This is a genomic window from Streptomyces sp. NPDC005262 (assembly GCF_042872425.1).
Classification (GTDB): Bacteria; Actinomycetota; Actinomycetes; order Streptomycetales; family Streptomycetaceae; genus Streptomyces.
The window spans coordinates 1-55980 of sequence record NZ_JBIAKK010000022.1 but is presented as its reverse complement, the minus strand read 5'-3'; the positions used below and the strand labels follow the sequence as shown (position 1 = coordinate 55980).

Sequence of the window (55980 nt, the reverse complement as noted above, 5' to 3'; positions counted from 1 at the left end):
GCCGGCGTTGCGCAGGTCGGTACGGATGCTGGGCCAGGACGTCAGGCGACGGCCGCGCACGGCGTCGGCTTCCGCCAGGGTCCACGGGCCGTGGCAGATCGATGCGACCGGTTTCCCGCTGGCCATGAAGTCCTTGACGAACTGCACCGCGTCGCGGTTCATGCGCAGCTGGTCAGGGTTCATGGTGCCGCCGGGCAGGAGCAGGGCGTGGTAGTCGTCGACGGAGGCGTCGGCGACCAGGCGGTCGACGGGGAAGGTTCCGGCCGCGTCGAGGTCGAACTGGCGGGCCTGGATCTCGCCGGGGTGGAGCGAGACGATCTCGGTCTTCGCCCCTGCGCCCTGCAGCGCACCGCGCGGCTGGTCAAGTTCGACGCGCTCGACGCCGTCGGTGGCCAGAATCCCCACCCGCATCCCCCGCAGTTCCTGTGTCATGGTAAGGCTCCCTTCACGAGTCGCCGGTTGTACGACGCGAGCGGTAGGGACACCCGGCAGGGCCTGTCCGCACCCCTTTTCCGGACCGGGGACTGCAAGGCCCGGCCGAAGGTGCCCCGAGCACTGTCTGCGCGCGGTCAGTGAAAGCTGCCGTCCGAGTGAGGACGACCTTCGTCCAGCCGTCGTCGCGGGCGTCGAAGTGCTGGCCGCCCGCGGTCGAGATTCGCAGAGCCCCTTGCTGAGCGCCTCCGCACCCCAGGCCGAAAAAGGGCACCCCCTCTTCCCCTGGCAGAGCAGCATGAAGTGCGCAGCCATCCCTCGGCCAGCCGTACGGCCGTCCGTCCGTCCGTCCGTCCGCACGAGGCTGCACGGCGTTGCAACGCCTCGAACGAGAATTGCTGACCGAACGACACGACCAACTCGGGAACGCGGGACTGTATTTGCTCACCCCGGATTGGGGCACCCCGCCGAGATTGGAACAGGACCGGCCCGGCGCAGGGCCGGGCTGAAGAGTGGGGCGGCGGTAGCCGTCCTTCTTCGGACTGCGAGGTGTCTCATGAGACACCGGCGACTGAGCTGCCCCTCTTGCCGCCAAGCCATTGACGTTTTTCCGGCGAAACGATCTACGCGAAGCCGGGTGAACCACCCCATGCATGAGCAGGCAAGGATATGGCGCCGGCTCCCCGCACACGCGAGACCGGGCAACCAGCACAGACACCGGCCCTTCCGGCCCAGACACCACCCACAACAACCCAACCACCCTCCACACAGTCGACCCTTGGTACGTCGGGCTGCACCACAGGAGGGCCTAGGCAATGAACGGTGTCCGCAAGCCGGCGGGCGGACGGGGGGATCCCGTGTTCGGACGTGTAGGACGGAAGATCCAGCCGCTTGAGGGCGATCACCCGGGTGTCGGCGCTCGTGTCAGCGGCCCCTTCGACCACCACACGCAGTGCGGTGAGGCTGGTCGACGGGGTGCGCAGCGAACCCCCATTCCGACGACGAGCGGGGGCGCGCCATCCTGTCCACTCCTTCAGAGCATCTCCAGGGGCGTGGGCCCGCTGGGCGGCGGGAACGCCTCGTCGAGGGCGTCGAGCGCCTCGGTGGGAAGGTGGAGGTCCACTGCGCCGCGGTTCTCCCGAACGTGGTCGGGTGATCCGGAACGCGGGATCGCGGCCACCCCCTGTGCCAGCACCCAGGCGAGTGCCACCTGGGTCGGCGTGGCTCCGAGGGCCCGCGCCACGGCACCCAGTGCCTCGACCTTCAGGAGCCGCCCCTGCTCGATCGGGGAGTAGGCCATGACCGTCACCCCGGCCTCGCGGCACCAGGGGAGCAGATCCCACTCGATGCCGCGCCGGGAGAGGTTGTACAGCACCTGGTCGACGGCCACCGCGTCGCCGCCGGCGAGGGCGGTCAGCTCGACCATGTCGGCGACGTCCAGATTGCTCACGCCCCAGTAACGGATCTTCTCCGCCTCCATCAGGTCGGTGAATCCCGCAAGGGTCTCCTCGAGTGGCCACCGTCCCCGCCAGTGCAGCAGGTAGAGGTCCAGCCGTTCCGCACGGAGCCGCCGCAGGCTGCCCTCACAGGCGGCGACGGTGCCCTTCCGGTCGGCGTGGCCGGGCAGCACCTTGCTGACGAGGAAGACCTCCTCCCGGCGTCCCCGCAGTGCCTCCCCGACGAGTTCCTCGGCTGCGCCGTCGCCGTACATCTCCGCCGTGTCCACGACGGTCATGCCCAGCTCCACGCCCAGCCGCAGCGCGGCGATCTCCTGTTCACGCCGGGCCGGTTCCTCGCCCAGGTACCAGGTGCCCTGCCCAAGGGCCGCGACCTCCTCACCGGAGGGGAGCGTGATCGTTCTGGCCGATTCCGCAGACATCTCGGGCCTCCCGTCTGCCGTGGATCCGTGTCACGCGCGCGCACCGAGTCCCCAGGTCCGCGCCTCCCGGACAACCAGTCTCGCATGCGCCGCAGGGAAGTCAGGAGGGGCGAGCGGACTGCGCCGAGAGCGCGCCGGGACCGGGTACGCGGTCGCGCAACGCGACGGCGACCGACACAACGGCGCCGCAGGAGAGGACCGCCGCGAAGCCGATCATGGCGGTCTGCACGGCGAAATGCCGCAGGGCGATGCTGAACAGGACGGAGGGCAGACCCATTCCCAGGTACGCGACGACGAAGAACACGGCGAGGACCCCCGCACGTGAGGCGGGCTCGGCCACTGAAACGGCACGTTCGACGCCTCCCTTGAACAGCAGCCCGGAGCCGGCTCCCGACAGGGACACGGCGACCAGGTAGAGCCAGAGCGCCGGGTGGTAGAGGGCGACGGCGCACAGGACCAGGCCGACCGGGAATACCACTGCCCCCACGGTCAGGACCCGGGGCAGTGTGAGGCGACCCAGCACCAGCTGGGCGGCCGCCGCGGAACCGAACATGAGGAAGGCCGACAAGCCGACCACGAGGTGCGAGTCGGTGTGCAGGGTGCCATGGAGCACACTCGCCCCGAGGGAGGAGATCAGGCCGAGGATCGCGAAGGCGAAGGCGCCCAGCGCGCCGGCCGCGCCGAACGTCCGCCCGCCGCCGGGGCGCAGGACGAACCTGCTGGGCGGTTCGGTCGCGGGCAGCTCCAGGTCCACGGTCTCCGGGGTGGACAGCACCAGCGCCAGGCACACTGCCATGGCGAGCGTGAAGATCGCCTGGGCGGTGATCAGGGGCATGGGAAGCCACTCGGCGGCGGCTCCGGCGACCAGAGGCCCTGAGGCCAGGCCGCCGAGGTTGGCGGCGGTCGCCACGATGCCGGGCAGCACCGAACCCGTCCGTTCCGGACGGGCCTCGTGGTGGAGGTCGTGCAGATACGTCGTCGCGGTCGAGGCCATCAACCCCAGTCCGACACCGTTGAGGATCCTGCCCGCGATCAGCCCCGGCAGGTCCCGCCACGCGATCAGTACGACCGACGCGACGATGCCGACCAGCAGCGCCGGGACGATGACGCGCCGTCGGCCGAGCCGGTCCGACAGGTGTCCCAGTCCGAGGAAGGCGGCCGCTGCGCCTACGACCATCGAGGCGTACGCCACCGTGACCGTGGTCGCGCCGAAGTGGTCCCGGGCCTCGTACAGCGGCCACAGCGGGGTCGGCGCGGTACCGAAGGCCATAAGCACGGTGAAGGCCACCGCCACGAACCAGAAGCCGGTCGTGTGCGAGGCACGGCGCCGGGCGGGGGCGCGGGGCGGCAGGTCGGCGGGAGCGGGTGCTGGGATCAGGTGGGTCGGGTCGCCGGGAGCGTCGGCTGTGGGACGGCTCAGCGGCGTCGGAACGGCAGGCAGGGGTACCCCTCCTCGGGCGGAAGCGGATGACGCTTTCCATCATCCTCACCAGCCACGATCAGCGCCAACGAATGTTTTTGCTGGGCTCGAGCAATGCGAGTGATACTTCTCGTGTGGAGCTACGTCAGCTGGAGCACTTCATCGCGGTCGCCGAGGAGCTGAGTTTCACGCGTGCCGCCCGACGGCTGCACGTGGTGCAGTCCGGGGTGTCCGCCGCGATCCGCTCCCTGGAGCGCGAGCTCGGTTGCGCGCTGTTCGAGCGCACGTCGCAGCAGGTCCGGCTCACCGGGGCGGGCGCGGCGCTGCTGCCGGAGGCTCGGGCCACCCTGCACGCCGCCCAGGCTGCCCAGGACGCCGTGCGTGCCGCACAGGACACGCTGCGCGGCACGGTGAATGTGGGCGCCATGGCCTCGGTCGAGGTGGTGGACCTGCCTGCGCTCCTCGGGCAGCTGCACGCGCGGCATCCGGCGATCGACGTCCGGCTGCGGCTGGCGACGACCGGATCGGCGGGACTGGCGCACGCACTGCTCAGCGGGGACCTGGACGTGGCTTTCCTGTCGCTGCCCGAGCACAAACCCGCCGGGATCGACGCACGGGAGCTGGCCACCGTGCCGCTCGTCCTGGTGGTGAGCGCGGCCCATCCGCTCGCGCAGCGGGGGGAGGTGGCACTTGCGGACCTCGCGGGGGAGCCCTTCGTGGACTTCCCGCCGGGCTACGGCAACCGCGAGGTGGTCGACCGGGCGTTCGCGGTGGCAGGCGTCGTACGCCGGGTGGCACTGGAAGTGCCCGACATCGACATGGGGGCGGCACTGGTCCGGCACGGTCTGGGCATCGCCTTCCTGCCCGCGTTCGCCGTTGCCCGCACCCCCGGCCTGCAAGTCCTGGACGTCCACGGCACCATGCTCCGCTGGAGCATGCATCTCGGCACGTCGTCGACCCGGCGGCCCAGCTCGGCCCTGCGGGCGCTGCTCGACCTGGTCGAGCTCCACGTCATCGCCCTGTGACGCGCGGGCCGCGGCCCGGGCGTCTCCCGTCGGTGCTGTCCGGACCCCTGCGCTCGCCTCGCTCCGGCCGTGACATCTGCCGCAGCATCCGCTGACGCTCAGGCTGCCGTCGTCCACAGGCGGCGTCGGTTCCAGCGGGGTATCAGCCGGGTCCGCCCAGCACGATCGTCCACACTCGGGTCGCCACCTGGAGGTTGAGGCGGTCCTCGACGTTCGCGAGGTTGCTGCCGCTGATGTCGCGGATGCGCTGGAGCCGGTAGCGCAGCGTGCTGCGGTGGATCGCGAGGGATTCGGCGGTCTCGTCGTAGTTGCCGCCGCAGTCGAAGTACCGGGACAGCGTTTCCACCATGGTCGCGTGGTGCCGGGAGTCGTAGTCGATGAGCTGCCCCAGCCACTCGTGGACGAACGTCTCCAGTTCCCGGTAATCGTTGCCAGGTCCCAGGATGCGGTAGAGGCCGAGCTCGTCGAAGAACGTCGTGCCGTAGGGCTCGCGGGAGCGGCGGCGCACTTCCAGGGCGCGCTGCGCCTCCTCGTAGCCGACGCCCTACGGGCCAGCGGAGCGGACCAGATTTCCCGTCTTTGCCCGGTGCTCGTGCACGAGGCGGATCGCCATGGCACCCTCACCGGTGGCCGAGGCCACCCGTTTGACCGAGCCGCTCCTGACGTCGCCGGCGGCGAAGACCCCGGGAAGGGTGGTCTCCAGCAGCAACGGACCACGGCCGAGCGAGGCCCACCGGGTCGCGTCGGCCGCCGCCTGGGCCTCGGCGCCGGTGAGGACGAAGCCCTTCTCGTCCAGGGCCAGCACCCCCCTGAGCCATTCCGTGCGCGGCCGGGCCCCGATGAACACGAACAGCGCCGCGGCCCGCAGCTCCCGGCGTTCACTACTTGCGTTGTCCTCCACCATCAGCGACTCCAGCTTCTCCTCCCCGGAGACACCCCGGACCTCGGTGTGGAGCAGCACCTCGATCTTCGGGTGCCGTTCCACCTGGTCCACCAGGTAGCGCGACATGTCCGCGTTGAGGTCACCGCCCCGGACAAGGAGGCGGACCCTGGAGGCGTGGGTCGCAAGGAACAGCGCCGCCTGCCCGGCGGAGTTCCCGCCACCGACCACGGCGACCAGATCCGCCTGGCAGAGACTGGCCTCGTGGACCGTCGCCGCGTAGTAGACGCTGATGCCCTCCAGGCGGTCGATGCCGGGCACCTCGAGCCTGCGATACCACACGCCCGAGGCGAGCACCACGGCGCCCGCCCGGGCCCGGGACCCGTCTGTGAAGGTGACGACGTACTCGTCGTCGTGTGGGGCGAGCCCGCTGACCTGGGCCGGCACCGTGAGGCGGGCACCGAACTTGTGGGCCTGGATCACCGCGCGTTCGATGAGCTCGCCCCCGGAGATGCCCGACGGGAAGCCAAGGTAGTTCTCGATGCGAGACGAGGTACCGGCCTGGCCCCCGGTGGCCACGGCGTCGACGGCGACAGTGGTGAGGCCGTCGGAGGCGCCGTACACGGCGGCCGCGAGTCCCGCGGGGCCCGCACCGACCACCATCACGTCGCACCGCCCGGTCTCCGGCGAGGGGGCGGGCAGCCCGATGAGCCGGGCGAGGGCGGCGTTGCTCGGATTGCGCAGCACCCGCTCGCCGTTCCAGATGACCACCGGAGTCTCCTCGGGACGGATGGAGAACCGACGCAGCAGCGCCTCCGCCTCCTTGTCCTTCTCCAGATCCACCCAGCGGTAGGGCAGCCGGTTGCGGGCGGCGAACTCACGCAGCCGCAGCGTGTCCGGTGAATAACACGACCCCAGGATCCGGAAGCCGGCGCCGAGGCCGATGAGCAGATACCGGCGGCCCAGGTAAGCGCGGAGGATCAGGTCGCCGAGGACGGGGTCGCGGCCGACCAGGGCGCGTTGCCGCTCCACCGGCACGGCCAGGACCTCGCCCGCCTCACGCACCACGGCGCTGTTGAATGCCGTCTGGCCCTCCAGCAACCCGAGTTCACCCAGGAATCTGCCGGGTCCGTGCACCGCCACCGTGCGCTCGTCGGGCCCGCCGAGGTCGTGGAGTATCTCGACGGTCCCGCTGAGGATCGCGAGGAACTCGCGGAACGGCTCGCCCTCGCGGTACAGCACCTCGCCCTCGGCGGTCCTTCGGCGCTCACCGTGCGCGGTCAGGTCCTCGACCTGCTCCGGTGTCAGGCGCGGGAACGCCCCGTATCGGTCCGGTGTCTCGCGGACCGCACTCTGCTTGTGCTCGGCCGCGCTCATCAGACCATGGCCTCGTGAACGTAGCACCAGCGCCAGTCCTCTCCCGGCTGGAAGGACTGCACGATGGGGTGACCGGCGCTGCCCGCGTGCCACCTGGCGTGCTTGCGGGGCGAGGAGTCACAGCAGCCGACGTGCCCGCAGGTGAGGCAGAGCCGCAGGTGCACCCACGGGGAACGCTCCATGAGGCACTCCTCGCAGCCCTCCGGGGTACGCGGCGTCACTGGGCGCACCATCGCCATGTGCGGGTCAGAAATCGTGGCCATCAGAGTTCTCCTTCCGTGGGCGGGACTGCTCAGCCGCGGCCCGCGACGGTCTCCTCCACCCAGCGGCGCAGCTCCGGGACGGGGGCGGCACCAGTCCGGCGGGACATCTCCGCTCCCATGTCGACCAGGATCAGTGGCGGCACGGCCACGACCTGGAACCGCTGCGCGAGCGCCGGCGATGTCGACCTTGACGTGCTTGAGCTCGCCGGCGAGCACCCTGGACGCGGACGGGGCCCTCCGGCGGGCCAGCAGGGGTTCCGGCAGCAAGGGAGCAGAGCGCGCTGACGCTGTTTGGCCGTGGCCTGCACCGCCTGGTCCGGTCGCCACTCACAGCAGGAGGTCGAAGACGGCTCGGACCTCGTCCCAGTGCTGGGTCTGGGGGTTCTTCAGGTCGGGATGGAGGATCTTGAAGCTTTGGGCGAGGGCCACGCTGAGTCCGCCGATGATGTCCGGATAGGCCGCCTCGGTCTCCTCGTCGGGCGTGCGGTCCAGAGCGGGGTGGGTGGCGAGCTGTTCTAGGATCGGCCTGAGTTCCACTTCCTGGTCGATCTTCTGGAAGTGGTGAATGCTCTCCTGCAGGCCTTTCGTGATCGGTAGGTCACAGGTCCGGATGATGTCGCGCCCGTTGGCCTTGGCAGTGGCCTGGGCGACGGTCAGCAGATCGTAGAGCTTGGCGTCGACGAAGTCGCTGTAGCGCTTGAGATCGTTCTTATCGACGTTCAACCCCGCGGCCGCGCGGAAGAACCTTTCGAACCTGGCGATGGACATCACGGTCATAGCGGCAACCTCCGGCTGCGGGCGCCGGGGTGGCTCCCGGCCCCCTGTGTTTCGCACTCAGCCTGGCCGACGGGGCGCGGGAACGCATGCACATGTCGGGGCCAATTAGCCTCTCCTGTATTGGCCTGCCAGGCCCAGGCGTCCGATTACCTGGGTAGTCGGACGGCGCGCGATCCGTCGAGCCAGGCCGGCCCGGCTGCGGGTAGCTGGACCGCGGCGTCGCGGTCAGGCGCCGCTTGTGCCGCTGGGGAAATAGGTGAGGTAGTACGGGTTCTCCATCAACATGCCACTCGCCCATGCCGACGGGTGGGCCCATTTCCGGTCCGGGCAGACGCAGGTTGCATAAACCCTGGGGCGTCGCGACGCTGGACCGGTTGGATCGCCCAAAGGTCCGGGAGGCCCGTCCCGCCGCACCGGGCTCGTGACCGGTTTGGCCGTTACTGTCGCACACGGCTCTTCGGGCCCACCGCTTGGCAAACAGCCCTCGGGGCGGCTGAAGTACCTTGCGTTGAGCTGGCCGAGACCGCGGGGGCGCGGGGGCACCCGTCGGCTGCTGGAGCAGACCGCTGTGCGGCTTGCCGGGATCCGCACGATCCCCAACCGGCTGGTGTCTTCAGCCGATCCCGATGCTCGACCGATCCGCATGGGCGGCAAGTCCCAGCACCCCAGGCTGATCGGCCCACGTCTCGGGTGTCGGAGAGCTCAGATTGTGGCGGCTCGCCCTCGCAGGGATCATCGAAGGCATGGACAGGAACATGTCCGTCGGGCCCGGGGAGCGGCTGCTGGAGGAATTGGTCAGAGCAGCCCAGCTGGCATCACCTGCAGAACTGCCTGTGGTCGTGAACCGGTTTGCCGAGGCCATGGGTGTGAGCCGGGCGGTTGTCTATCTGGTCGACATCCAGCAAAGACTGCTGTTGCCGCTCGTCGAAGGCGAGCCGGAATTCGAGCTCGACGCTTCCCTTGCCGGATGGGCCTACCGCACCGGCTCTCTCCGAGCGGAAGAAGACCACGCCGACGGGCTGAACGTGTGGATGCCCCTGGCCGACGGGGCGGAACGGCTGGGCGTCCTCGAACTGAACATGGACACCCTGGACGGGCTCAAGCTACGACGCTGCCGGACGATGGCGTTGATCCTCGCACTGATCATCACATCCAAGCGCACCTACAGCGACACCATCGCACAGCGCATGCGGACCAGGCCGATGGAACTGCCTACGGAGATGGTGAGGGCCTTCCTTCCTCCCCGGTCGATCGGCACCGGGCGAGTCGTCTCGACCGCGGTTCTGGAGCCTGCGTACGAACTGGGCGGCGATGCGTTCGACCACTCGTTCACCGAGGACGTTCTGCACGCCACGATCCTTGACGGCATGGGGCATAACCTGGCGTCCGGGCTTGCCACCTCTGTCGCCATGGCGGGCTGCCGTAACGCCCGGCGCAGCGGGGCAGACCTGGGGCCACTCGCGGGCACCGTGGACGAGGCGCTGGCGAAGTGGCTTCCGGAGCAGTTCTGCACGGGTATCTTCACCCAGTTGCACATGCGCACCGGTGTGCTGCGATGGTGCAACTGCGGCCACCCGCCTCCGTTGCTCATCCGCCGCCACCGCCTGCTCCATAACGCTTTGGAGCGGCCACCTGAGCCTCCTCTGGGTCTGCCCGCCAGTCTCGCCGGGACCACCCGTCAGGTGCACGACGTCAGCCTCGAACCCGGTGACCGGATACTGCTCTACTCGGACGGCGTCGTCGAGTCACGCAATGAGGAAGGCCAAGAGTTCGGACTGGAGCGCTTCACCGACTACATCATCCGGTCGACCGCAGCAGGGCAGAGCGCCCCGGAAGTACTGCGCCTGCTCATCCACGCCGTCCTTGAGCATCAGCACAACGAACTCGGCGACGACGCCACAATTTTGATGTTCGAGTGGCAGCCCCCTGATCCGTGACCGCAAGGGCCGGAGGGCGCAGCCGTGGCGCCGGTACTCCGAGGATGCAGACGCTGACTTCGGTGGATGCCGAGCACAGCTCCGGTCCCTGCCTGCGCGGGTAGGGCGCCGCACGCGGCCGGTGTCCGCCGGGACGGGCAGGACCAGAAGGAACCGCCGGGCGGCACCCGAGTCGAACCCGACGACAACGGCCTGGGCCGGTCCCGCGGAGGCCGGACTACGAAGAGATCACCGCGGCCGTTGCCCGCTTCCAGGGGCGGCAGGCCGATGAACCGGGCCACCTCGGCGTTGCTCGGATTGCGTAGCAGGGTCGTGTCCCGCCAGATCACCAGCGGCGTCTGCTCCGGACCAACCGCGAATCGGCGCAGCAGCGCCTCGGCTTCCTCGTCCGTCTCCAGATCGATCCAGCGGTGCGGCAGCCGGGGTTGCGGGCGGCGAACTCGCGCAGCCGCCGGGTGTCGGGCAAGTAGCGCGAGCCGATGATACGGAAACCGGCGCCCTACCCGACGAGCAGGACACGGCGGCCCAGGCAGGCGCGCAGCACCACATCACCAAGGTTGGACTCCCGGGCCACGAGGTCACGCAGCTGATCCATCGAAAGGGTGAGGATCTCGCCGGGGTCCCCGACCACGGCGGTGTAGAAGGCCACCTGTCCGTTCAGGAGGCCGAGTTCGACGATGAAGCGGCCAGGGCCGTGCACACGCAGTAGGCGACCGAGCCACTTAGGACGATGTGGAACATCTCGCACCGCTCCCCCTCCCCGATCAGCACGTCACCGGTGACAGCCGCCTGCTGCCGGCCGTGCTGCGCCAGGCGGGCCATCCGGTCGTCCGACAGGCGGGACAGGCGCCGTAAGTGTCGGGGGTCTCGAAGGGGACGCTCTCCTCCGCCTCGTCCGGCACAGGCGCTGCGACCGGCCGCGCCTCGCCGCCGGGAATCACACGAACGCCTCGTGGACGAAGCACCACCGCCAGTCCTCGCCGGGCTCCAGCGACGTCACGATCGGATGGCCGTCGGCGGCGGCGTGACGGCGGGCGTGCCGGTTCGGCGAGGAATCGCAGCAGCCGACGTGGCCGCGGGTCAGGCAGAGCCTGAGGTGGATCCAGGGGGGACCGGGTGGCCAGGCATTCCTCGCACCCCGGGGGCGCGCGGGGTGACGGGGCGTACGAGGGTGAGGTGGGGGTCGGTCCGTACGGTCATGGCCGATCATCCTTTCCCGGCCGGTTCGCGGCCCGCGATCGACTGCTCCAACCACCGCCGCAGGGCAGGGGCAGGTGCGGCACCCGACTGCCGGGCGATGGTCTGTCCTTTGTCGAGGACCAGCAACGTCGGTACGGCCTGGACCTCGAAGCGCCGCGCCAGGCCCGGATTCTTGTCGATGTCGACCTTGACCAGTTTGATCTTTCCCGCGAGATCGGCGGCGACCTTTTCCAGCTCGGGGCTGACCATGCGGCAGGGGCCGCACCAGGTGGCCCACAGGTCGACGACGACGGGCACGGTGGCCTGCTCGACGATCTCGGTGAAGTCGTCGTCGCCCGCGTCGGCCATCCACGGCAGAGGCTGCTTGCATTTGCCGCACCTGGGGCGGCCCTCGGCGGCCACCGGTACCCGGTTGGTGCGCCCGCAGTGCGGGCAGGTGACGTTGGTGGTCTGCATGGCGCTCATGCCGCCCTCGTTCCCTTCACGTCCCCGGGCTGGTCGTAGGTGACCACCAGCTCTCCGTTCTCGGCGTCGACGAGGACCTTCGCGCCGTCCTGGACGTCGCCGCGCAGCAGAGCGCGTCCGACCAGGGTCTCGACCTCATGGGAGATGTAGCGCCGCAGCGGCCGGGCCCCGTACACCGGGTCGTAGCCCTGGTGGGCGATCAACTCGCGGGCCGCGTCGGTGAGTTCGACGGTGATGCGGCGTTCGGCGAGCCGCTGCCGCAGCTCGTCGAACTGCAGCTCCACGATCCGCTCGATCTGGGACTCACCGAGCGGCTTGAACAGCACGATGTCGTCGACGCGGTTGAGGAACTCCGGGCGGAAGTGCCCGCGCAGCTCGCCCATCACCCGGGCGCGGGCGTCCGGCTTGATCTCACCCTCGGCGGTGGCGCCGTCGAGGAGGTGCTCGGAGCCGATGTTGGACGTCATGATGATCACGGTGTTGCGGAAGTCGACGGTGCGGCCCTGAGCATCGGTGATGCGGCCGTCATCGAGGATCTGCAGCAGGGTGTTGAAGACATCGGTGTGCGCCTTCTCGATCTCGTCGAACAGCACGACCGAGTACGGCTTGCGGCGTACGGCCTCGGTGAGCTGGCCGCCTTCCTCGTAGCCGACGTATCCGGGCGGTGCGCCCATGAGCCGGCTGACGGTGTGCCGCTCCTGGTACTCGCTCATGTCGAGGCGGACCATGTTCTCCTCGGAGTCGAACAGGGTCCGGGCGAGGGTCTTGGCCAGCTCGGTCTTCCCGACGCCGGTGGGGCCGAGGAAGATGAACGAGCCGATGGGGCGGCGAGGGTCGCGGATGCCGGAGCGGGCGCGGATGATGGCGTCGGCGACGAGCTTGACGGCCTCATCCTGGCCGATGACGCGCTCGCGCAGGATCTCGTCGAGGCGCAGCAGTTTCTCGCGTTCGCCCTCCTGGAGGCGGGCGACGGGGATGCCGGTCCAGGCGGCGACGATCTCGGCGATCTCCTCCTCGGTGACAACCTCGCGCAGCAGCCGGTTCTCCCCTTGTTTGGCGGCCAGTTGCTCCTCCTCCGCGGCAAGTCGGCGCTCCAGCTCCTGGAGTCGGCCGTAGCGGAGTTCGGCGGCGCGGTTGAGGTCGTAGGCGCGTTCGGCCTCCTCCGCCTCGTGGCGCACCTGCTCCAGTTCCTGGCGCAGTTCCTGCACGCGGCGGATCGCCTGCCGTTCGGCCTCCCACTGGGCGCGTTTGGCGTCGGCCTCGCCGCGCAAGTCGGCCAGTTCCCTGCGCAGCTCCTCCAGGCGAGTCTTGCTGGCGGGGTCGGTCTCCTTGGACAGGGCCGCGTCCTCGATCTCCAGGCGGGTGACGCGGCGGGTGATCTCGTCGAGTTCGGCGGGCATCGAGTCGATCTCGGTACGCAGCCGAGCACACGCCTCGTCGACGAGGTCGATGGCCTTGTCGGGCAGGAACCGGTCGGTGATGTAGCGATGGCTGAGGGTGGCCGCGGAGACCAGCGCGGTGTCCTGGATCTTCACTCCGTGGAAGACCTCCAGGCGTTCGCGCAGTCCGCGCAGGATGGAGATGGTGTCCTCCACGCTCGGCTCGTCGACCATGACCTGCTGGAAGCGGCGTTCGAGGGCGGCGTCCTTCTCGATGTGCTTGCGGTACTCGTCGAGGGTGGTCGCGCCGATCATGTGGAGTTCGCCGCGGGCGAGCATCGGCTTGAGCATGTTGCCAGCGTCCATGGCCCCTTCGGCGGCGCCCGCGCCGACGACCGTGTGCAACTCGTCGACGAAGAGCAGGATCCGCCCCTCGGCGGCCTTGACCTCGCTGAGCACGGCCTTGAGGCGTTCCTCGAACTCGCCGCGGTACTTGGCGCCGGCGACCAGGGAGCCCATGTCGAGGGCGAACACGATCTTGTCGCGGAGTCCTTCGGGCACGTCGCCGCGGACGATGCGCTGGGCGAGGCCCTCGACGATTGCGGTCTTGCCGACGCCGGGGTCGCCGATGAGGACGGGGTTGTTCTTGGACTTGCGGCTGAGGATCTGGGTGACGCGGCGGATCTCGGCGTCCCGGCCGATGACCGGGTCGAGCCTGCCGGCCCTGGCCTCGGTGACGAGATCGCGGCCGTACTTCTCCAGAGCCTCGTAGGCCACTTCGGGGTTGGCGGAGGTGACGCGCTGGTTGCCGCGGACCTGGGTGAGCGCGCTCAGGAACGAGTCCCTGGTGATGCCGGCCTGTTTGAGCAGTCGCCCGGCGGCGGTTGAAGAGCTCTCCTCAGCCAGGGCCAGCAGGAGGTGCTCCACGGACACGTACTCGTCCTTGAGACGTTTGGCCTCCCGTTCGGCGGCGTCGAGCAGGCGGGCGAGGCGCTGGGTGACGAAGACCTGGCCGGGTGCCGCGCCGGGACCGGTGACCTTCGGACGGCGGGAGAGTTCCTCGCGCACGGCCGCGCGCAGTTCCTTCGGCTCGGTGCCGGCCTGTTGCAGCAACCGTGGGATCAGACCGTCCTCCTGATCGAGAAGTGCGAGCAGCAGGTGTTCACCGTCGACCTCTGTGTGCCCCATGCTGACGGCCGCGGTCTGGGCCTCCTGGAGGGCTTCCTGGGACTTCTGGGTGAGACGGTTCATGTCCATGGGGTTGTTTCACTCCTCGGGCCGCGGCCGCGCAGGGCGGCTTCGAGCAGGCTGATGCGATCGAGCAGGTCGAGCACCAGGCCGATGGATGCGTAGTTGAGGCAGAGTCCGGAGCGCAGCCGCTGGATGCGAGCGAGCACCGCCGGGGCCGTGGGGTCGAACACCAGGCGCCCCGCGCCGTCGCGTTCGGCGTCGACCAGGCCGAGGGCGATGAACCGGCGGATCAGATCGGGGTGGAGGCCCGAGCGACGGGCCACGGCGTCCAGGGAGAGCCTGGGGGCGGGCACGAGCGCGTACCGGACAGCCGTCGAGGCGATGATGTCGGTGCCCGTCCGTACCGGGCGGTCGCCCACGCCGGCCCTGCCGATGCCTGCCGCTCCCGCGGGTCGGTCGTTCATCACGTCCTCCTGGGGTCGAACGAGGAAGTGGCGGCGAGCTCCTCGAATAGTTCGCGCTCCCGGTCGCCCAAGGCGGGCGGCACCACGATGCGGAGTTCGGCGTACAGGTCGCCGTTCGCGCCGCGCGGGTTCGGCATGCCCTCGCCGCGCAGTCGCAGCCGTCGGCCGCTGGACGAGCCCGCGGGCACCGTGACCTTGGCCGTGCCACCGCCGGGCGTGGGCACCGGCACGGTCGCACCCAGGGCCGCCTCCCAGGGGGCGACCGGGACCTGGATGTGCACGTCGCGGCCGTCCACCCGGAACACGGGGTGGGGCTGGATACGCACCCGCAGGTACAGGTCGCCCGCGGCGGCGTCACCACTGCCCTGGCCGCCCTCACCCGCCAGCCGGATGCGCTGCCCGTCGGTGACGCCTGGCGGCACGTCGACCTCATACCGCCGCGGCTGCCCGGTGGGACCGGCGAGCGTGACGGTGCGACGGCCGCCTCGGTACGCCTCCTCGACGGTGAGCGGCAGTTCGGCCTCCTGGTCCGCTCCGGGGACGCCACCTCGGGCGGCGCCGGCTCCGAACATGGAGCCGAGCAGGTCCTCGATGTCGATGCCCTCCGCGCCGAAGTCGTCGCCGAAGCCGGTGGCGTATCGGACACGGGGGCCGCCCGCGCCCGCGGTCCTCCGAGCGCGGAAGCCGCCGCCCGCTCCGGCCGCGACCCGTTCGTCGAAGTCCTCGGGGATCTTGCGGAAGTCCTCGCCGAAGCGGTCGTAACGGGCCCGGGTCTTCGGGTCCGACAGGACGCTGTATGCCTCGTTGAGGTCCTTGAATTGTTCCTCCGCCCCCGGGTCCTTGTTGACGTCGGGGTGGTACTTGCGGGCGAGCTTGCGATATGCCTGCTGGATCTCGTCCTGGCTCGCGGTCCGCGACACGCCGAGCACCTCGTAGAAGTCCCGCGCCATGACCGGTCACTCCCGCTTCGCGACAGTCACGGCGGCGGGCCTGAGCTGCCGTTCGCCGTCCCCGTAGCCCGGGCGCAGCACCTCGAGGACCGTGCCCGGTGCCGCGTCGGGGTCCTGGACGACGCCGACCACCTCGTGCCGGGCCGGGTCGAAGGCGACGCCGGTCTCCGCGTGCCGCGGGTAGCCGAGCAGTTCAAGGACGTTCACCGCCTGGTCACGGACCGCCCGGACGCCCTCCACGATCGCGCCCGGATCGGCTCCGGCATGGGTCAGGGCGAGTTCGAGGTTGTCCAGGACGGGCAGGAAGGCGGCTGCCGTACGGGAGCGCTCCACCGTCCGCTCCCGCTCCAGTTCCCTGGCGTGACGCTTGCGAAGGTTGTCGAGGTCGGCGAGTGCACGCCGCCAGCGGTCCTCCAGTTCCTGGATCGCGGTCGCGTACTCGTCCTCGGCAAGCGCGGGGCCGGCGGCGTCGGGCCCCGGTTCGTCGTTCGCCGCTTCCGGCCGAGGCGGGCCCGGTTGGGGCAAATCCCCGCGAGGAGGGCGTGCGGGGCCTTCCGGGACCGGTTCGACCGAATCCGACGCGGCCCGGTCGGGTTCCTGGGGGTGGCTCTGCATGGCGTGCCTCAGTCCTTGTCGAACTCGGCGTCGATGACATCGTCGTCACCGCCACCACCGCTCGTGGGACCACCGGTGGCGGCGTCCTGGCCGGGACCGGTGGCGTCGGCGCCCTGATGGGCCGTCAGCCCGGCGAGCACCTGCTGGAGTTCCGAGGTCAGGGGTCGTACGCGCTCCACGCCCGCCTCTTCCTTGACCGCTTCCCGGGCGTCGGACACGAGCATCTCGGCGCGTGCCTTCTCGTGCGCGGGGGCTGCGTCGCCCAGTTCGGCGAGGCGCTTCTCGACCTGGTACGCGACGGCGTCGAGTTCGTTGCGGGCGTCGACGGCCTCGCGGAGTGCCTGGTCCTGGCCCTGGTTGCTTTCGGCCTCCTGGACCATGCGTTCGACCTCACTGCGGTCCAGATTGGAGCTCTCGCTAATGGTGATGCCCTGTTCCTTGCCGGTGTCCCGGTCGCGGGCCTTGACGTTGAGGATGCCGTTGGCGTCGATGTCGAAGGTGACCTCGATCTGTGGTTCGCCCCGCGGTGCCGGGCGGATGTCGGTGAGCTGGAAGCGGCCGAGCACCCGGTTGTCGGCGGCCCGTTCGCGCTCGCCCTGGAGGACGACGATGTCGACAGCGGGCTGGTTGTCCTCGGCGGTCGAGAAGGTCTCGGAGCGGCGCACGGGGATGGTGGTGTTCCGCTCGATGATCTTCGTCATCACGCCGCCGCGTGTCTCGACACCCAGCGAAAGGGGCGTGACATCGAGCAGCAGGACGTCCTTGACCTCGCCCTTGAGTACCCCGGCCTGGATCGCGGCGCCCAGGGCCACGACCTCGTCGGGGTTGACGCTCATGTTGGGTTCCTTGCCGCCGGTCAGCCGGCGCACAAGGGCCTGGACCGCCGGGATACGTGTGGAGCCGCCTACGAGGATGACCTCGTCGATGTCGCTCTCGCCGACCTTGGCGTCGGCCATTGCCTGCTGGACCGGTCCAAGGCACCGCTCCACCAGGTCGCCGGTGATCTGCTCGAACGTGGACCGCATGATCGAGTCGGTGAGGTGCTTGGGTCCCGAGGCGTCGGCGGTGATGAACGGCAGGCTGACCTGCGTCTGTGTCACCGAACTGAGCTCGGTCTTGGCCTTCTCCGAAGCCTCGAACAGGCGTTGCAGCGCCTGCGGATCCTTGCGCAGATCGATGCCGTTCTCCTTCTGGAAGTCGTCCGCGAGGTAATCCACCAGACGCCGGTCGAAGTCGTCACCGCCCAGGTGACTGTCGCCCGCCGTGGAACGCACCTCCACCACGCCGTCGCCGACGTCGAGGATGCTCACATCGAAGGTGCCGCCGCCCAGGTCAAAGACGAGGACGGTCTCGTGCTGCTTCTTGTCCATGCCGTACGCGAGCGCCGCCGCGGTCGGCTCATTGATGATCCGCAGCACCTCCAGACCCGCGATCCGTCCGGCGTCCTTGGTGGCGGTGCGCTGGGCGTCGTTGAAGTAGGCGGGCACCGTGATGACCGCCTCCGTGACCCGCTCCCCCAGCTGCTTGGAGGCGTCCTCGGCGAGTTTGCGCAGCACCTGTGCGCTGATCTCCTCAGGCGCGTACAGCTTGTCGCGCACCTTGAAGCGGGCCGCCCCGCCGTCGCCCTCGACCACGTCGTACGCCACGGCTCTGGCCTCGTCGGAGATCTCGTCGAAGTGCCGGCCGATGAACCGCTTGGCCGAGTAGATGGTGCCCTTGGGGTTGAGGATCGCCTGGCGCCGGGCCAGCTGGCCCACCAGACGTTCCCCGGTGTCGGTGAAAGCCACCACAGACGGTGTCGTACGGTTACCCTCGCTGTTGGGCACGACGGAAGGTTCGCCGCCTTCCCACACGGCGATCACCGAGTTGGTGGTGCCCAGGTCGATGCCCACTGCCTTGGCCATGAGGAACTCCTCCCGATGCGGCGGCCTGCGCCGACGCTGCGGATCCGATCGTTGAGGTTTGGGCGGGACGTCCGGACGAAGCGGTCGCCGACGAGGCCGTACGGCTCCTCGGCCGGCTGCGGACCACCAGCGTCGGCGACGTACCGGCTGGGCTGCATCGAGCGGACGGGGGCGAACCCCGATCCGAAGCCGCAGGACCCGCCCGGTCCGGCCGCCGCACCTCGCCGTCATCCCGGCGGCTGCCCCGCAGGGTGTACAGCAGCAGACCGAACAGCGCGCCCACGATCGCTCCGAAAAGCACGCCGTAGAGGGCGACGAGCAGGGCGGAGACGAGCGGGTCCACCCAGTCAACCAGGCCGAAGAGCCAGCCGATCAACGCACCGGGAAGGGCCCCGCTCGCCGCTCCGTGCAGGGTGGCCCTGCCGTAGTCCATCCGACTGATGTCCTGCTCGACGAGGCAGGCGTCCTGGCCGATGAAGGCCACCCTCTGCGCGGGAAACCCCTGGTCCGAAAGGTGGTCGACGGTGCGTTCGGCTCCCTGGTGCGTCTCGTACGTGTCAACGGGCCTGCGAGGCTTCTGGAGCATCGCCCAGTCCTTCCTGCCGGTGCGCACGGCGCCACCCGCACGCCCAAGACTCGCTCAACCAAGCGGCCCTACGCCTGCGCCCGGCAGGTCAAAAAACAACGGAGCCCGTCGCCCCGCGAGCACGAGACGAAGACTTCGAACATCTCGGGTAAGTTGGTCGCAGGGGCGTACAGGAAGGGTCGCATTCACCTTTCTGAGGGCTTGGGGGAAGGGAGCAGTCCCATGGCCAGCAGCCGGGCGCACAACCTGTACCGCCGCCGCTCCGACCGGGAGGGCAGCCTTCCGCGGGGCACCGCCGGGCGGCAGTCCAGGGCCGCGCGGAGAGAACCCAGCCCACCCGTTCCGACCCCAGCCGACCATGCCCTCCACGAACTGATGGTGCTCTCCAGCGCCCTGTTCGACACCCGGGACGAGGGCGAGATCCTGCGCCTGGCCATGGACCACATAGCCGCCGCGGGGCCATACAGCGCCGAGGCCGGATACCTCAGAGTGGACGGCGACCTGGTCCCCGGCCCGAAGGGCGGGCAGATCCACGCCTTGGCCGTGGACCGGAGGGTGCGGGAGCTGGCCGGGCAAGACGGCCCTGTGACCGTACCCGGCCGGCCCTGGGGCCGGGCCCTGGGGCTGCGCGGACTTGAGGGACTCCACGGCTACCTCGTGGTGACGTCGCGCTCCTTGCCCACCGAGGCCGAGCGATCCCTGCTCGCCATGCTCGTCCGGCACACCGCTGCTGCTCTGTCAGTCGCCTTCACAGACCGCCGCCAACGCGAGGACGCGCTGGAGCTGCACCGGCTGAGGGAGGAACGGACAGCCCTCCAGCGGCAGCTGATCTCCGTCGTGGCTGAGCTGGGGTACCAGCGGGCTGTTCACGCGCTCATGGCCGATGTCGCTGCCTCGGGCGGCGGCGAGGAAGCCATCACCCGCGCACTGCACGAGCTCACTGGACTCCCCGCACTGGTCGAGGACCGCTTCGGTCGGCTGAGGTCCTGGACCGGCCCCAGCCGCCCCGACCCCTATCCGGAACCGGACCCCGTGCGCCAGGACGCAATGCTGCACGCCGTTGCCCGGGAGGTCGGGCCGGTGCGGATAAAGGACCGGCTGATCACTCTGGTCCGCCCGCACGGCGAGATGCTGGGCGTGCTGGCCCTGGTCGATGCCCGGGGCGAGGCCGACGAGCACACCGTGCTCGTGCTCGAACACGCCGCCACGTCGCTCGCCCTGGAGCTGGCACACCTGCGTAACCTGGCCGAGGTGGAGCTGAGGCTGCACCGCGAGCTGGTCGACGACCTCCTGGCAGGGACGGACGAGGCGAGCGCCTACGCCCGGTCCGAGGCAGTCGGACACGACCTGCACCGCAGCCACTACATCGTCGTGGTGCAGTGGTCGAACCGGACTGCGGGCGATTCCTTCGCGCATACCGTGGGCCGGGCGGCCTCTGCCGTGGGCATGCGCTCGCTGCTGACCCCGCGTTCCGACCACGTGGTCCTGGTCGCCGACGACAGGCCGCACGCCCGCGCGCTGTACGAGGCGCTCGCCCGGGAGACCGGGACACGGTCCGGGACGATCGGAGTGAGCGCCCCGTGCGATTCCCTGGACGACATCCCCCACCGCTACGAGGAGGCGCAGCGCGCCCTGGAAGTGCGCCGCCGCTCCCGCGAGCCCTACGGCACGACGTTCTTCGACGAGCTCGGCCTCTACCGCATCCTGGGACCTGGCAACGATTACCGGGAACTGGAGACGTTCGTCCACGAGTGGCTGGGGCAGCTCATCGACTACGACTCCCGGCACCACGCGACCATGGTGGAAACGCTGTCCCGGTACTTCGACTGCGGCGGCAACTACGACGAGACCGCCGAATCCCTCGCGATCCACCGCAGCACGCTGCGCTACCGGCTCCAGCGCATCCGCGACATCAGCGGCAGCAACCTCGCGAACGTCGAGGACCGCCTCAACCTCCAGGTGGCGACCCGAGTGTGGACGATCGTGCTGGGCGGACCCGGCTGATACCCCGCTAGGGAGTGTCTTCAAAGGGGTCGGATCCAGAGAAGAAGTGAGGCGATGGTGACCGCCGCCTCGTAGGATTCACGGGTTTTGTCGTAGCGGGTGGCGATCGCGCGGTATTGCTTCAGCCGGTTGAAGCATCGCTCGACGACGTTGCGGTGTCTGTAGAGCTGCTTGTTGAACGCTGGTGGTCTGCCGCCGTGACGGCCTCGGTTGCGGCGGTTGGCCTTCTGGTCCGAGCGCTCCGGGATGGTGTGGGGTATGCCGCGCCTGCGCAGGTAGGCGCGGATTTTGCGGGAGCTCCGTGGAGGGGACGGCGGTGGTGGGATGCATGCCGTCGGCTGCGTCGGACGCGCTGTCCCCGAGCGCCGCGGCGTCGAGGAGCATGGTGTTGAGCGGGTGTTCCCTGTCGTATCCCGCGCGGTCGCTCTTGGTGTAGAAGGGCGCGTGAGATGGCCGGCCAGCGGAGGGGTCAGGTCGTCGCCGAGCGGCAGGAAGGTGCACACACCGCCGGGCGAAGACGGTAGGGCGGCCACGGCGGGTCTGTTTGCCGTTCAACATCAGCTGCGGGTTCTGCCGCAACTGCGACCACGGGCTGACGGCCTTCTGCCTGACCACGCCGGTGGATCCGACGATGGCCGGTGCCGCATACGGCTTCGCGGGAATGGGCCCCTACAACGGCGGTCAGGCGGAGTTCCTGCGGGTTCCGTACGGAGACTCCAACTGCCTGGTGCTGCCGGAGGAGGCACGGGAGAAGCAGACCGACTACGTGATGCTGGCCGACATCTTCCCGACCGGCTGGCACTGCACGGAGCTGGCCGGCGTGCAGCCGGGTGAGACCGTTGTCATCTATGGCGCGGGCCCGGTCGGTCTGATGGCGGCACTGTCGGCAAATCTCAAGAGCGCGGCGCAGGTGATGGTCGTTGACCGTCACCCGGACCGGCTCGCGCTCGCAGAGCAGATCGGTGCGATTCCCATCGATGACTCCAAGGCCTCGCCGATCGACCAGATCAACGAGCTCACCAACGGTCTGGGGGCAGACCGTGGGTGTGAGTGCGTGGGCTACCAGGCGCACGACCCTCAGGGTGTCGAGCACCCGAACCTGACACTCAACAACTTGGTGCACTCGGTGAAGTTCACCGGGACGATCGGGGTCGTGGGTGTCTTCGTGCCGCACGACCCGGGGAGCCCGGACAAGCTGTACAAGGAGGACGGCGAGGTCGCCTTCGACTACGGCCTGTACTGGTTCAAGGGCCAGTCGATGGGAACCGGCCAGGCCAACGTCAAGGCATACAACCGACAGCTGTGCGCCCTGATAGAGCAGGGCAAGGCCAAGCCCTCCTGGATCGTCTCCCACGAGCTGCCGCTGGACCAGGCCCCCGCCGGCTACCAGCACTTCGACGCCCGTGACGACGGCTGGACCAAGGTCGTCCCCCACCCCAACGGGTCAAGCTGACCGACGCGGGCCCACACCCCCGTGCGCAAGGGCTCGCACGCGCGGTTGGCGGGACCGAGCGTCTCGTCGGAGGGTCGTACCTCGCGTCGACTGCGGGAGGATTGTCCTTTTGGTCCGTCAGTATCGGTTCGCTGTAGGTGACTGAGTGCGTCTCCTCGTCTTCCTCCGCGCCACTCGTCGGCCACCGGTCTCCCCGTCCCGCCTGATCGGGGGACGGGGGCGCCAAGGCGCCTGTCGCGCTCGACTGCCACATAGAGGGGCGTTACAACGGGACGTCGGGCGAAATACCGTCGCGCGCGCCCGCCCCTGACCGGATTGAGACCGTGACAGATTTCCTCCCCGCCGCTGCGGCGCACGTGGTACGGATCGTGCTGGTCGCCGACCCCGGAGTGGCGTCGGAGATCGCCCAGGAATTGGCCGACAAGCTGCCGCAGCATCTGAGGCGGCGGGTCCGCGCGGACGTCGACTGGCGGGTGACGGCGCGCACGGTACCCGTGGTCGCGGACGAGCAACTGGACGTCTCCTCCGCGGCCGACGTCGTACGCCCCTTGCTCCCCGAGGGCGACTGGGAGGCCGGAGTCCTCCTCACCGATCTGCCTCGACGAGCCGGCCTGCGCCCGGTCAGCGTCGAGGTGAGCCCGGCGGACCGCATCGCGCTGGTGTCCCTGCCCGCGCTCGGCTCCTGGCGGATGCGACGGCGCGCCCGGCGCGTCGTCGCGGATGTCGTCGGCATGCTCACTCGGGACCGTGCCGATCTCGCTCCGTCCCTGGAGGAAGCCGGCCGGCTCGAAGCTTCGGGGGCCGGCGAGGATGGCCTGGAACGCTTCATCGTGCCCGGCCTGCGCGGACATCTGAGTCTCGTCACCGGTATGGTGCGGGCCAATCGGCCCTGGCGGCTCTTCGCCACCCTCTCCCGCGCACTGGCCGGTATCTTCGCAACCGCCGCCTTCGGCCTGATCAACAACTCGACCTGGACCCTCTCCTCGGGCATGGGCGTGGGACGCCTGATCGGGGCCTCTGTGGCGTCCCTTCTCGCCCTGACGGCATGGATCATCATCGATCACGAGCTCTGGGAACGCCCTCACGGTTCGCTCTCCCGCTCCTTCTCCCGCCTCTACAACACAGTGACGTGCGTGACGATCACCTCCGGTGTGCTCTCCCTGTACGTGATCCTGTTCATCACCCTCTTCGGCGTCTCCAAGCTCATCCTGACCCCGTCGGCCTTCGGCACGGTTATCGGGCAAGACGCAACGGTCCACGACTACGCCGTGCTCGCCTGGTTCGTCAGCTCGATGGGCATGGTCGGGGGTGCGTTCGGATCCGGACTCGAAGACGACGGCACCGTCCGCAACGCGGCGTACGGCGAGCGGCAGCGCCAGCGATGGCAGAAGCTGCGAGAGGTGCGGGAAGAACTGGAGAGCGAGACGTAGAGCGCGCGTTCGCTCGCCGCGCTGCGGCTGCTACCGATGAGCGACCGCGACAAGGACGCGGAGATTCTCGCCCTCCGCCACCAGATCATGGTCCTCGAGCGGCAGCTCGGAGAGAGACGGGCGGCCCTCCAGGAGGCTCGGGTGGGCAGGCCGCCACCCGAGGGCGTTACGGGTGTGGGCGCTGACGCCGGCTGGTCCATGGCGAGGATCGGGCGATCGGGCCGAAGTTCTCCTCGGGCTCCGACTCAACCAACAGGAAGTTCCCGTGGAGCCAGCCCTCGGGAGCGCGCCTCCCACCCAGCACCACCTGAACGATCAGCCAGGTGACGCCCCATCAGAACGAGCGTCACTTCAGCGTCAAGATATCGCTCGTAACGCCCACACCACACATAAGGCGCACGCACAAAACAGCAGGTCAGGAGCCCTTCGCGACCGGTTCAAGGATCGCGACGCACTCCACGTGATGCGTCACCGGAAACCGGTCGCAAAAGGAGAGACGTGACATACCACAGGTCAGCTGCCGTTCCCCGGTCTACCGGAGGAGCCTTCGGGCGTCCCACCGGCGGCCGGCGCAGCACTGCGAGCAGGGCCCTCAGACGGTCGGTGACCATGTACGGCCTGTCTGCTGGTGAAGACAGTCGCGAGAGCCAATGGATGGAACTCCCCCGAGGCCAGGCCACGCGGTCCCTGGTCACGGGTAAACGAGCTGGGAAAGTCCAACAGTCCTGCCGGTGGGCAGCTTGAAGGAGGATCATGGTCCAGCAGGTTCGCGCGGTCATGATGGATGATCCTGTCGTCGTGTCGTCGCTGACGGCCGGTGTGAACGTTGCCCAGCTGATGCGACGCAAGGACATTGTTGCCGTCCTCGTGGTCGCTGACGATCGGTTGCGTGGCCTCGTCGCCGACCGGGAGTGGCTTGTCCATCGAGGGCGATACCGGTTCATCCCTGGGCGACATCAGCGCTGCCAGGCCAAACGAGTGCACGATAACCTCGGAGACGCCCGGCCAATGGTGAATTACGACCTCCTCGCGAGCAACGGCGTATCTCGGCACGACCTGGCCGTTACCGCGCTGGGCCGTGTGCGCGGACGCACCACCGTCACCGATGACCTGGCCGTCGCCTACTACACCATCGTGATCGGCTGCGCGAGGCGATCCGCCGCACCAATTCTGCCGAGACCACGAAGCGAAAGTGGCAGATGTGAACGGCCCTGACATCCTCGTCGTCGCCGCTGGCTCTTCCAGCCTGCACCTGACGGTTCTGGGCGCCGACGGCCGCGAACGAGCCGCGAGGCACCTCACCGAGCCACCCGGCCCGGAGACCGCCGACACGATCGAGGACTTCCTGCGCGACGCGCCCCCGGTCGGGGCGACCGGGCACCGCCTCGTTCACGGCGGACCGCACCTACTGCGCCCTACCATCGTCGACGACGACGTACGCGCCGAGCTCGACCGTACGGTACGGCTCGCCCCGCTGCACATGCCCCCGGCACTCACGGCCCTGGACGCGACCCGCGCTTTCCTGCCCGACGTGCCGCACGTCGTGTGTCTGGACACCGCCTTCCACGCCGACCTGCCACCCGCCGCCCGCACCTACGCGGTGCCTCGCGAGTGGACCGAGCGGTACGGACTGCGCCGGTACGGGTTTCACGGCCTGTCCTACGCGTGGGCCCTGCAGCGGGCAGCCCGACTGATCGGCCGTCCGGCCAGCTCCCTGCACCTCGTCCTGGCGCACTTGGGAGGCGGCTGCTCGGTCTGCGCGGTTCGCGACGGGCACAGCGTCGACACCACCATGGGCTTCACCCCGTTGGAGGGCCTGGTGATGAGCAAGCGCAGCGGGAGCGTCGACCCGGGTCTGCTGCTCTGGCTCCAGACATCGGCAGGCTTGACGGCCGAGCGGATCGAGGACGCCCTCAATCACGAGTCCGGCCTCCTCGGCCTGTCCGGCATGTCCGGGGACACCCGGGACCTCGTCCGCGCAGGCGCCCGGGGGGACAGTAAGGCGACCTTCGCGCTGGACGTGTTCGCTGTTGGCGTGCGGCGCGGCATCGCGAGTGTCGCCGCTTCCCTCGACCGGATCGACGCGCTCGTGTTCACAGGCGAGATCGGCGAAGACCAGCCGGAGGTACGCGAAGCGGTCTGTTCGGGCTTGGGTGTCCTGGGCATCACCGGCGGGCTGACGGAGGGAAACCCGCCGGATGACGCCGTCGTCAGTCCGTGTGGCGCGGCCGTGCCCGTCCTGGTGATCCCGACAGGCGAAATCCAGCAGGTGGCAGCGGAAACGCGCGACACCCTCACGAGGCAGGCTGAGGACCGATAGCAGTGCAACACAGAGGTTGGGCCTGCCACGTTTGACCGTCAGCAGCGCCCCAGCCGCACCATCCACCGCTTCTCCACGAGTGTCCTGCACGCGACCCCGTGCCATCCCGGGTGGTGTACGGGGGTTGTGGGCGTATGGGTGGACTGCATGCGGCCTCGGTCGCCGCCGCTTCGGCCCGGTCCACCGCGTCGCGGAGTTCGGCAAGGTGGGGGGGGCGTGCTCGGTGAGGGGGGCCGCAAGCCAGTCCGGCATGATCAGGGCGAGCTGCGTGACCGACCGCTTCTTACGGCCGAGGCTGGGGCCGAGGCACAGGCGGAGGAAGTCCCGCACCTCATCAGGCGTCTGGAGCTGCATCAGATCTCACCGTCGTCGTGCGGCTGGGCCGGAATGCCGGGCCGCTGGGTGGAGGGGTACCGGTCACCGAGGGCCAGCGCACGGGTCACTGCCTGCGCGCCGTACCGGTCGGGGGCCGCGTCCTGGCCGTGCTCCTCGAGGAACCGCAGAACCTCGACGGGCCGGACACCTTCGGGCACCGGGCGGGCCAGCCGCCGCTGGGCGGTACCGCACAGCAGGCACCCGTTCGGCACCCGTCGGGTCGACCGGGCCGCCCGGGTGCCGCAGGAAGTGGTTTGCCTGCGCGTTGCCCCGGGCCGAGGCGACCAGCGCCCGGGCCGGTCATGGAAGCCCACCCGCCGGTACTTCACGCGAAGGCATCCGCGCCCTAACGACAGCAGATTGTTCGCACGGTCTGCCACTGCGCGAGATGGTCGTAGCGGCTCGCTCCCATCAGGACCCCCGTGAGGCCCCCGGATCGGGCAAGACACTCAACGCGAGATGGCGGCTACACGGGTTCGGAGGGTTGAGCGCCCATGCGTCTGGCTGCCCAGCACGCGCAGAAGCCGGTGTGGCGATGCCATGGGCGGCAATCACACCGGTCTGCGGAACGCGCAGCCTGACGGGGAGGGGCGCGGCGTCAGGGGCGCGGGGCCAGCCCCGCGCCCACGGTCGGGCGGCGCGGGATCATCTCGCGGATGCCGCCGGCAGCCGGACGGGCCAGAGCCGTCAGCGCTGTGTGGTCCGGGGAGAGGGAACAGGCCGGATCGGTGCGGGTGGCGTCGCCGGTCAGAGCGAAGGCTTGGCACCGGCAGCCGCCGAAGTCCTGGTCTCGTCGGTCGCAGCTGCGGCACGGAGAGGGCATCCAGTCCGTACCCCGGTAAAGGTTGAAGGCTTTCGATTCCTCCCAGATCCAGCGCAGGGAGTGGTCCTTGGCGTTGGCCGGGTCCAGGCCCGGCAGGGTGGCGGCCGCCGGACACGGCAGGACGGTGCCGTCAGGGGCGACGGTGAGTGAGACGGCTCCCCAGCCGCCCATGCAGGGTTTGGCCACCCCGTCGAAGTAGTCCGGCGTGACCCAGACGATTTCCAGACGTCCATCCAGCTGCTCGCGCCACCGGTCGACGGACTCCACCGCGCGGGCGAGCTGGTCGCGACCGGGCATGAGTGCCTCCCGGTTGAGCAGGCCCCAGCCGTAGAACTGCGTGTTGGCCAGCTCGATCCGGTCCGCGCCCCACTTCAGCGCGAGTTCTACGAGCGCATCGATGGCGTCCAGGTTGTGCCGGTGCAGTACGACATTGACGCCAAGTGGCAGCCCGGCCCTCCGGACAAGTGCCGCAGCAGCCTCCTTGGCGGCGAACGCCTGGCTGCCTGCGATCGCGTCCGAGGCGGCGGGGTCGGCGTGCTGTACGGACAGCTGTACGCTGCGCAGCCCCGCTGCGGTCAAGGAGCGGAGACGTTCTTCGGTGAGTCCCGAGCCGCTGGTGACCAGCTGGGTGTAGATGCCGGACTCCTCCGCCCCGGTGACGATGGCCTCCAGGTCCTTGCGGAGCAGCGGCTCACCGCCGGAGAGGTGGGTCTGCAGGACTCCGAGGTCGGCGGCCTGGCGAAAGATGTCCACCCAGTGGGCGGCGGTCAGCTCGCGGGAGCGGCGGGTCAGCTCCAGAGGGTTGGAGCAGTAGCCGCAGTGCAGCGGGCAGGCGTGTGTCAGTTCCGCCAGCAGCCCCCACGGCGGTGCGATCGTCGCAGTCATCGGATCCAGCCTTCCTTGTGCAGCCGTTCGATGAAGGTGCTCACCTCGGTGTCAACCGGGGCTGCCGGAAAGCGTTCCCGCAGCTCGTCGGCGATGCGGGCCACCGTGCGCGTGCCGTCGCACAGTTCGATGACCGATCGGGCACTGCCCTCGAGTACAACGACGCGTTCCGGCATGAGCAGGACGTCCTTGCCCCGCGTCCGGTCGTGCCTCAGGACGACGGCGGGAGCCCGTCGCGGGCACCAGAGATCGCCGTGGCGGGCGTTCATCCCACGCCTCCCGGCCGGCTGCCATGCTCGACGCTGTCGAGCAGCGACCACAGCACATCACATTTGAAGGCGAGGGCCGACAGGGCAGCGAGCTGGTCGGCGCGGGTCCGCGCCCAGCCGACCACCCAGGACAGCGCTTCCGTCCCGTCGCGTCGGCCCTGCGGGACCCTGCTGCGGAAGTAAGCGAGGCCCGATTCCTCGATCCACGGGTAGTGGCGGGGGAAGGTCTTCAGGCGGGTCAGCATGATGTTCGGTGCGCACAGCTCCGTGAGCGAGGAGGCCACGGCCTCCAGAGCGGGGCTGAGCCGGCAAAAGTTCACATAGCCGTCGACGGCGAACCGCACCCCAGGCAGGACGTTCCTGCCCGATTCCAGGTCGGCGCGGTCCAGGCCCACCGCCTCGCCGAGCCGCAGCCAGCGCTCGATGCCGCCCTCGCCGTCGGCGATACCGTCGTGGTCCTGAATCCTGCGCAGCCACGAGCGCCGCATGGCCGGCTCGGGCAGCTTGGCGAGGATCAGGGCGTCCTTCACCGGGATGCTGCGCTGGTAGTGGAATCGGTTGGCGACCCAGGTACGCAGCTCGGCCGGGCTGAGGTCACCGCGGTGCATCCGCACGTTGAACGAATGCCTGTCGTGGTACCGGCTTTGTGCCAGTTCCCGCACTTCGGACTCGAACGCGGCGGGTGGCAGAGGTCCGTCGTCTGCCCATGCGGGGTGTGCGACACCAGATCCGGGCCTTGCGGGTGCTGTCGTCATAGCTCGATCACCATCCCGTCCTGGGCTACTTCGAGCCCCCGTCCGGCCAGGACGCCGTGCTGCGGGGCCAAGGGGTCGACCAGGGGGTTCGTATTGTTGAGGTGGGTGTACAGGCAGCGCGCCGGCAGGGACGCCAGGTGTTGGGCGGTGCCGGTGGGTCCGTCGACGGGCAGGTGGCCCATCGCGGTGGACGTTCTGGCAGAGATGCCCAGTCGTTGCGGTTCCTTGTCGTCCCAGAAGGTTCCGTCAATGAAGACGCAGTCTGCGGCGCCGGCCTCCTTGCCAAACTCCTCCGTCCAGCCGGCAAGCGCGGGCGCGTACAGCGCCGTCCGGCCGCTGGCGGGGTCGTGGAGGCGGGCGGCGACGACCCAGGAGTCGTCCTCCTGGGCTTCGGCGGCGTAGCGAGGTCGCTTGGTGGACAGGGGCACCGCGCAGACTTCGATCCCCGCGATCAGCGCCGGGCTGTGACCCGCCGGCGGCAGATCCCGCCAGGTGAGGGTGGTGTACGGCGTCAGGACGGTGTCCAGTGCGAGGCGTTCGCGCAGAGCCTGGCGCACCGGTGTGGTGGCGTAGATCTCCACGTGCCGTGCCTCGCGCAGCCGCAGCAGGCCCAAGGTGTGGTCGAGCTCTGCGTCGGTGAGCAGGACCCGGACCACGGGGGTGCGTTCCGTGCCCGCTGCAGGACGCAGCCGGGGGTGGGTCTCCAGGTGCTCGGTGATGTCCGGTCCCGCGTTGACGAGGAACCAGGTCGACGGATCGTGGCCGAGGACGGCGAGCGAATCATGGCTGCGGCGACGGTCGGGGTGGGCGCGTGCCCCGGTGCATCCGGGGCACGCGCAGTTCCACTGGGGAACCCCTCCACCCGCTGCCGTGCCCAGGGTGAGCAGCAGCATCGGGCTTCTTCTAGAGGTCGTTGAGGTAGTAGGCGGTGACCTCCATGCCGGTTTCGATGACGGTGAAGTCCGGCGTGGCCCAGGTGTCGGCGGTGGGCGCGGTGGGTGCCTGCTGGTCGGGGGTGACGTTCGAGTCGAGCATGACGGGTGTCCTTTCGGCGGAGCAGAAACGGGTGTGCGGGGAATCGGTGGAGGAGGCTCTGGCCGGGCTCTGGAGGGGGCATGTCGCCGGCTGCGACACAGGTGGGGAGGGTCTCGGACCGTGCTGCGGCAAACCATCAACCAACCACTGGGCGGTTTTGGTGGTCCGTCAGGTGGATTGGCTCATACGTTAGGCAGGGTTCATGGCCGGGAGCAAGAGGGGGGAGGGCCCTGATTTCGCCTGCTGCTGCGTGCTTGCGGGCATGCCGGCGGCATGGCACAGCCGTGCCGCCGGCATGCCAGGCCTGTGCGCCCGGTGCTACTTGCAGAAAGGCTTCATGCCTGCGGCGGACTGGATGCCGCCCGTGATCAGCTTCTGGAACTCGGCTGCACCGGCGAAGGATCCGTCGGTGGTGAATTCCTTCGCGTCGTGGCCCAGCGTGGTGACCCAGGAGCGGCCGCCGTCGTAGTACTGGCACCACGCCACTGGGTGGTTGTCACCGTGGCCGGGGTGGTTGTAGTTGCCGGCGACTCCCTTGGCCAGGGTGCTCTCGTCCACCTTGCCCAGGACCCGGACCTTGGTGGGAGCCGGGACCAGGTTGTACCACTCGTCGGTGAAGTTCCACCGTGCCGGCAGCTCCTCGGTGGAGACGTCCTTGCGGTCCACCGTCTGCACGGTGCCCGGTTGTGCGGCGCCGTGGTCATAGAAGTTGGCGTTGCCCAGCAGGCCTTCGTACCAGGGCCAGTTGTACTCGGTTCCGAAGGCGTTGTGGATGCCGACGAATCCGCCGCCGCCGCGGACGTACTGTCGCAGAGAGGTCTGGGCGGCGTCGTCCAGTGCGTCCCTGCTGGTGGAGAAGAACACCACCGCGTTGTACTTGAACAGCGTGTTCGGGGACGCGAGTTGGGTGACGTCCTCTGTGTAGTCGACCTGGAAGCCGCCCTGCTCGCCCAGCTTGAGCATGGCCTTCTGGACCACGTTCGCGTCGGTGATCGGGGGGTTCAGCCCGGTCGCCAGCGCGGGGCCGAGGTTGGCGTGCCGGGGTCCCGCCGTGTGGGTGTAGAGCAGGATCCGGTAGCCCTTGGCCGGGTCGAAGTTGCCCCAGTCGTGGTAGCAGTCGGGATCCAGGCCACGGCAGACCCCGTAGTCCGGGTCGCCCAGCTCCGTGGCCCCGGTGCCGATCCGTCCGTGGGCGAAGCTGAGGGTGCCGGTGGCGATGAGCGCCACGACCATGGCGATCGTCGCTCCCAGTGTGGCGAGCACGGCCGAGCGGGTGCTCAGCGCTCTCGCTCGGAGCGTTCTTCCTGGCATGGGTGTGCTTCCTTCTGTTGTCGATGGCGCGCCGAAGTGGCACCTGGCGAAATGAGAGAGCCTGCGGGCCGGTGGTGAGCCTCCCGCGTGCCGCAGCCGCCGCGCGGGTGTGCGGGGCATGCCGGACAGGCCTGGCCGGAAGGGCTGGATGTGCCGCTCATCTGGCACGGCGTCAGCGGCCGGCAGGCATGGGAAGGGGGCGGCGTCAGGTGTGGTGGCGGACGCGGCCGGTGATGTGTGCGGGTGGAACGGACTCGCCCGGCGGGTGGTGCGCAGCCGTGGGCAGTGAGGGGTCAGGAGACGACGATCTTGCCCGTGCTCTGCGGGGAGACCGGGTCGTTGTAGAAGAATTCGCCCGCAGTGTCGAAGGTGTGCGTGTACGACTCACCCGGCATCAACAGGCCCGTGTCGAACTCGGCCTCGAAGAAGGCGGCCGCGCCGTGGGCGGTCTTGTTGGTCGCGGGGTTGGTGAACGTGACCGTGGTGCCGCGGGGGATGGTGAGATGCTGCGGTGACATGGCGTTCTGCGAGACCAGGTTCTCGGCGGTGCCCGGGGCGCCCTTGGCGTTGTCCCAGACGCGGCCCAGCGTGATGGTGTTGCCCGCTGCGCTGCCGCTCACCGCCGCTGCCCGGATCTGGTTGCGCTTGGAGGGGGGCACGGGCGCGGGGGCCGGGCCGACCTTGCCGCCGACCTTGAAGGCCCACAGGTGGTCGCCGCGCGGGATGTCCGGGTAGGGCAGACCGTTACCGCCGGCCAGCACGGCCACGTACTGCTCGCCTTCGATCTCGTACGTCATCGGGCTCGTGTTGACGCCCGCGCCGCACTGCCAGGTCCACAGCTCTTTGCCGTTCGCGTCGTCGAGGGCGGTCAGGACGCCGTCGGGACGCCCTTGGAAGAGCACGCCGCCCGCGGTGCTGAGTACGCCGTTTCCGTGGGCGAGCGACCAGTCGCCCTCCTGCCGCCAGGAGACCGTGTTGGTGCGGGGGTCCACTGCGGCAACTCCGCCGGCGAAGTACTCGCCGAGGGGGCGTGCGGTGTTGACGCGGCCGTCGTGGGTGTTGGAGTAGGCGGAGTTGATCAGCCCGTATCCCACGTAGACCAGCCCGGTGCGGTGGCTGAAGGACGGCGAGGACCAGTCCGCGCCTCCGCCCGCGCCCGGATACAGGATGGTCGGCCGGTCCCAGTGCACCTCGAAGAGGCCGCCGGTGGCGTAGAACGGCACCGGGCGAGTTGCCTTGTCGATCCGCGGCTCGGTCTCGACGAAAGGCTCACCGCCCGGGAACGGCTGAGTGGGTGAGGTCTTCTGCGCCGCATGCTGCGGTACGGGGCGCTCCTCCATGCCGTGCACCGGATCTCCGGTCGCGCGGTCCAGTATGTAGTACATCCCGGTCTTGCTGCCGTACACGACGACCTTGCGCTTGCGCCCCTCGATCTGGATGTCCGCGAGCACGGGCGACATCACACCGTCGTAGTCCCAGATGTCGTGGTGCACGGACTGGAAGTGCCAGCGCCGCTCCCCTGTCTTGGCGTCGATGGCCACCAGGCAGTTGGCGAAGAGGTTGTCACCACCCCGGGTGGAGCCATCGGTGCGGGGGTAGGGGTTGCCGAACGTCCAATAGACCAGGCCCAGTTCGGGATCGACGGCCGGGTGGATCCAGCACACTGCGCCACCGGTCTTCCAGGTGTCGCCCTCCCAGGTGTCGTGGCCGAACTCGCCGGGGCCGGGGGTGCCCCAGAACGTCCAGACGACCTCACCGGTCGCAGCGTTCAGGGCGTAGCCGCGGCCGCGGGCACCCGCGGTGCTTCCCTGGGTGCCCACATAGATCAGGCCGTCCCAGTAGACGACAGCGCCGGCCAGGCTGCCCTTGCTGCCGCCGCACTGGCCGCTGGCGGGGTCGCATCCTGGGTCGCCCTGGTCCTCGATGAGCATCTCCCTGGTCCACACGACCGCGCCGGTGCGCTGGTCCAGGCCGTAGATGATGTTTGCACCGGAGATGGTGAAGGCGAGCCCCTGGCCAAGGGCCACCCCGCGCATGTTGGTCGTCTCGTTGCCGACGTTCGTCTTCCATTTGACGTCCCCGGTACGCCCGTTGACGGCGAAGATGTTCTGCTGGGTGGTGGCGATGTAGAGGACGCCGTCCTGGGCGACGACAGCGCATTGCTGGGCGCGGCCGGTGTCACCGCCCTCCAGGTTGATGTGCCAGGCCCCACCGAGCTGCTTCACATTGCGGGGGGTGATCTTCTTGAGGGCCGAGTAGTTCTGGTTGGCCAGGTTGCCGCCCGCCTTGGGGAAGTTACTGTCCGTCGGCTTGAACGCCTGCTTCGGTACGGGCTGGGCCAGTGTTCCGCCGCCCGGTTCGGCCGCCTGGGCAGGCGAGTTGAGGAGGGCGACGGCCGTTGTGGTGCCGGCCGCCGCACTGGCGAGAAAACTGCGTCTGTCCATGAACCCTCTTTCATGACGTGCCCTTGCCGAGTTCCGGGTCCACCTGGTGGTCCGGTTGGAGGTGAGGAGAGAGAGCGGGGAAGCGGATCATGGTCCGCTGTGCGGTTTACTCGACCCGCATGATGGTCCCCGGGAAGTGGTTCCATACGTTAAGGACACTGCAGTTGCGTGACAAGGGTTATGACGCGGATTCCTCGGCGGAGGCCGGATCCACAGGCTTGAGACGGGCCGGGAGGACGGAGCGGGGGATGGGGCCCTTGTTCCGGCGGCCCTGTCCGGTCTCCTCCCATGCATGGGCCAGGATGCCCACCGACCGGCTCAGCACGAACAGTCCTCTGGCCAGCGGCGCGGGGAAGCCCAGCTCGGCGTAGATGACGGCGGTGGCGCCGTCGATGTTCATCGGGACGGGGCGGGCGCCGGCGCGGCGTTGCCTCAGAGCCCGTTCGACCGCGAGAGCCGCCTGGAGATGGTCGCCCGCAACGACCCCGGCGGCGACGGCCTCCTCAGTCAACCGCAGGAGAGGATCGCGGCGCGGGTCGACCGGATGGAAGCGGTGGCCGAACCCGGGGAGGTAGCGGGAGCGGGCCTGCCATAGCGCCATGGCCTCACGGGCGGAAGCGTCCCAGTCCGCGCCGCGCAGGTGGAGCGCGCGGATCTCCTCCAGCATCTGCACACACTGCTGCCCCGCGCCGCCGTGGACGTCGCCGAGCATGTTGACGCCGGTGGCGATCGCGTTGTTGAGGCCCACGCCGCAGGTCGCGGCCATACGGGCGGCGGCTATCGAGGGTGCCTGCGGCCCGTGGTCCACTCCTGCCACCAGAGCCGCTTCGAGCAGAGCGGATTGTCCGGGAGAGGGAAGGTCGCCGCGCAGCAGTAGCCAGATCATGTCCACCAGGCCGACCGAGCCGATCAGGTCCTGTACCGGCCGGTCCCGCAGTTCGATGGATCCGGGTTCGATGTGGCTGACGGCGGTGGCCCACCACTGTGCGGCCTCGTCGTGGACGGATGCGGATGCACTCATGAGCCTGTCGCCTCCTTCGCGGCGGTCGAGGACCAGCGCGAGGCCAGTTGCTCGCGCTCGTAGTTGTGCTCGCCCAGCAGCGGCGGCGGTGTACGGGGCAGGAACGGTTCCCCGTCGAAGAGCACCCCGCTGCCGAGCACGGGCAAGGCCGTGCCCGACCCATCGGGCCTTCGTAGTTCGGTGACGAAGCCCCGGTGCCGCAACTGCGGCTGGGACAAAGCCTGCGGGACGGTGAGCACCCGCGCCGCAGGTACCCCGGCAGGTGTCAGTACCTCCTCCCACTCGGCTGCGGAGCGCTGTGAAAGCGCCTCGTTCAGAGCGGCGTTGAGCGCGTCGCGATGGGCCTTGCGCCCCTCACGTTCCACGAACCGGGGATCCGTGACGAGCTCCGGGGCGCCGACCAGACGGCACAGTGTCTCGAACTGGCGCTGCTGGTTGGCTGCGATGTTGAGCGCCCCGTCCTTGGTACGGAACGTGCCCGAAGGTGCGGCGGTGGCGTTCTGGTCCCCCATCGGCTCCGGCGGGACGCCGCTGACCAGATAGTTCGAGACGGCCCAACCCATGGCCGACAAGGACGTCTCCAGCATGGAGACGTCCAGTCTGCTGCCCTGCCCGGTACGTTCCCGGTGCAGCAGGGCGGCGCTGACCGCAAGGGCGGCGGACAGTCCGCCGGTCGTGTCGCACACCGGGAAGCCGACCCGCAGCGGGGCGGTGTCGACGGTGCCGGTGACGCTCATCATCCCGGAGAGCCCCTGAATGATCTGGTCATAGGCCGGCGCGTCGCTCATCGGCCCGGTCTGGCCGAAGCCCGAGATGGAACAGCAGACCAGGCGCGGATTGATCTGATCGAGCCGCTCCTGGTCGTATCCCATCCGGGAGAGGACGCCGGCGCGAAAATTCTCCAGGAGAACGTCGGCGCCGCTCAGCATCTCCTCGAAGACCGCGCGGTCGGCCGGGTCCTTGAGATCGAGCTCCACGGACTTCTTGCCCGCGTTCTGCGCGAGGAACGAAGCGCCGATACCGGCGCGGTTGAGATCGGCGTCGGGGCCGAGGTTGCGGGCCAGGTCGCCCTGCCCCGGGCGCTCGATCTTGATGACCTCGGCCCCGAGGAGCATGAGGTGGTAACTGCAGTAGGGACCGGCCAGGACGTTCGTCAGGTCCAGCACTTTTATGTCGTCGAGCGGTCGCGCATCCATGGGTGGTGTCTCCTCACGCGGCGCCGGTGACCGGCGCCGCTGTCCGGCACGGTCGTCAGCTCCGAGGTCCCAGGGGATGGTCGAATCCCTGGGACATGATCTGTCCAGCCACCTGTTGGAGATCCTGGACGAAATCCTCGACCGAGTTCTGGGTGATGCGTGCGGTGGGCCCGCTCAGCGAGAGTGCGGCGACCACCACACCCGACGAGGTGGTGAGCGGCACGGCCACGGCAGTGAGGCCGACGTCGCGCTCGCCCTGGCTGAGTGCGTATCCCTGCTGTGCGGCCTGGTCGATCCACTCCCGAAGCTGTTCCACGTGAGGTGTGCCGTGCGGCGAGGCCGCCGCGATCCGCTGCAGCAGGGCCTCGCTCGCACCGGCCAGCAGCACCTTGGACGAGGCGCCCGCCCACAGCGGGAGCTCGTCACCCACCCGCACCACATGGCGCAGCGGCTGGGGGCTCTCCTGCTGTGCGACGCAGACGCGGTGGATGTCGCGCCGGATCATCACGTTCGCCGTCTCGCCGCGCCGGTCTGCCAGCGCCCTCAGTGCCTTTGTCGTCTCCGGCGGCAACTCCCAGCTGCCCTGGGCGAGATGAGCCCAGCGCCACAGTCCCGGGCCCGCGGTGTAGCCCGCGTCGGTGGACCACAGCAGCCCGTAGCTCTCCAGTGTCTGCACCAGCCGGACCACGGTGGTCTTCGCCAGCCCGGTCGCCTCCACGATGGTTCTGAGGGAGACGACGGGCTGGTCCTCGGTCAGCAGCGACAGGATGTCCAAGGCCCGGCGCACACTGCGTACGCCGTTCTGTCCTTGCTCGGAATCCATGTTTTCTCCTTCGTGTGGTCTGTGCCGACAGTGTGGCCAGGAACAGGGCGGGCCGGGGTGCTCGTGGGGGCACTCGCGCCGAATCGGCGGGAAACCTGAGGATTCAACTTCTTTCGCCCGGGCTATTGCCAAGCCCAACCGGCGCCCGTACGTTACACGCCAGTCCACAAGGCGGTCTACGAAAACCGCTAGATGGCTTACATGGAGACGTGATGCTGGAAGTCCTCCTCAAGTCTGTTGCCGACGCAGAAGTCGTTGACGCACTTCCCTTCCTTGCCGGAGCGTGGTCGGGCGACGGCCCTTGGGCCGAGCGGCGCGGCCCCTACTTGCGACGGACCGTCAGCCGAGCCCCCACCGCACTGCCGGCCGAGGTCGACCAGGCCGTGGCCGATGCCCGCCGCTACGCGCCCCAGGTCGCGTCGCTCGCTCCGGCGGCACGGGCCGCGATCCTGCAGCGTGCCTCCGCCGCCGCCCTGGCCCACCGCGATCAACTGGCCAGGCTGCTCGCCCTGGAGCTGGGAAAGCCCCTCAAAGACAGCCGCATAGAAATCGAACGGGTCGCCTCCACCTTCGAGGTCTGTGCGGCCGAGGCTCGCCGCATCGACGGGGAGACCCTGCCGATCGCGGGCTGGAACACCGGTGTCGGCAACAGCGCCTTCACCTACCGCGCTCCCGCCGGGGTCGCCCTCGCCATCACCCCGTTCAACGCACCGGCCAATCTCCTGGCGCACAAGCTCGGCGCCTCCTTCGCCGCGGGCAACACCACCCTGGTGAAGGCGCCCCCGCAGGCCCCAGCCATTTCGGCGGCCGTGGTGGCCCTACTGCTGGACAGCGGAATGCCCTCTCAGGCAGTCCAGTTGCTGCACGGAGGGGGTGAAGTCGGTGCCGTACTGTGCGCAGCCACCGAGGTCGACGTCATCAGCTTCACCGGCAGCGCCGCCACCGGGGCTGCCGTCGCCCGCGCCGCCGGCGCCAAGCGGCTCGCCCTCGAACTCGGCGGCAACGCGGCCACCATCATCTGCGAGGACGCCGACATCGAGGCCGCGGCCAAGGCGGCGGCTCGCACCGGATACAGCAACTCCGGGCAGAGCTGCATCTCCGTCCAGCGCGTCTATGTGCACCGCAGCCGTTACACGGACTTCCTGGACGCCTTCGCCGCGGCGGTCGACAAGCTGGTCATCGGCGACCCCATGGACCTGGCCACCGACATCGGCTCCATGGTCGATGACGACGCGGCGGAGCGGGTGGTCCGCTGGTCGGCCGAAGCCGCCGAGCTGGGAGCCACCGTGCTCCGGGGCGGAACCCGCAAGGGGGCCACAGCGGCCCCGACCATCATCGCCGGCCCACCCGCCCACGCCTCGGTCGTCGCGCATGAGGTCTTCGGCGCACTCGTCGCCGTGATGCCGTACGACGACTTCGACACGGTCCTCGGCGAGTGCAACGCCAGCCGCTACGGGCTGCAGGCCGGCCTCTTCACCCACGACATCAACCGCATCTTCACCGCCTGGCGCCGCCTCGAAGTGGGCGGACTCATCGTCAACGGAACGTCGAACTTCCGCCTCGACCACATCCCGTTCGGCGGCGTGAAGGACTCCGGATTCGGACGCGAGTCGCCGCGCTGGCTCATCGACGACTACACAGTCGTCAAGACCCTCATGCTCCGAGGCCTGTCCATCTGGGGCGAACGCCATGACCTCACGAAAGAGAACCAGTGACCACCGTTACCGCCGCTGAAGCCCTCGTCACGCAACTGGAGTCCTACGGCGTCGAGTACGTCTTCGGCACCTGCGGGCACACCAACATCGCGCTCCTCGACGCGCTTGGGCCCAGCTCCATCCACTTCGTCATCGCCCGGCACGAGCAGGCTGCGGCCCACGCCGCCGACGGCTACGCCCGCGCCTCGGGCAAGCCCGGCGTCCTGCTCACCCACGTCGGCCCCGGCATGATGAACGCGGTCACCGGTGTCGCCACAGCCGCCATGGACTCCGTCCCGCTCGTGGTCATCTCCGGCGACATCCCCTCCTATTACTACGGCCGTCATCCGCACCAGGAGGTCAACCTCCACGCGGACGCCGACCAGACCGCGATCTACCGGCCCTTCTGCAAGCGCGCCTGGCCCGTCCAGCGCACCTTCGACCTCCACCGCACCGTGGAACGCGCCTTCTGGACCGCGACCTCGGGCCGGCCCGGCGCCGTACTCGTCAACGTCCCCATGGACCTCTTCTCGCGGCAGGTCGAGCCGTACACCCCCGGATCGCACGCGATACCCGACAGTGCCCTCCCCGGCCTCGCCGAGGACACCGCCCAGCGCATAGCCCAGGCGCTGTTGGACGCCGAGCGCCCCCTCATCTACTTCGGCGGAGGCCTGCGCGCCCCCGAAGCCAAGCAAGCGCTCCTCGCCCTGGCCGAGCACCTCGACATCCCGCTCGCCCACTCCCTGATGGGCAAGGGTGCCATCCCCGACCGGCACCCGCTGCTTCTCGGCATGCCCGGCTTCTGGGGCCTGGACTCCACCCACGCCCACACCAAGGACGCCGACGTGGTGCTGGCCCTCGCCACCCGCTTCGCGGAGACCGACGCCAGCTCCTGGGACCCCGCCCACACGTGGAACTTCCCGCCGAGCAAGCTCATCCAGATCGACATCGACCCGGCCGAAATCGGCCGCAACTACCCGGTGGAGATCGGTGCGGTCGCCGACGTCGGTCACTCGGTGCGCGCCATCGAGGCAGCCGTCCGGGCGCGGCGACCTGAGCCCCTGACCCGTCCAGCACTGCGCGAGACCATCGCGGCCAGCAGGGCCGAACTCTTCGATCTGGCGACCGAGAACGGAGCGAGCGACAACTTCCCGCTGCGCCCCCAGCGCATCCTCGCCGATCTGCGTGCCACCCTCCCCGCCGACGCGATCCTGGTCACCGACGTCGGCTGGAACAAGAACGGCGTTGCGCAGTCCTACGACCTGCCGCCCGAGGGCAAGTTCATCACCCCCGGCGGCGCGTCCACCATGGGATTCGGCCCCGCTGCCGCGGTCGGTGTCCAGATGGCTCAGCCGCAGCGCACGGTTGTCGCTCTCATCGGCGACGGCGGGATGAGCGCACAGCTCCCGGCCGTGCCGATGGCGGTGGAACAGGGCCTGCCGGTCATCTTCGCCGTCATGAACAACCGGGCCCATGGCACCATCTCCGACCTCCAGCGCTCGAACTACGGCCGAGGGTACGGATGTGACTTCACCGGCCCGGACGGCAAGCCCTACAGCCCCGACTTCGCCGCGTACGGAAGATCCTGCGGCGCCGACGGCTACGAGGTGACCTCTGCGGAGGACCTGGCGAAGGTGCTCGCCACCGCGGTGGAGCGACGTCGGCCCGCCGTCATCGACATCCCCATGGTCAACGAGCCGGTTCCCACGCCCGGCCACTGGAACATCAACGACATCTACAACGGCAACTTCCCCGACGAAGGATGATTCCCATGAGCACAAGAATTCGCGGCAGCCTCTCCGTTCCGGCCGCAGCCCTCGGCGTCCTCCTCGCGGCCTCCGCGTGCAGCGCCCCCGGTGACTCCTCCTCGGACGACGCCGGCAGCAGCGGACCAATCAAGATCGCTGTGGTGGACGCACAGAGCGGTCAACTCGCCTCCCTGGGTGACTGGGAGGCCAAGGGCGCCAAGCTCGCGGTCAAGGAGTGGAACAAGAAGGGCGGCATCGACGGCCGCAAGATCAAGCTGACAGTCTTCGACGACCAAGGCGACCCGACCACCGGCACCAACATCGCGCGCAAGCTGGACAGCGGGAACTACGTGGCGATGATTGGCACCGCGGAGAGCGCAGTCACCGTGGCCATGGCCCCCATCCTCAAGCAGGCGGAAATCCCCAACATCACCTCCGGCCAGGCCACCGCTCTCGTCGACGTCAAGAGCCCCTTCCTCTTCCTCAACGGGCCTACCAGCACCACCTACGATTCCACGCTGGCCGATTACCTGGTCACCACCAAGAAGTTCAAGAAGATCGCGATGATCTCCAACAACGGCTCCTACGGCAAGGGCGAGCACGACGCCTTCACCGCCGCGCTCAAGAAGGCGGGCATCACTCCCGTCACCGACCAGGTCGTCACCACGGACCAGAAGGACTTCAGCGCCTCCCTCTCGCGCATTCGTCAGTCCAAGCCCGACGCGATCTTCCTCGGCTCCGAGGAAGTCGAAGCCGGCCTGATCGTGAAGCAGGCCCGCGACCTCGGCATCACCGCGCCGTTCGCCGGCGCCGCCCCGCAGGGCACACCGGTCTTCATCGAGACGGCAGGTGCCACGAACGTCGAGAACACCATCGTCAGTTCGCCCTACCTCAGTAATGAGATCAGTGACGCAAGCCGCGCCTTCGCCACCGCGTACAAGGCCGAGTACGGCAAGGACGCCGAACTGCACGGAGCCAAGGCATACGACGGCACCAACATCATGCTCACCGCTCTGAAGAACAGTGGCACGGCCACCGGCAAGAAGCTCGCCGACGAGATCCGGGCCACCAAGTACCAGGGTCTGCTCGGAGACTTCGCCTACGACGAGACCGGGGTCGGCATCTTCAAGACAACAATCGGCGTCATCAAGGACGGAAAGCTCTCCGCCGCTCAGTAAGGGCCGCCCCGCTCAGTCAGCCCGTCGAGCCGAAAGCCAGCCTCCGCACCGGCTTCAGGGAGCCACCATGCAAGTCACTCTGCAAACCCTCGTCGGAGGTCTCAGCCTGGGCGCGATCTACGCCCTGATCGCTGTCGGCTTCTCCGTCGTCTACCGCACCATGGGCCTCGTCAACTTCGCCCATGCCGATGTCGCGATGATCGGCGCCTACGCCTGTTCCACGTTCTACCTCACCTCACACGTACCATTTGCCGCGGCCATCGTCATATCCATCGTCGTCACGGGCATCATCGGTCTGATCATCGAGCGGGTCCTGCGCCCGCTGGAGAACAAGGACTTCGACCTGATGCTGATCGGCACCATCGGCTTCGGCACCGTCCTCCAGGCCGCCGCTACGCTGATCTGGGGCACCACTGGTCGAGCCATGCCCTCACCGATCACCTCCGGTCCCCTGGAGATCATGGGGATCCGGATTCGCACGTACGACCTGATGGTCATCGCCATCACCGCTGTATCCGTGGTCCTGCTCACGCTGTTCCTCCAGCGCACCAAGCCGGGGGCCGCCATGCAGGCGGTGGCCATGGACCACGAGGCCGCAACAGCTGTTGGCATCCACGTGGGCCGCAGCAACGCCCTCGCCTTCGCGATCGGCGCCGGCATCGCGGCTCTCGCCGGCAGCCTCGCAGGACCCATGCTCTACGTCGACGCCACCCTGGGAGGCGCCCTGGGAGTCAAGGGTTTCGCCGCAGCCATGCTCGGCGGATTCGGGAGCATTCCTGGAGCGGTGGTGGGAGGCCTGGCCATCGGGGTCCTGGACTCCTATGCAGGCGACCATTTCCAGGGCTACAGCGTCCTGGTCACCTTTCTGGTCTTCACCGCGGCCATCATGATCCGCCCGACCGGCATCTTCGGCGAGAGGACGGTGAGCCGGGCATGAGCATCCTCAAGTCAAAGCCGGCGCTCATCCTGCTGGCGTGCGTAGTGGCCTATGCGCTGCCGTACGGCCTGAACGGCTATTCCATTCATGTGGTGGACATCGCAATCATCTTTGCGCTGCTCGCCGTCGGCATGGGGCTCGTCATGGGTGTCGCGGGTCAGATCAACCTCGCCCAAGTAGCCTTCTTCGGCGTCGGGGCTTATACCACCGCCATCCTCACCACCCACTCCGGATACGGCTTCTGGACCGCCGCGATCCTTGGCATCGTGACGACGATGCTGGTGGGCCTGCTGGTGGGCCTGCCCGCCCTGCGCATGCAGTCCCACTACCTCGGCATCGTGACGCTCGGCCTCGCGCTGGGATTCGTCAACTGGATAACCAACGCAAAGATCACCGGAGGAGCGGACGGCATATCGGGCATCCCCGTACCGACGCTCTTCGGGATCGATCTCGCCGACGAGTACATGTACTACTACCTGGAGATCGTGGTCTTCGCGATCGCTCTCGCTTTCGGTGCCTTCGTCGTGCGGACCCGGCTCGGTCGCCGGCTGCGCGCGATGCGCGACGACGCCCTCGCGGCCGGTGCCATGGGCGCGGAGATCCCCCTGCTGCGGATGACCGCGTTCCTCCTTGCCAGTACCTACGGCGGAGTGGCAGGCATCCTCTACGCCGGACTCATCCGGTACGTGGCACCCGAGACCTTCAGCCTCAGCAACATGTTCCTGCTGCTGGCCATGGTCATCATCGGCGGTCGGCGCAGCCTCGTCGGATGCGTCGTCGGTGCGGTCGGCCTCGTGCTGATCCGCGAGGCCCTCGTCGACTTCGCCGTCTACGCCCAGCTCGGATACGGCATCGTCGTCGTCCTGATGGTGGTATTCGCTCCTACCGGCATCGCCGGGATCCCCGAACGCATCCGGGAAGCGATCAGCCGCCGCAGGAAGAACGAAGACGTGCGCGCCGCCGAGCTTGGGCCCTACCTGCCCGAGGCCATCCCTGCGGACCAGGCTTCGCGCAGGGGAGCCGACAGCGGGCCGGCGTTGGAGATCAGCCACGTCACCAAGCGGTTCGGTGCGCTGACCGCGCTCAACGACGTCACCCTCACGGTGGAACAGGGAGAGATCCGCGGCATCGTCGGCCCCAACGGGTCCGGCAAGACGACCCTGTTCAACGTGATCAGCGGGCTGTACCGGCCCTCCGAAGGCCAAGTCGCCGGCGTCGGCCGCGATATCGGCCGGGCACGCCCGTATCAGCTGTCCCTGGCCGGAATGGCACGCACCTTCCAGAACCTGCGCCTCTTCTCCCAGATGACGGTCCGCGAGAACATCCTCGTCGTCCTCGACCGGTCCCGCACCACAACGGTTTGGCAGTACGCGGTGTGGCCCGTCGGTGTCCTCTCCAACGAACACCGGTTGCAGGCCAAGGCGGACCGCATCCTGAATGAGTACGGACTGACCGCTTTCTCGGGCGCACATCCGCAGTCGCTCCCGTACGGCATCCAGCGCCGCATCGAGATCGCGCGGGCCATGGCGGGACGGCCCAGTCTGCTTCTCCTGGACGAGCCGGCGGCGGGTCTGAATGGTGAGGAGGTCGGTCAGCTCTCGGCAATCGTTCGCTCCATCCGTGACCAGGGCGTCACCGTTGTCCTCATCGAGCACAACATGGGACTGGTCATGTCCCTGTGTGAACGGATCACCGTCCTTGCGGCCGGCACCGTCATCGCCGAGGGCACACCCGCCGAAGTGGCGGCTACACCCGAGGTCATAGAGGCGTACCTCGGCGACTCGACGCCGGACGACATACCCGTTCACGTTGCACCGGAGGTTTCGCGATGACCACCACCGCCGCCGGGCCTTCCGCAGCCGACACTGGCACTGACAGCCTCGCCGTAACCGACCTGACCGTCCACTACGGGGGCGTCTGCGCGGTCAGATCAGTGGCGCTGAGTGTCGCCCCTGGTGAGTCCATGGGAATCATCGGCTCGAACGGTGCCGGCAAAACCTCCACGCTCAAGGCCCTCATGGGGCTCATCCCACGCAGCAGCGGCCGGATCACCCTCGGTGGCACCGACCTCAGCAAGGTGCGAGCTCGGGACATGGTCCGGCACGGTGTGGGCTACGTCCCGGAGGGCCGGCACGTATTTCCCGGACTTTCCGTCGAAAAGAACCTGATGCTCGGCGCCTACCACCGGTCATGGAAGGGAGAAACGCGCGACACCCTCGCGCACGTATATGACCTGTTCCCTATTCTGCGGGACTTCCGCAGCCGGGCGGCCGGTGATCTGTCGGGCGGCCAGCAACAGATGCTGGCCATCGGCCGGGCGCTCATGTCCAGGCCAAGGCTGCTGCTGCTGGACGAACCTTCGATGGGACTCTCACCGAAGCTGATCGAGAACGTCCTGGACATCCTGGTCCGCCTGCGGGGCGAAGGGCTCGGTCTCCTCCTGGTCGAACAGAACGCCAAGCTGACCTTCGGGGTCACCAGTCACTGCCTCGTGATGGAGAACGGCTCGGTGGCGATGTCCGGCACGTCAGAGCAGCTCGCGCACGACGAGCGGGTACGGCAGATCTACCTCGGGCTATGAGCGGGCTGAGGCCGAGCCGCTGCGGCGGTTTACACATTCACGTCCCGCCTGCACCTCGACCAGCCGCTGGGCCAGCGGCTGGTCGAGGAAACCAGGTGGCGAGTTCACTGCCGTGTGGACGGACTCGTCCTCCACCCGACCGTGCGCCACCACGCAGGTATGTCGTTCCCCCGGCGCCTCGATAGGAACTACACCATGACCGACCACTGGGACCATCAGGTCGACCTCCTTGTCGTGGGCTCCGGGGCGGGTGGCCTCGGTGCCGCTGTTGTCGGCGCCCAGGAGGGCCTCGATGTCCTCGTGCTGGAAAAGACCGAATGGCTCGGAGGCACCACCGCGTACTCGGCCGGCACAGCCTGGATCCCCGGACACCGCCACCAAGAGGATGCCGCGGCAGATACCGCTGCGGCGCAGGACTATCTGGACGCCCTTGTGGGTGACCGCGCTCCGAAGGAACTACGAGAGGCCTACCTCGTACACGGACCCGAAATGATCAACTACCTGGAACGGACAGGGGTCGGGTTCTGGCACTCCGCAACGGCTGTCGACTACCACCCTGAGATACCGGGATACGGCACCGGGCGAGCTCTCGAACCGCACACCTTCGACGGGCGCCGGCTCGGCAGAAACCACTTCAGCCGGGTCCGTCGTCCTGTACCGGAATTCGCCCTCTTCGGCGGCACCCTCATGGTCCGCCGCTCCGAGGTGAGCGACCTGCTCACCGTCTTCCGCGGATCGGCGCGCGGCATAGCCGCAGCGCTGCGCCTCGGGAGGCGTTGGGCAGCCGATATGCTCCGGTACCCGCGTGGAACCCGGCTCGCCATGGGCAACGCTCTCACTGCGAACCTCTATCACCAGCTTCTACGGCGCGGTGGCGACGTATGGTTCACCGCGCAAGCCACCGAACTGATCGCTGACGCCAACGGACGTGTGGTGGGCGCGGTGGTCTCGAAGCGGGGCCGTTCCGTTCGGATCGCCGCCCGGGCCGGTGTCGTCCTTGCCGCCGGCGGGTTCTCCGCCAGCCCTGAACTGCGTGCACGCCACCTGCCCGCGCCCACACCGCAGTTCACCCGCGCGGCAGAAGGGGCCACCGGCGACTCGATCACTCTCGCTCATATGGTGGGCGGTGCGCTTGGAGAGTCCAGCGGCGACAAGGCCCTGTGGTTCCCGAGTTCCATCGGCCGTCGCCGGGACGGTTCTACCGCGGTCTTCCCCCACATCTGGGACCGGGCCAAGCCAGGGATCATTGCAGTCAACGCCGCAGGACGCCGGTTCGTGGACGAGTCGGTGTCCTACCATCGCTTTGTTCGTGCCATGTATGAAGCGCACGCATCTGTTTCAACGATCCCGGCGTGGCTTGTGACCGATTCGCGAGTCCTGGCCGCGTACGGGCTTGGCATGATCCACCCGCATACTCCGCGCCCTTTTCTCAAGCGGCACATCCGCTCCGGCTACATGCGCACCGGCCGGTCAATCCGTGAACTCGCAGCTGCTATTGATGTCGATCCCGACGCTCTTGCACGCACCGTCGCCGACAGTAACCGTTATGCCCGTTCCGGCGTCGACGAGGAGTTCGGAAAGGGCCGGCACCCATACGGGCATCAGTACGGCGATCCAGCCCACACACCGAATGTGAACCTCGGTCCGATCGAGCGAGCACCGTACTACGCCATCGCCGTGGTTCCGACCCCACTGGCAACCTCACTCGGACTCAGAACCAGCCCCGAGGCCCGGGTGCTCGATGAACACGGCAAGCCGGTCCTCGGCCTGTATGCCTGCGGCAATGATGCGAACTCCCCGATGGGCTCGGAGTACCCGGGAGCGGGGTGCCAGATCGGCGCCGCGCTTACTTTCGGGTATCTGGCCGCCCTCCACGCGGCCCGCGCACCACGCCTCAATTTGACCATGTGAACCACCCCTTTGCGTTAGGGACAGTCCATGCCGCTTCCGCCTCGCGTGCTGGTCCTCAATGGACCGAACCTCAACCTTCTCGGCCTGCGCGAGCCCCCGCTGTACGGCTCGGACACCCTTGCCGACGTCGAAGCCCTCTGCCGGGAGAGCGCCGCACGCCACGGCCTGGAGGTGGACTTCCTGCAGTTCAACCACGAGGGCGCGCTCATCGACGCGGTGCACGCCGCACGTGCCGGAGGGGCCGGAATCGTGGTCAACGCCGGTGCGTACGCGCACACGTCGATCGCGCTGCGCGACGCCCTCGCGACCGTGGACGGCCCCGTCGTCGAGGTGCACCTCACCCACATCCACCAGCGCGAGGAGTACCGGCACCGGTCGTGCGTCGCCGAGGTCGCGGACGCCATGATCGCGGGCGCCGGGATCCATGGATACGCACGCGCGCTGACCCACCTCGCCCACCTTCTGGAGAAGAGCGCAGCATGACCTCGTATCTCATTGGACTCATCGGGTCCGGCATCGGCCCCTCCCTCAGCCCCGCCCTCCACGAGCTGGAGGCCGACCACCACGGCCTGCGGCTCGTCTACCGCACCCTCGATCTCGACCGGCTGGGCCTGGGCGCGGGCGACGTGGGCGAACTCGTGCGCACAGCCAGTCGGCTTGGCTACAACGGGCTCAACATCACGCATCCGGGCAAGCAGACGGTGATCCCCCACCTCGACGGCCTGTCCGAGGACGCCCGGGCGCTGGGCGCGGTGAACACTGTGGTGTTCGGCGCGGACGGCAGGTCGTGCGGCCACAACACGGACTGGAGCGGCTTCACTCGTTCGTTCACCCAGGGGCTGGAGGGCGCGTCCACCCGGCGGGTCGTGCAGCTCGGGGCGGGCGGCGCGGGAGCGGCGGTGGCGCACGCCATGCTCACTCTCGGAGCAGACCGGCTCACCCTGGTCGACTCGGACCCCGGCCGAGCTTCGGCGCTCGCCGCCGACCTCACCGCCCGGTTCGGCGCGGACCGGGCGTGCGCCGCGCCCCGTGAGGAACTCGCCCCGCTCCTCGCAATGGCAGACGGTCTGGTGCACGCCACCCCGATGGGCATGGCCCACTACCCGGGGCTGCCGTTCTCCGCAGAACTGCTGCATCCAGGGCTCTGGATCGCCGATGTGGTCTACCGGCCGCTCGACACCGAACTGCTGCGCCAGGGGCGGGCCGTCGGCTGCCGCACGCTGGACGGCGGCGGCATGGCCGTCCACCAAGCGGCGCACGCGTTCCGGCTGTTCACCGGATGCGAGCCCGACCCCGACCGGATGCTCGCCCACATGGCCACCCTCGTCGCCGCCTAGACAGGAGCCTCTCATGCGCACGTCCATCGCCACCGTCTCCCTCATGTAGCGCTGGCCCAGGCGGTCCCGACGCTGCCCGAGGGACCAGGCTGGTGGTACGAGCCGAAGTTATGGACCGGGCTTGAACGTGTCCGTTGTCCGCGACGGCCTCGGCGAGTCCTTCGGTGAGCCGAGGGTTCGAATGAAGCCGGACCGGGGCGGTGGCCTGATGGCCTTCGTTCAGCAGACTCGGTAGAGGGGTGGCGGCTTCAGAAGCTGTACGGGCCGAAGCGTCCCCAGGCCACCAGCGCGGCAAGGATCAGCAGGACGGCGTTGAGGCCGATCGCGGGGAATTCCTTCTTGCGCGCGTGATAGGCCGCGGCCAGCAGCATCGTTATGCCAAGGCCGACAGCGGCCACTGGCGTCAGGACGGGGGCGATGCCGGTGGCCGCGGGCAGGAGCAGCCCGAGGGCGCCGGCGAACTCCACGATGCCGATGAAACGGACGGTGCCGGGCGAGAAGTCGGCCACCCAGGGCAGCTTCTCGACGAGCTTGTCCTTGGGCTGGGTGGATTTCATGACACCGGCCATCGCGAACAAGGCGGCCAGTACGGCCTGCACGATCCACAGGAAGATGCTCATCAGGGGTGGAGTCCTTCGGGACGAGGGCGAGGGGGAACGGGGCGGAGCGGGCTGCTAGCCGAGGAGGCTGCCGCCGGTGGCGTCGAGGGAGGCTCCGGTGATCCACCGCGCCCGGTCGGTGGCGAGAAAGACCACCACGTCGGCGACTTCCTCCGGCTCGCCCAGGCGCTTGAATGCCGACAGCTGCGACATCGGCTCGCGCACCTCGGGCATCTGGAAGGCCGCGCTGCCGTTGTCCGTGGCACCGGGGAGCACGCTGTTGACCGTGATCCGCCGAGGGGCGAGGTGCCGGGCGAAGTGCAGCGTGAGCTGGTCGAGCGCGCCCTTGGACATCGCGTAGACGACCTGCGGCGGCATGGCCATGCGCGTGACCGCGGAGGAGATGTTGACGATGCGTCCGCCGTCCGGGAGCAGCGCGAGGGCCCGCTGGACGAGGAGGAAGGGGGCCTTGGCGTTGACCGCGAAGATCTCATCGATCTGCTCGGCGGACACCTCTTCCGGTGCATCGCCGGGCGTCGTCGCAGCGGCGTTGTTCACCAGGATGTCCAGGACGCTCTCGCCGGTGTACTCGCGCAGGCCGGCCTCCAGCTGGTCAAACAGCTGATCGGCGGCGCCGGGCGCGCCCAGTTCCGCGCCGACGGCAAAGGCCTGTCCGCCGTCCTTCTCGATGAGGCCGACGGTCTCCTGGGCGGCCTGCTTGTCGCGCCCGTAGTGCACGGCGACCAGGGCCCCCTCGCGGGCGAGGCCGAGGGCGGTGGCCCGGCCGATGCCGCGGCTGGATCCGGTGACGAGAGCGGTCTTGCGATTGAGCGTGCCGGTCATGCTGGAGCCCTTGCTGTGTTCGGGAACTGGGGGCTTGGTGGGGCAGCTGGAGAAGACGGCTCCGGCCTGGCCGCGGCGCTCGTACGGGTCCCAGTACAGGTGCGCGACCTGCTCGGGGGCGGCCCCGAGGGAATGCCTACGGGGCCGCCCTCCCCGAGCCTGGTGTTGATGGCGAAGTGCGCGGCGTACGGGAGGCCAGGAGGGCGGGTGGCTGATGGGCGTCAGAGACTGAAGACGAGTTCGGCCTGGTCGCGCTTGGTGGTGTGCAGGTCCCAGTAGACCGGGGAGATCTCCTCGGGCTGGGCGGTCGGGAATCCGGGGACCGCCGGTGTGCCGATCGACACGTTGATGGCGACGTGCGCGGCCTGCACACCGGTGCCGTCCAGCTCCTTGTGCAGGTTGATCACCCAGTTGCGCAGCGCCGCGGCGGCGGCGTTGACGTTGGCGATCTGCGGCACGGGGTCGACGGAGCCGGCGCCGGTGGTGAACAGCAGAGTGCCCGCGCCAGCCTCACGCATGGCGGGCAGCACCGCGCGGGTGGCGGCGATGGCTCCGTAGAGCTGGAAGTCCATCTCGTACTGCACGTCGGCCGGTTCGGTCGCGACCGGGGTCGTCATGACGGTCTGGAGGCCGCCGACCGGGGAGTACTCCAGGACGTCGATGCCGCCGAAGTGTACGGCCGCATCCTTGAGTGCCTGGGTGAGCGCGGTGCGGTCGAGGATGTCGGCGGGGAACGCGGCGGCGCTGATGCCCTCGACGGCCAGCTCACCAGCCAGCTCTTCGAGCTTGGCCTGGTTGCGGGCGATCAGTGCGACGTCGTAGCCGTGAGTGCCGTAGGTGCGGGCAATGGCGAGGCCGAGCTGGGGGCCGGCGCCGACGATGGCGATGGTGGGCATGAGAGAGCCTTTCGCGGAAGTAGAGGCGGAAAGGGTTATCCGTTTCCTTTCCGGAAAGCCCTATCCGTTTCGCTGTCCACCGTAACACAGGAACTGGATAAGGCATTCCGGTTTGCTAGTCTGATCGGCATGAGCCCCCGAGATCCCCACGCCGGCACGGCCGATTCCGCAGGTCAGTCCAAGCGCAGCGACGCGGAGCGCAACCGGGGGCGGATCATCGCCGCCGCGCGCACGGTCTTCGGGCGCGACGGGCTGAACGCGTCGATGGCCTCGGTCGCACGGGAGGCCGGGGTGGGGATCGCCACCCTGTTCCGCCACTTCCCCCGCAAGGAAGATCTCGTCGCCGCGGTCTTCGCCGACCGCATGAAGGCGTACGCACAGGCCACCACCGAGGCCCTGGCCGACCCCGACCCGTGGAACGGCTTCACCGGCTACATCCAGGACGTCTGCGCGATGCAGGCCGCCGACCGCGGCTTCGCCGACGTCCTGACCATGAGCTTCCCCGGCGTCCCGGAACTGGAGCAGCACCACGCCCGGGCGTACGAGGGCTTCCTCGAACTCATCGGCCGCGCCAAGAACAGCGGGCAACTGCGCGAGGACTTCACCAGCCGGGACCTCGTGCTGCTGCTGATGGCCAACGCCGGAGTCCTCAGCGCCACCGGCGACGCCGCCCCGGACGCCTGGCGCCGCCTGGTGGCATGGATGATCCAGTCCTTCCAGGCCCCGGCCCGCGGACAGCTGCCGGACCCGCCGGAAGACGCTGCGCTGTACGAGGCCATGCGCCGCGCCAGCCAGGGCGTCACCGCCCCCGAGACCGGAAAGCGACGCTGAACCAGCGACCGGTGGGACCGAGTGACCGCGGTGAGGCCGCCGTTGGATGCGGGCTCCGAGATCGACTGCTCGCAAACCCGTCGGTCTCCCCCATGGCACCGTCGCCAGATGGCCGAGGTGCTGAGCGGATCCGGATGGGGCCCAGGTCAGGGCACCCAGACGCTCTCCCAGGCCGTCTACGCGCTGAGAAGGTTGAGGCATCCGGGCGCCGCTCGGTGCGCCGCGATGTTGCCGTGCGGCGGGTGTTCGACGACTTCCCCTTCCGCGTAGGACCGGGCTACGGTGCGCCGCTGGTGCGGCGAGTTCGGGCAGGACTACGCCAACACCCTGCGCCGCCGGCGCGGCCCGGACTGAGGGGATTCTGGCCGGAAGTGAGTGTCGATCAGATCGGCGTAGTGGCGGTGGAAGGTGGCGTAGGGGATGCCGAGGCGTCGCTCGATGGCGGTCACGGTCGGCCACCGTCCGTGGGCGGACGCCTCTTCCAGGGCGGTGTCGATGGCGGCCTTGACGGTGTCGGCGTCGGGCAGGGAACGTTTCACTCGCCGACGATGAGCACCGACATGACCAGGCCCAGAGCGCCGAACGCGACGAGGAACGGGACGTAGAGGGCGGTGTCGCGCTCGGCGGTCTTCTTGACGGTGAGCCATGACTGTTCGCCGACGGCCGCTCCCGGCGGAAGCGACTGGCGACACCGCAGAGCGTCCTGCGGCTGACCTTCTACGCGTTCGTCATCGCCGTCTACAGCGCCGCCGTGTACAACCCGTACCGGGTGGCGACCCTGGCGGCGCTGCCGGTGTCGGTCGTCCTGGTCGGCACCTCGGGGAACTCGGTGACACCGATCGTCCCCAACGAATACATCGCCCTGCTGATCCTGGTCCCGATGGCCGTGGCCGCCGTCGGCCTGCGCACCTGGAAGCTCCGGACCGACGAGGGCCGCACCCGGCTCTCCGCCCTGGGACGCGAACAGGCCCAGGCACTGCGCCGGGCCGTCGAGCACGAGCGGGCCAGGATCGCCCGCGAACTGCACGACGTCGTCACGCACAACGTCAGCGCGTCACCCCCGAGCATCTGACCGCGGCCGTCCGCACGGTCCGTACCGGCGACGCTCTCCTCGCGCCCGCCATCACCCGCCGTCTCGTGCAGCGGTTCGCCCAGCTCGGCGGCGACACCGCCGCCTTCCACCGCGACCTCGCCTCGCTCACCCCGCGGGAACTGGAGGTCCTCGGCCTGCTGGCCCGAGGGCTGAGCAACGCAGAGCTCGCCACCCGCCTCCACCTGGCCGAGGCCACCGTCAAGACGCACGTCGCCCGCATCCTCGCCAAGCTCGGACTCCGTGACCGTGTCCAGGCCGTCATCGTCGCGTACGAGACAGGGCTGATCAGCGCCGGCGCAGGCGAGGCCGCGCAGCAGCCCTCCGACCGGACGTAGACAGAAGCCGAGACTTCGGATCAGCGACGGAAACTGCGCCTGTCCCGGTGGTTCACGCCTCCGAACTGTCATACGACGGTCGCCCGATGTGCGCGCGCCGCGGTGCGGGGGCCGGGTACAGCGGGCAGCGCGATGTCGAGCTGCGCTGCCATGTCCAGGTCGAGCCACAGCTCCTTCGTGCCGATCGGCGGGCCCTCCTGATGGACCGCTCCGCCCGCCGGGCGGCGCCGCCTTCCCGGGTGAACCGCTGGACGCCGGGCAATGGATCGAACCATGCCCGTGCGGCCGAAGTCCGTCACGTCGTCCTCCCGCCCGGCGTCCCCGCGGAGATCTCAGGCCTGGAGGTGGGCCAGGACCGCGTCGTGGGCGGCTGCCACGGCAAGGCGGGAGTCGTCGATGTGGTCGGCCGCGTCGAAGCCGTGGTGGCCGGCCGGGACGTCGATGGTCTCGATCCGGGCGTCGACGGTCTTGGCTGCGGCCAAAAACTCCTCGACGGTGGCCGCGAACTCGGCGTGCTCCAGACCGGCCCGGGTGAGGACGATCGGCAGCTCCCCGGCCGTCCGCACCGCGGCCACGGGGCGGAATCGCGCGTCCACCGCGCTCCAGCCGGGGGGCGGCGCGAGGACCGGGTAGTTGGCGGCGACGCAGCGCAGCCACGACGGCGGCACGGCGAGCCAGTCGGCGGAGAGCAGCCCGCCGGCGGAGAAGAACCACAGGGCGACGCGGTCGGCGTCCACCCGCGAGTCGGCCCGGACGAGTTCGACAGCCTTGGCAAGGTCCTCGGCAGCCTGCGCGTAGTCGCTGAGGGCGTGCAGGCCGTGGTCGACGGTCACGCCGACGACGCCCCGGTTCGCCGCGTACCGGGCGTGGCCGGTGTAGACCGGCCAGTCCCGCGGCGTGGGCCGCAGCTCGGCAGCTACGGGGCCGCCGTGCACGAACACGACGGCGGGCCGGGGCCCGTCCGCGTCCGGCAGATAGAAGTCGACCGAACCGATCCGCTCGCGCGACCGCTCAGGGACGTCCAGCACGAAGGGCTTGAGGTGGAAGGGCTGTTCGTCGCCGCTCGGGGTGATCCGGTGCCCCTCGCCGACGGCCGCCCGGAGCAGGACAGCGGCCAGTTCGTCGGGCTCGGAGAGCATCGGCCAGTGCCCGGTGGCGAGTTCGAAGAAGCTGACCCGGGGGTCGGCGAGCGCCCGGAACTGCGGCGGCCCGCTCCGGACCAGCGTCTCGACCATGGCGATGGTCACCCCGCCGGCGGTGCAGAAGACGCCGGTGGTGGGCGGTCCGGCGAGCCCCAGGGTGAGCCGCAGCGGCTGGACGAGGGTGCCGGACGGCTGCGGCGCGGCGTAACGGTCCAACTGGGCCAGCGACTCCGCCCGGAGACCGGCGGTGCTGCCCCAGCGCTGCCACTCGTCGGGCTGCGGCACGGGGATCAGCCAGTCGTGCTCGGCCGGCCCGTCCTGGCGCAGGAGCCGCTCGCGGACCTCCTGGTCCGGGACGAGGGCGAGAGGGGCGTCGCCGTCCTGCGGCAGGCCGGCGTCCAGGTAGACGACCCGGCTGATCCGCTCCGGGCGGCGGTCGGCGGCTCCCAGCACCGGATGGATGGCGTAGTCGTGGCCGACCAGCACCAGTTCCGGCGCGTCGAGGTGGTCGATCAGCTGCACCACGTCCTCGATGTGCGTCTCCAGATCCGTACCCGGCCCGGCCAGATGGCGGCGCTCCCCCAGGCCGGTGAGGGTCAGCGGGTACACCTCCGCCCCGGAACCGCGTAGCCGTTCGGCGGTCTCCCGCCAGACCCAGCCACCGGTGAAAGGTCCGGAAACCAATACGAACACCGTCATGATCGCCTCCTTGCGTGCCGTGGTCCGCGCGGCCGGCCGTACCGGTCGTCCGCGCTCGTAGGTACGGTAGGAACTCCCCCTGAGGGAGGTTCAAGCCTTGTCCCCTGACGGAATGTGGAGCATCGGCGAGCTCGCCGAACAGGCGGGCGTCACCGTGAAGACCGTCCGCTTCTACTCCGACCGCGGTCTGCTGCCCGAGGCCTGCCGGAGTTCCGGCGGGCACCGGCGGTACGGGCCCGACGCGTTGGAAAGACTGCGGCTGATCCGCTCGCTGCGCACCCTCGATCTGCCGGTGCCGGAAGTGGGCCGGGTGCTCGGCCACGGCGACGGTCTGGCGGACGCCCTGGAGGACGCCATCGACGGACAGCTGCGCGAGCTCGGCTCCCAACTGACCGCGCTGCGCTGGCGGGAGGCAGCCCTGCAGCTGATCCGGGACTGCCCGGCCGAGGAGCGCGCCGACCGGCTGCGGCTGGTGGGCAGGGTGTCCACCCCGCCCAGTACGGCGCCGCTGGCGCGCTTCTGGCGGGGGGCGCTGCCCGTCCGGCTGTCGTCCCGGCTGGTCTCCTCGATCCTCGAGTACGCGGTACCGCAGCCGCCGGCGGATCCGACGCCGGCCCAGGTGCTGACCTTTGCCCGGCTGTACGCCATCGCCACCGCGCCCTGCCCTGCCACCGACCCCCGACGGTCGGCGGGCAACCGGACCGACGAGGTCCGCCGCCCCGACGTGCTGTACGACGGCCTCTTCGATGCGTACACGCTGGCCGCGGCTGAGCTGAAGACGAACCGCACACCGGAGCGGGGGCAGGCACTCGACTGCTTCGTCGCGGCCCACGCCGACTCGCGGGGCCTGCGGGACAGCCCGGACTTCCGCCGCAGGCTCAGCGGGCTGCTGGCACTGGCCGCCGATCCGATGGTCGACCGGTACTGGGAGCTGACCGGCGAGCTGACCGGCTCGCCGGAGCCGACCCTCGGGGCCGCCCACGAGTGGATGCGGGCCTCGCTGGAGACCGACGTCGCCGCAGCGGCCGGCTGAACGGGACACTCCCGCTCAGCCGGCCGCTCCGGGGTTCCTATGGAGGCCACCGCCCGGGTGAAGTCGGCGAACGTGTGCTCCGACGGTGCATGGGCGAGCCGGGCGGCAGTCTCCAACCACTTCACCAATTCACCGGGTCACCTAGTACTGCAACGACACTCCGTGATGTCGTCTGCGTCTGTAGTGGCTGATGCGAGCTCGGGCTTGGCTTCTTCGCCGCCATAAGGACCAGGCG

47 protein-coding genes and 6 pseudogenes (1 of these 53 only partly in view) are annotated in these 55980 nt (G+C 69.3%); 20 read left to right on the top strand and 33 right to left on the bottom strand.

Features of this window, described 5'->3' with window-relative positions; genetic code table 11:
* From ACFYP5_RS35200 to ACFYP5_RS35190, 3 genes are all read right to left on the bottom strand, one after another.
* Positions 1–432, bottom strand: the 5' portion of a protein-coding gene (locus tag ACFYP5_RS35200; RefSeq protein WP_389043366.1) for a type 1 glutamine amidotransferase domain-containing protein. It extends 135 nt beyond the left edge of the window; 432 of the gene's 567 nt are visible here — the first part of the coding sequence; its start codon is at positions 430–432; the stop codon falls past the left edge of the window.
* Between the two features lie 1033 nt (positions 433–1465).
* A complete protein-coding gene (locus ACFYP5_RS35195; RefSeq protein ID WP_389043364.1) occupies positions 1466–2311 on the bottom strand; it encodes an aldo/keto reductase in 846 nt (281 codons plus the stop codon).
* Between the two features lie 100 nt (positions 2312–2411).
* Positions 2412–3599, bottom strand: a complete 1188-nt coding sequence (locus ACFYP5_RS35190; RefSeq protein ID WP_389043362.1) for an MFS transporter — start codon at positions 3597–3599, stop codon at positions 2412–2414.
* A gap of 266 nt (positions 3600–3865) precedes the next feature.
* On the opposite strand from ACFYP5_RS35190, the gene ACFYP5_RS35185 reads away from it, so the two are divergent.
* Positions 3866–4756, top strand: a complete 891-nt coding sequence (locus ACFYP5_RS35185) for a LysR family transcriptional regulator (RefSeq protein ID WP_389043359.1) — start codon at positions 3866–3868, stop codon at positions 4754–4756.
* A gap of 142 nt (positions 4757–4898) precedes the next feature.
* Here ACFYP5_RS35185 and ACFYP5_RS35180 read toward each other — a convergent pair.
* The 4 genes and pseudogenes from ACFYP5_RS35180 to ACFYP5_RS35165 all read right to left on the bottom strand — a co-directional run.
* Positions 4899–5291, bottom strand: a pseudogene (locus ACFYP5_RS35180) (PucR family transcriptional regulator); the annotation flags it as partial.
* Positions 5292–5300: 9 nt separating this feature from the next.
* Positions 5301–7013: an FAD-dependent oxidoreductase gene (locus ACFYP5_RS35175; protein WP_389043358.1), complete on the bottom strand. Its 1713-nt coding sequence runs from the start codon at positions 7011–7013 to the stop codon at positions 5301–5303.
* Complete coding sequence (locus ACFYP5_RS35170) at positions 7013–7276, bottom strand: UBP-type zinc finger domain-containing protein (RefSeq protein WP_327420224.1); 264 nt, start codon at positions 7274–7276, stop codon at positions 7013–7015. The genes ACFYP5_RS35175 and ACFYP5_RS35170 overlap by 1 nt, the downstream gene beginning before the upstream one ends.
* A gap of 327 nt (positions 7277–7603) precedes the next feature.
* The gene (locus ACFYP5_RS35165) at positions 7604–8053 is read right to left on the bottom strand and encodes a DUF1931 family protein (RefSeq protein ID WP_389043355.1); all 450 of its coding nucleotides are present in this window, start codon (positions 8051–8053) and stop codon (positions 7604–7606) included.
* Positions 8054–8796: 743 nt separating this feature from the next.
* On the opposite strand from ACFYP5_RS35165, the gene ACFYP5_RS35160 reads away from it, so the two are divergent.
* Complete coding sequence (locus tag ACFYP5_RS35160) at positions 8797–9990, top strand: PP2C family protein-serine/threonine phosphatase (protein WP_389043352.1); 1194 nt, start codon at positions 8797–8799, stop codon at positions 9988–9990.
* A 215-nt stretch (positions 9991–10205) separates the two neighbouring features.
* On the opposite strand, the pseudogene ACFYP5_RS35155 reads toward ACFYP5_RS35160, so the two are convergent.
* From ACFYP5_RS35155 to ACFYP5_RS35115, 9 genes and pseudogenes are all read right to left on the bottom strand, one after another.
* A pseudogene (locus ACFYP5_RS35155) lies at positions 10206–10928 on the bottom strand (cyclic nucleotide-binding domain-containing protein); the annotation flags it as partial.
* Positions 10928–11190, bottom strand: a pseudogene (locus ACFYP5_RS35150) (UBP-type zinc finger domain-containing protein). The pseudogenes ACFYP5_RS35155 and ACFYP5_RS35150, both read right to left, overlap by 1 nt.
* Positions 11191–11196: 6 nt before the next feature.
* Entirely contained in the window at positions 11197–11655 is a 459-nt protein-coding gene (trxA, locus tag ACFYP5_RS35145; protein ID WP_389043350.1) for a thioredoxin, read from the bottom strand.
* On the bottom strand, positions 11652–14291 hold the full coding sequence (clpB, locus tag ACFYP5_RS35140; protein ID WP_389043347.1) for an ATP-dependent chaperone ClpB: 2640 nt from the start codon (positions 14289–14291) through the stop codon (positions 11652–11654). The genes trxA and clpB overlap by 4 nt, the downstream gene beginning before the upstream one ends.
* The gene (locus ACFYP5_RS35135) at positions 14282–14689 is read right to left on the bottom strand and encodes a chaperone modulator CbpM (protein ID WP_389043343.1); all 408 of its coding nucleotides are present in this window, start codon (positions 14687–14689) and stop codon (positions 14282–14284) included. Before ACFYP5_RS35135 ends, clpB begins: the two co-directional genes overlap by 10 nt.
* Positions 14689–15639 (bottom strand): DnaJ C-terminal domain-containing protein, encoded by a 951-nt coding sequence (locus ACFYP5_RS35130; protein WP_389043340.1) that lies wholly within the window; start codon positions 15637–15639, stop codon positions 14689–14691. The genes ACFYP5_RS35135 and ACFYP5_RS35130 overlap by 1 nt, the downstream gene beginning before the upstream one ends.
* Before the next feature lie 6 nt (positions 15640–15645).
* Positions 15646–16254: a nucleotide exchange factor GrpE gene (locus ACFYP5_RS35125; protein WP_389043337.1), complete on the bottom strand. Its 609-nt coding sequence runs from the start codon at positions 16252–16254 to the stop codon at positions 15646–15648.
* An 8-nt stretch (positions 16255–16262) separates the two neighbouring features.
* Positions 16263–18158 carry a molecular chaperone DnaK gene (dnaK, locus tag ACFYP5_RS35120; protein ID WP_389043335.1) on the bottom strand — a complete coding sequence of 632 codons (1896 nt, stop codon included), beginning with the start codon at positions 18156–18158 and terminating at the stop codon, positions 16263–16265.
* Positions 18061–18744 carry a general stress protein gene (locus ACFYP5_RS35115; protein ID WP_389043332.1) on the bottom strand — a complete coding sequence of 228 codons (684 nt, stop codon included), beginning with the start codon at positions 18742–18744 and terminating at the stop codon, positions 18061–18063. Before ACFYP5_RS35115 ends, dnaK begins: the two co-directional genes overlap by 98 nt.
* A 222-nt stretch (positions 18745–18966) precedes the next feature.
* On the opposite strand from ACFYP5_RS35115, the gene ACFYP5_RS35110 reads away from it, so the two are divergent.
* On the top strand, positions 18967–20748 hold the full coding sequence (locus tag ACFYP5_RS35110; RefSeq protein ID WP_389043329.1) for a PucR family transcriptional regulator: 1782 nt from the start codon (positions 18967–18969) through the stop codon (positions 20746–20748).
* A 20-nt stretch (positions 20749–20768) separates the two neighbouring features.
* Here the strand turns inward: ACFYP5_RS35110 and ACFYP5_RS35105 are convergent, their stop codons facing one another.
* On the bottom strand, positions 20769–21251 hold the full coding sequence (locus ACFYP5_RS35105) for a transposase (protein ID WP_389043451.1): 483 nt from the start codon (positions 21249–21251) through the stop codon (positions 20769–20771).
* Positions 21252–21283: 32 nt separating this feature from the next.
* Here ACFYP5_RS35105 and ACFYP5_RS35100 point away from each other — a divergent pair.
* The 4 genes and pseudogenes from ACFYP5_RS35100 to ACFYP5_RS35085 all read left to right on the top strand — a co-directional run.
* Positions 21284–22201, top strand: a pseudogene (locus ACFYP5_RS35100) (zinc-binding dehydrogenase); the annotation flags it as partial.
* A 323-nt stretch (positions 22202–22524) separates the two neighbouring features.
* Positions 22525–23631 (top strand): hypothetical protein, encoded by a 1107-nt coding sequence (locus ACFYP5_RS35095; protein WP_389043328.1) that lies wholly within the window; start codon positions 22525–22527, stop codon positions 23629–23631.
* A gap of 753 nt (positions 23632–24384) precedes the next feature.
* The gene (locus ACFYP5_RS35090; protein ID WP_389043325.1) at positions 24385–24846 is read left to right on the top strand and encodes a hypothetical protein; all 462 of its coding nucleotides are present in this window, start codon (positions 24385–24387) and stop codon (positions 24844–24846) included.
* Entirely contained in the window at positions 24824–25951 is a 1128-nt protein-coding gene (locus ACFYP5_RS35085) for an acetate/propionate family kinase (protein ID WP_389043324.1), read from the top strand. Before ACFYP5_RS35090 ends, ACFYP5_RS35085 begins: the two co-directional genes overlap by 23 nt.
* A gap of 353 nt (positions 25952–26304) precedes the next feature.
* On the opposite strand, the gene ACFYP5_RS35080 is transcribed toward ACFYP5_RS35085, so the two are convergent.
* The 11 genes from ACFYP5_RS35080 to ACFYP5_RS35030 all read right to left on the bottom strand — a co-directional run bounded on the left by ACFYP5_RS35080 (position 26305) and on the right by ACFYP5_RS35030 (position 36888).
* Positions 26305–26538 (bottom strand): hypothetical protein, encoded by a 234-nt coding sequence (locus ACFYP5_RS35080; protein WP_389043322.1) that lies wholly within the window; start codon positions 26536–26538, stop codon positions 26305–26307.
* A 386-nt stretch (positions 26539–26924) separates the two neighbouring features.
* The gene (gene pqqE / locus ACFYP5_RS35075) at positions 26925–28034 is read right to left on the bottom strand and encodes a pyrroloquinoline quinone biosynthesis protein PqqE (protein WP_389043320.1); all 1110 of its coding nucleotides are present in this window, start codon (positions 28032–28034) and stop codon (positions 26925–26927) included.
* The gene (pqqD, locus tag ACFYP5_RS35070) at positions 28031–28303 is read right to left on the bottom strand and encodes a pyrroloquinoline quinone biosynthesis peptide chaperone PqqD (protein ID WP_389043317.1); all 273 of its coding nucleotides are present in this window, start codon (positions 28301–28303) and stop codon (positions 28031–28033) included. Before pqqD ends, pqqE begins: the two co-directional genes overlap by 4 nt.
* The gene (gene pqqC / locus ACFYP5_RS35065; RefSeq protein ID WP_389043314.1) at positions 28300–29058 is read right to left on the bottom strand and encodes a pyrroloquinoline-quinone synthase PqqC; all 759 of its coding nucleotides are present in this window, start codon (positions 29056–29058) and stop codon (positions 28300–28302) included. The genes pqqD and pqqC overlap by 4 nt, the downstream gene beginning before the upstream one ends.
* Positions 29055–29951, bottom strand: a complete 897-nt coding sequence (gene pqqB, locus ACFYP5_RS35060; protein ID WP_389043312.1) for a pyrroloquinoline quinone biosynthesis protein PqqB — start codon at positions 29949–29951, stop codon at positions 29055–29057. The genes pqqC and pqqB overlap by 4 nt, the downstream gene beginning before the upstream one ends.
* A gap of 10 nt (positions 29952–29961) precedes the next feature.
* Entirely contained in the window at positions 29962–30093 is a 132-nt protein-coding gene (pqqA, locus tag ACFYP5_RS35055) for a pyrroloquinoline quinone precursor peptide PqqA (protein ID WP_389043311.1), read from the bottom strand.
* Between the two features lie 318 nt (positions 30094–30411).
* Positions 30412–31404 carry a ThuA domain-containing protein gene (locus ACFYP5_RS35050; protein WP_389043310.1) on the bottom strand — a complete coding sequence of 331 codons (993 nt, stop codon included), beginning with the start codon at positions 31402–31404 and terminating at the stop codon, positions 30412–30414.
* A gap of 293 nt (positions 31405–31697) precedes the next feature.
* The gene (locus tag ACFYP5_RS35045) at positions 31698–33848 is read right to left on the bottom strand and encodes a PQQ-binding-like beta-propeller repeat protein (protein WP_389043308.1); all 2151 of its coding nucleotides are present in this window, start codon (positions 33846–33848) and stop codon (positions 31698–31700) included.
* Between the two features lie 178 nt (positions 33849–34026).
* Entirely contained in the window at positions 34027–34869 is an 843-nt protein-coding gene (locus ACFYP5_RS35040; protein WP_389043306.1) for a citryl-CoA lyase, read from the bottom strand.
* Positions 34866–36065, bottom strand: coding sequence for a CaiB/BaiF CoA transferase family protein (locus tag ACFYP5_RS35035; RefSeq protein WP_389043304.1), 1200 nt, complete (start codon positions 36063–36065; stop codon positions 34866–34868). The genes ACFYP5_RS35040 and ACFYP5_RS35035 overlap by 4 nt, the downstream gene beginning before the upstream one ends.
* 55 nt (positions 36066–36120) lie before the next feature.
* Positions 36121–36888, bottom strand: a complete 768-nt coding sequence (locus ACFYP5_RS35030) for an IclR family transcriptional regulator (RefSeq protein ID WP_389043301.1) — start codon at positions 36886–36888, stop codon at positions 36121–36123.
* 212 nt (positions 36889–37100) lie between these two features.
* Here ACFYP5_RS35030 and ACFYP5_RS35025 point away from each other — a divergent pair, with 212 nt between their 5' ends.
* From ACFYP5_RS35025 to ACFYP5_RS34985, 9 genes are all read left to right on the top strand, one after another.
* Entirely contained in the window at positions 37101–38603 is a 1503-nt protein-coding gene (locus ACFYP5_RS35025) for an aldehyde dehydrogenase family protein (RefSeq protein ID WP_389043298.1), read from the top strand.
* Positions 38600–40348 (top strand): thiamine pyrophosphate-binding protein, encoded by a 1749-nt coding sequence (locus tag ACFYP5_RS35020; protein WP_389043296.1) that lies wholly within the window; start codon positions 38600–38602, stop codon positions 40346–40348. The genes ACFYP5_RS35025 and ACFYP5_RS35020 overlap by 4 nt, the downstream gene beginning before the upstream one ends.
* 5 nt (positions 40349–40353) lie before the next feature.
* On the top strand, positions 40354–41508 hold the full coding sequence (locus ACFYP5_RS35015) for an ABC transporter substrate-binding protein (protein ID WP_389043293.1): 1155 nt from the start codon (positions 40354–40356) through the stop codon (positions 41506–41508).
* Positions 41509–41575: 67 nt separating this feature from the next.
* Complete coding sequence (locus ACFYP5_RS35010; RefSeq protein WP_319740824.1) at positions 41576–42445, top strand: branched-chain amino acid ABC transporter permease; 870 nt, start codon at positions 41576–41578, stop codon at positions 42443–42445.
* Entirely contained in the window at positions 42442–44277 is a 1836-nt protein-coding gene (locus ACFYP5_RS35005) for an ATP-binding cassette domain-containing protein (RefSeq protein WP_389043290.1), read from the top strand. The genes ACFYP5_RS35010 and ACFYP5_RS35005 overlap by 4 nt, the downstream gene beginning before the upstream one ends.
* Positions 44274–45026, top strand: coding sequence for an ABC transporter ATP-binding protein (locus tag ACFYP5_RS35000; RefSeq protein WP_389043287.1), 753 nt, complete (start codon positions 44274–44276; stop codon positions 45024–45026). Before ACFYP5_RS35005 ends, ACFYP5_RS35000 begins: the two co-directional genes overlap by 4 nt.
* A gap of 159 nt (positions 45027–45185) precedes the next feature.
* Positions 45186–46937, top strand: coding sequence for an FAD-dependent oxidoreductase (locus ACFYP5_RS34995; protein ID WP_389043285.1), 1752 nt, complete (start codon positions 45186–45188; stop codon positions 46935–46937).
* 27 nt (positions 46938–46964) lie between these two features.
* Entirely contained in the window at positions 46965–47420 is a 456-nt protein-coding gene (gene aroQ, locus ACFYP5_RS34990; RefSeq protein ID WP_389043283.1) for a type II 3-dehydroquinate dehydratase, read from the top strand.
* Positions 47417–48274: a shikimate dehydrogenase gene (locus ACFYP5_RS34985; RefSeq protein ID WP_389043281.1), complete on the top strand. Its 858-nt coding sequence runs from the start codon at positions 47417–47419 to the stop codon at positions 48272–48274. Before aroQ ends, ACFYP5_RS34985 begins: the two co-directional genes overlap by 4 nt.
* Before the next feature lie 248 nt (positions 48275–48522).
* Here the strand turns inward: ACFYP5_RS34985 and ACFYP5_RS34980 are convergent, their stop codons facing one another.
* From ACFYP5_RS34980 to ACFYP5_RS34970, 3 genes are all read right to left on the bottom strand, one after another.
* Positions 48523–48894: a DoxX family protein gene (locus ACFYP5_RS34980; RefSeq protein WP_389043278.1), complete on the bottom strand. Its 372-nt coding sequence runs from the start codon at positions 48892–48894 to the stop codon at positions 48523–48525.
* 54 nt (positions 48895–48948) lie between these two features.
* On the bottom strand, positions 48949–49716 hold the full coding sequence (locus ACFYP5_RS34975) for an SDR family NAD(P)-dependent oxidoreductase (protein ID WP_389043275.1): 768 nt from the start codon (positions 49714–49716) through the stop codon (positions 48949–48951).
* A 221-nt stretch (positions 49717–49937) separates the two neighbouring features.
* Entirely contained in the window at positions 49938–50612 is a 675-nt protein-coding gene (locus ACFYP5_RS34970) for an SDR family NAD(P)-dependent oxidoreductase (RefSeq protein WP_389043273.1), read from the bottom strand.
* Between the two features lie 129 nt (positions 50613–50741).
* Here ACFYP5_RS34970 and ACFYP5_RS34965 point away from each other — a divergent pair, with 129 nt between their 5' ends.
* On the top strand, positions 50742–51443 hold the full coding sequence (locus tag ACFYP5_RS34965) for a TetR/AcrR family transcriptional regulator (protein ID WP_389043272.1): 702 nt from the start codon (positions 50742–50744) through the stop codon (positions 51441–51443).
* Between the two features lie 314 nt (positions 51444–51757).
* Here the strand turns inward: ACFYP5_RS34965 and ACFYP5_RS34960 are convergent, their stop codons facing one another.
* A complete protein-coding gene (locus ACFYP5_RS34960) occupies positions 51758–51982 on the bottom strand; it encodes a hypothetical protein (RefSeq protein ID WP_389043269.1) in 225 nt (74 codons plus the stop codon).
* Positions 51983–52125: 143 nt separating this feature from the next.
* Here ACFYP5_RS34960 and ACFYP5_RS34955 point away from each other — a divergent pair.
* A pseudogene (locus ACFYP5_RS34955) lies at positions 52126–52494 on the top strand (histidine kinase); the annotation flags it as partial.
* Between the two features lie 2 nt (positions 52495–52496).
* Positions 52497–52871: pseudogene (locus ACFYP5_RS34950) on the top strand (response regulator transcription factor); the annotation flags it as partial.
* A 332-nt stretch (positions 52872–53203) separates the two neighbouring features.
* On the opposite strand, the gene ACFYP5_RS34945 reads toward ACFYP5_RS34950, so the two are convergent.
* On the bottom strand, positions 53204–54712 hold the full coding sequence (locus ACFYP5_RS34945) for an alpha/beta fold hydrolase (RefSeq protein WP_389043266.1): 1509 nt from the start codon (positions 54710–54712) through the stop codon (positions 53204–53206).
* Between the two features lie 97 nt (positions 54713–54809).
* On the opposite strand from ACFYP5_RS34945, the gene ACFYP5_RS34940 reads away from it, so the two are divergent.
* On the top strand, positions 54810–55745 hold the full coding sequence (locus tag ACFYP5_RS34940) for a MerR family transcriptional regulator (protein ID WP_389043264.1): 936 nt from the start codon (positions 54810–54812) through the stop codon (positions 55743–55745).
* Positions 55746–55980: the final 235 nt, after the last annotated feature.

What these genes read in the sequence shown, in the direction of transcription:
- ACFYP5_RS35195 (WP_389043364.1), bottom strand. Translation starts at nt 2,311, where the DNA reads ATGTCTGCGGAATCGGCCAGAACGATCACGCTCCCCTCCGGTGAGGAG.
- ACFYP5_RS35175 (WP_389043358.1), bottom strand. Translation starts at nt 7,013, where the DNA reads ATGAGCGCGGCCGAGCACAAGCAGAGTGCGGTCCGCGAGACACCGGAC.
- ACFYP5_RS35170 (WP_327420224.1), bottom strand. Translation starts at nt 7,276, where the DNA reads ATGGCCACGATTTCTGACCCGCACATGGCGATGGTGCGCCCAGTGACG.
- ACFYP5_RS35165 (WP_389043355.1), bottom strand. Translation starts at nt 8,053, where the DNA reads ATGACCGTGATGTCCATCGCCAGGTTCGAAAGGTTCTTCCGCGCGGCC.
- ACFYP5_RS35160 (WP_389043352.1), top strand. Translation starts at nt 8,797, where the DNA reads ATGGACAGGAACATGTCCGTCGGGCCCGGGGAGCGGCTGCTGGAGGAA.
- trxA (WP_389043350.1), bottom strand. Translation starts at nt 11,655, where the DNA reads ATGAGCGCCATGCAGACCACCAACGTCACCTGCCCGCACTGCGGGCGC.
- clpB (WP_389043347.1), bottom strand. Translation starts at nt 14,291, where the DNA reads ATGGACATGAACCGTCTCACCCAGAAGTCCCAGGAAGCCCTCCAGGAG.
- ACFYP5_RS35135 (WP_389043343.1), bottom strand. Translation starts at nt 14,689, where the DNA reads ATGAACGACCGACCCGCGGGAGCGGCAGGCATCGGCAGGGCCGGCGTG.
- ACFYP5_RS35130 (WP_389043340.1), bottom strand. Translation starts at nt 15,639, where the DNA reads ATGGCGCGGGACTTCTACGAGGTGCTCGGCGTGTCGCGGACCGCGAGC.
- ACFYP5_RS35125 (WP_389043337.1), bottom strand. Translation starts at nt 16,254, where the DNA reads ATGCAGAGCCACCCCCAGGAACCCGACCGGGCCGCGTCGGATTCGGTC.
- dnaK (WP_389043335.1), bottom strand. Translation starts at nt 18,158, where the DNA reads ATGGCCAAGGCAGTGGGCATCGACCTGGGCACCACCAACTCGGTGATC.
- ACFYP5_RS35115 (WP_389043332.1), bottom strand. Translation starts at nt 18,744, where the DNA reads ATGCTCCAGAAGCCTCGCAGGCCCGTTGACACGTACGAGACGCACCAG.
- ACFYP5_RS35110 (WP_389043329.1), top strand. Translation starts at nt 18,967, where the DNA reads ATGGCCAGCAGCCGGGCGCACAACCTGTACCGCCGCCGCTCCGACCGG.
- ACFYP5_RS35090 (WP_389043325.1), top strand. Translation starts at nt 24,385, where the DNA reads ATGGTCCAGCAGGTTCGCGCGGTCATGATGGATGATCCTGTCGTCGTG.
- pqqE (WP_389043320.1), bottom strand. Translation starts at nt 28,034, where the DNA reads ATGACTGCGACGATCGCACCGCCGTGGGGGCTGCTGGCGGAACTGACA.
- pqqD (WP_389043317.1), bottom strand. Translation starts at nt 28,303, where the DNA reads ATGAACGCCCGCCACGGCGATCTCTGGTGCCCGCGACGGGCTCCCGCC.
- pqqC (WP_389043314.1), bottom strand. Translation starts at nt 29,058, where the DNA reads ATGACGACAGCACCCGCAAGGCCCGGATCTGGTGTCGCACACCCCGCA.
- pqqB (WP_389043312.1), bottom strand. Translation starts at nt 29,951, where the DNA reads ATGCTGCTGCTCACCCTGGGCACGGCAGCGGGTGGAGGGGTTCCCCAG.
- pqqA (WP_389043311.1), bottom strand. Translation starts at nt 30,093, where the DNA reads ATGCTCGACTCGAACGTCACCCCCGACCAGCAGGCACCCACCGCGCCC.
- ACFYP5_RS35050 (WP_389043310.1), bottom strand. Translation starts at nt 31,404, where the DNA reads ATGCCAGGAAGAACGCTCCGAGCGAGAGCGCTGAGCACCCGCTCGGCC.
- ACFYP5_RS35045 (WP_389043308.1), bottom strand. Translation starts at nt 33,848, where the DNA reads ATGGACAGACGCAGTTTTCTCGCCAGTGCGGCGGCCGGCACCACAACG.
- ACFYP5_RS35040 (WP_389043306.1), bottom strand. Translation starts at nt 34,869, where the DNA reads ATGAGTGCATCCGCATCCGTCCACGACGAGGCCGCACAGTGGTGGGCC.
- ACFYP5_RS35035 (WP_389043304.1), bottom strand. Translation starts at nt 36,065, where the DNA reads ATGGATGCGCGACCGCTCGACGACATAAAAGTGCTGGACCTGACGAAC.
- ACFYP5_RS35030 (WP_389043301.1), bottom strand. Translation starts at nt 36,888, where the DNA reads ATGGATTCCGAGCAAGGACAGAACGGCGTACGCAGTGTGCGCCGGGCC.
- ACFYP5_RS35025 (WP_389043298.1), top strand. Translation starts at nt 37,101, where the DNA reads ATGCTGGAAGTCCTCCTCAAGTCTGTTGCCGACGCAGAAGTCGTTGAC.
- ACFYP5_RS35015 (WP_389043293.1), top strand. Translation starts at nt 40,354, where the DNA reads ATGAGCACAAGAATTCGCGGCAGCCTCTCCGTTCCGGCCGCAGCCCTC.
- ACFYP5_RS35010 (WP_319740824.1), top strand. Translation starts at nt 41,576, where the DNA reads ATGCAAGTCACTCTGCAAACCCTCGTCGGAGGTCTCAGCCTGGGCGCG.
- ACFYP5_RS35005 (WP_389043290.1), top strand. Translation starts at nt 42,442, where the DNA reads ATGAGCATCCTCAAGTCAAAGCCGGCGCTCATCCTGCTGGCGTGCGTA.
- ACFYP5_RS35000 (WP_389043287.1), top strand. Translation starts at nt 44,274, where the DNA reads ATGACCACCACCGCCGCCGGGCCTTCCGCAGCCGACACTGGCACTGAC.
- ACFYP5_RS34995 (WP_389043285.1), top strand. Translation starts at nt 45,186, where the DNA reads ATGTCGTTCCCCCGGCGCCTCGATAGGAACTACACCATGACCGACCAC.
- aroQ (WP_389043283.1), top strand. Translation starts at nt 46,965, where the DNA reads ATGCCGCTTCCGCCTCGCGTGCTGGTCCTCAATGGACCGAACCTCAAC.
- ACFYP5_RS34985 (WP_389043281.1), top strand. Translation starts at nt 47,417, where the DNA reads ATGACCTCGTATCTCATTGGACTCATCGGGTCCGGCATCGGCCCCTCC.
- ACFYP5_RS34980 (WP_389043278.1), bottom strand. Translation starts at nt 48,894, where the DNA reads ATGAGCATCTTCCTGTGGATCGTGCAGGCCGTACTGGCCGCCTTGTTC.
- ACFYP5_RS34975 (WP_389043275.1), bottom strand. Translation starts at nt 49,716, where the DNA reads ATGACCGGCACGCTCAATCGCAAGACCGCTCTCGTCACCGGATCCAGC.
- ACFYP5_RS34970 (WP_389043273.1), bottom strand. Translation starts at nt 50,612, where the DNA reads ATGCCCACCATCGCCATCGTCGGCGCCGGCCCCCAGCTCGGCCTCGCC.
- ACFYP5_RS34965 (WP_389043272.1), top strand. Translation starts at nt 50,742, where the DNA reads ATGAGCCCCCGAGATCCCCACGCCGGCACGGCCGATTCCGCAGGTCAG.
- ACFYP5_RS34945 (WP_389043266.1), bottom strand. Translation starts at nt 54,712, where the DNA reads ATGACGGTGTTCGTATTGGTTTCCGGACCTTTCACCGGTGGCTGGGTC.